Annotated in this window: 55 protein-coding genes and 1 other annotated feature (2 of these 56 cut by a window edge); of the genes, 9 read left to right on the forward strand and 46 right to left on the reverse strand. The window is 40.6% G+C overall.

Annotated features, from left to right (window positions below; all coding sequences use genetic code 11):
* From M3Z76_RS01965 to M3Z76_RS01980, 4 genes are all read right to left on the reverse strand, one after another.
* Positions 1-438, reverse strand: the 5' portion of a protein-coding gene (locus M3Z76_RS01965) for an ABC transporter ATP-binding protein (protein WP_293920457.1). Its footprint begins 1,335 nt before the window's first position; 438 of the gene's 1,773 nt are visible here — the first part of the coding sequence; it begins with the start codon at positions 436-438; the stop codon falls past the left edge of the window.
* A 1-nt stretch (position 439) separates the two neighbouring features.
* Positions 440-2,191, reverse strand: a complete 1,752-nt coding sequence (locus M3Z76_RS01970) for an ABC transporter ATP-binding protein (RefSeq protein ID WP_293920777.1) — start codon at positions 2,189-2,191, stop codon at positions 440-442.
* Between the two features lie 284 nt (positions 2,192-2,475).
* On the reverse strand, positions 2,476-3,708 hold the full coding sequence (locus M3Z76_RS01975) for an ABC transporter permease (protein WP_293920458.1): 1,233 nt from the start codon (positions 3,706-3,708) through the stop codon (positions 2,476-2,478).
* Positions 3,701-4,597: an ABC transporter ATP-binding protein gene (locus M3Z76_RS01980; RefSeq protein ID WP_293920459.1), complete on the reverse strand. Its 897-nt coding sequence runs from the start codon at positions 4,595-4,597 to the stop codon at positions 3,701-3,703. Before M3Z76_RS01980 ends, M3Z76_RS01975 begins: the two co-directional genes overlap by 8 nt.
* A gap of 535 nt (positions 4,598-5,132) precedes the next feature.
* Here M3Z76_RS01980 and M3Z76_RS01985 point away from each other — a divergent pair.
* Positions 5,133-5,984 carry a helix-turn-helix domain-containing protein gene (locus M3Z76_RS01985; RefSeq protein WP_293920460.1) on the forward strand — a complete coding sequence of 284 codons (852 nt, stop codon included), beginning with the start codon at positions 5,133-5,135 and terminating at the stop codon, positions 5,982-5,984.
* A 63-nt stretch (positions 5,985-6,047) separates the two neighbouring features.
* Here the strand turns inward: M3Z76_RS01985 and M3Z76_RS01990 are convergent, their stop codons facing one another.
* The 5 genes from M3Z76_RS01990 to M3Z76_RS02010 all read right to left on the reverse strand — a co-directional run bounded on the left by M3Z76_RS01990 (position 6,048) and on the right by M3Z76_RS02010 (position 10,189).
* Positions 6,048-6,557: an N-acetylmuramoyl-L-alanine amidase gene (locus tag M3Z76_RS01990; RefSeq protein WP_293920462.1), complete on the reverse strand. Its 510-nt coding sequence runs from the start codon at positions 6,555-6,557 to the stop codon at positions 6,048-6,050.
* A gap of 86 nt (positions 6,558-6,643) precedes the next feature.
* A complete protein-coding gene (gene pcp / locus M3Z76_RS01995) occupies positions 6,644-7,237 on the reverse strand; it encodes a pyroglutamyl-peptidase I (RefSeq protein ID WP_293920465.1) in 594 nt (197 codons plus the stop codon).
* Positions 7,238-7,239: 2 nt separating this feature from the next.
* Positions 7,240-8,508 carry an SMI1/KNR4 family protein gene (locus M3Z76_RS02000; protein ID WP_293920468.1) on the reverse strand — a complete coding sequence of 423 codons (1,269 nt, stop codon included), beginning with the start codon at positions 8,506-8,508 and terminating at the stop codon, positions 7,240-7,242.
* Between the two features lie 12 nt (positions 8,509-8,520).
* Positions 8,521-8,913 carry a hypothetical protein gene (locus M3Z76_RS02005; RefSeq protein ID WP_293920471.1) on the reverse strand — a complete coding sequence of 131 codons (393 nt, stop codon included), beginning with the start codon at positions 8,911-8,913 and terminating at the stop codon, positions 8,521-8,523.
* A 124-nt stretch (positions 8,914-9,037) separates the two neighbouring features.
* Entirely contained in the window at positions 9,038-10,189 is a 1,152-nt protein-coding gene (locus tag M3Z76_RS02010) for a toxic anion resistance protein (protein ID WP_293920474.1), read from the reverse strand.
* 188 nt (positions 10,190-10,377) lie between these two features.
* Between M3Z76_RS02010 and M3Z76_RS02015 the strand changes: the two genes are divergently transcribed.
* A complete protein-coding gene (locus M3Z76_RS02015; RefSeq protein ID WP_293920476.1) occupies positions 10,378-12,393 on the forward strand; it encodes a methyl-accepting chemotaxis protein in 2,016 nt (671 codons plus the stop codon).
* 50 nt (positions 12,394-12,443) lie between these two features.
* Here the strand turns inward: M3Z76_RS02015 and M3Z76_RS02020 are convergent, their stop codons facing one another.
* Positions 12,444-14,528 (reverse strand): choice-of-anchor I family protein, encoded by a 2,085-nt coding sequence (locus M3Z76_RS02020; RefSeq protein WP_293920479.1) that lies wholly within the window; start codon positions 14,526-14,528, stop codon positions 12,444-12,446.
* Between the two features lie 119 nt (positions 14,529-14,647).
* Here M3Z76_RS02020 and M3Z76_RS02025 point away from each other — a divergent pair, with 119 nt between their 5' ends.
* Complete coding sequence (locus M3Z76_RS02025) at positions 14,648-15,577, forward strand: nuclease-related domain-containing protein (RefSeq protein ID WP_293920481.1); 930 nt, start codon at positions 14,648-14,650, stop codon at positions 15,575-15,577.
* 117 nt (positions 15,578-15,694) lie between these two features.
* Here the strand turns inward: M3Z76_RS02025 and argH are convergent, their stop codons facing one another.
* The 4 genes from argH to M3Z76_RS02045 all read right to left on the reverse strand — a co-directional run bounded on the left by argH (position 15,695) and on the right by M3Z76_RS02045 (position 19,665).
* Positions 15,695-17,068 (reverse strand): argininosuccinate lyase, encoded by a 1,374-nt coding sequence (gene argH, locus M3Z76_RS02030; RefSeq protein ID WP_293920484.1) that lies wholly within the window; start codon positions 17,066-17,068, stop codon positions 15,695-15,697.
* Positions 17,069-17,130: 62 nt separating this feature from the next.
* Positions 17,131-18,324: an argininosuccinate synthase gene (locus M3Z76_RS02035; RefSeq protein WP_293920487.1), complete on the reverse strand. Its 1,194-nt coding sequence runs from the start codon at positions 18,322-18,324 to the stop codon at positions 17,131-17,133.
* 110 nt (positions 18,325-18,434) lie between these two features.
* Complete coding sequence (locus M3Z76_RS02040; RefSeq protein ID WP_293920490.1) at positions 18,435-19,172, reverse strand: SDR family NAD(P)-dependent oxidoreductase; 738 nt, start codon at positions 19,170-19,172, stop codon at positions 18,435-18,437.
* 55 nt (positions 19,173-19,227) lie between these two features.
* On the reverse strand, positions 19,228-19,665 hold the full coding sequence (locus M3Z76_RS02045; RefSeq protein ID WP_293920492.1) for an RrF2 family transcriptional regulator: 438 nt from the start codon (positions 19,663-19,665) through the stop codon (positions 19,228-19,230).
* A 192-nt stretch (positions 19,666-19,857) separates the two neighbouring features.
* Here M3Z76_RS02045 and hmpA point away from each other — a divergent pair, with 192 nt between their 5' ends.
* On the forward strand, positions 19,858-21,000 hold the full coding sequence (hmpA, locus tag M3Z76_RS02050; RefSeq protein WP_293920493.1) for an NO-inducible flavohemoprotein: 1,143 nt from the start codon (positions 19,858-19,860) through the stop codon (positions 20,998-21,000).
* A gap of 97 nt (positions 21,001-21,097) precedes the next feature.
* On the opposite strand, the gene M3Z76_RS02055 is transcribed toward hmpA, so the two are convergent.
* Positions 21,098-21,556, reverse strand: a complete 459-nt coding sequence (locus M3Z76_RS02055; protein ID WP_293920495.1) for a hypothetical protein — start codon at positions 21,554-21,556, stop codon at positions 21,098-21,100.
* Positions 21,557-21,569: 13 nt separating this feature from the next.
* Positions 21,570-22,511: an MBL fold metallo-hydrolase gene (locus M3Z76_RS02060; RefSeq protein WP_293920496.1), complete on the reverse strand. Its 942-nt coding sequence runs from the start codon at positions 22,509-22,511 to the stop codon at positions 21,570-21,572.
* 118 nt (positions 22,512-22,629) lie between these two features.
* Positions 22,630-22,842, forward strand: a binding site (T-box leader).
* 48 nt (positions 22,843-22,890) lie between these two features.
* Between M3Z76_RS02060 and proC the strand changes: the two genes are divergently transcribed.
* Genes proC through M3Z76_RS02075 form a run of 3 tightly spaced genes read left to right on the forward strand, consistent with a single transcriptional unit; the run spans position 22,891 to position 25,591 of the window.
* Positions 22,891-23,697 (forward strand): pyrroline-5-carboxylate reductase, encoded by an 807-nt coding sequence (gene proC / locus M3Z76_RS02065; protein ID WP_293920497.1) that lies wholly within the window; start codon positions 22,891-22,893, stop codon positions 23,695-23,697.
* An 11-nt stretch (positions 23,698-23,708) separates the two neighbouring features.
* Positions 23,709-24,722 (forward strand): NADPH dehydrogenase NamA, encoded by a 1,014-nt coding sequence (namA, locus tag M3Z76_RS02070; protein ID WP_406601047.1) that lies wholly within the window; start codon positions 23,709-23,711, stop codon positions 24,720-24,722.
* Between the two features lie 20 nt (positions 24,723-24,742).
* Positions 24,743-25,591: a transglutaminase domain-containing protein gene (locus tag M3Z76_RS02075; protein WP_293920780.1), complete on the forward strand. Its 849-nt coding sequence runs from the start codon at positions 24,743-24,745 to the stop codon at positions 25,589-25,591.
* A gap of 29 nt (positions 25,592-25,620) precedes the next feature.
* Here M3Z76_RS02075 and M3Z76_RS02080 read toward each other — a convergent pair whose 3' ends face one another.
* From M3Z76_RS02080 to mce, 12 genes are all read right to left on the reverse strand, one after another.
* A complete protein-coding gene (locus M3Z76_RS02080) occupies positions 25,621-26,106 on the reverse strand; it encodes a GNAT family N-acetyltransferase (RefSeq protein WP_293920498.1) in 486 nt (161 codons plus the stop codon).
* Between the two features lie 2 nt (positions 26,107-26,108).
* Positions 26,109-26,339 carry an acyl-phosphate glycerol 3-phosphate acyltransferase gene (locus tag M3Z76_RS02085; protein WP_293920499.1) on the reverse strand — a complete coding sequence of 77 codons (231 nt, stop codon included), beginning with the start codon at positions 26,337-26,339 and terminating at the stop codon, positions 26,109-26,111.
* Positions 26,340-26,425: 86 nt separating this feature from the next.
* On the reverse strand, positions 26,426-27,358 hold the full coding sequence (gene rnz, locus M3Z76_RS02090; protein WP_293920501.1) for a ribonuclease Z: 933 nt from the start codon (positions 27,356-27,358) through the stop codon (positions 26,426-26,428).
* Between the two features lie 12 nt (positions 27,359-27,370).
* Positions 27,371-28,606, reverse strand: coding sequence for a DNA polymerase IV (locus M3Z76_RS02095; protein WP_293920503.1), 1,236 nt, complete (start codon positions 28,604-28,606; stop codon positions 27,371-27,373).
* 105 nt (positions 28,607-28,711) lie between these two features.
* Entirely contained in the window at positions 28,712-29,656 is a 945-nt protein-coding gene (locus M3Z76_RS02100; protein ID WP_293920505.1) for a DUF4003 family protein, read from the reverse strand.
* A gap of 50 nt (positions 29,657-29,706) precedes the next feature.
* Positions 29,707-30,219 (reverse strand): cupin domain-containing protein, encoded by a 513-nt coding sequence (locus tag M3Z76_RS02105; RefSeq protein ID WP_293920507.1) that lies wholly within the window; start codon positions 30,217-30,219, stop codon positions 29,707-29,709.
* 69 nt (positions 30,220-30,288) lie between these two features.
* Positions 30,289-30,795: a DUF1648 domain-containing protein gene (locus M3Z76_RS02110; protein WP_293920509.1), complete on the reverse strand. Its 507-nt coding sequence runs from the start codon at positions 30,793-30,795 to the stop codon at positions 30,289-30,291.
* A 76-nt stretch (positions 30,796-30,871) separates the two neighbouring features.
* Complete coding sequence (locus M3Z76_RS02115; protein WP_293920510.1) at positions 30,872-31,357, reverse strand: chemotaxis protein CheW; 486 nt, start codon at positions 31,355-31,357, stop codon at positions 30,872-30,874.
* A 14-nt stretch (positions 31,358-31,371) separates the two neighbouring features.
* On the reverse strand, positions 31,372-32,484 hold the full coding sequence (locus M3Z76_RS02120) for a M20/M25/M40 family metallo-hydrolase (protein ID WP_293920512.1): 1,113 nt from the start codon (positions 32,482-32,484) through the stop codon (positions 31,372-31,374).
* A 69-nt stretch (positions 32,485-32,553) separates the two neighbouring features.
* A complete protein-coding gene (locus tag M3Z76_RS02125; protein WP_293920514.1) occupies positions 32,554-33,528 on the reverse strand; it encodes a hypothetical protein in 975 nt (324 codons plus the stop codon).
* 175 nt (positions 33,529-33,703) lie between these two features.
* Positions 33,704-35,251: an acyl-CoA carboxylase subunit beta gene (locus tag M3Z76_RS02130; protein WP_293920516.1), complete on the reverse strand. Its 1,548-nt coding sequence runs from the start codon at positions 35,249-35,251 to the stop codon at positions 33,704-33,706.
* Between the two features lie 5 nt (positions 35,252-35,256).
* Positions 35,257-35,667 carry a methylmalonyl-CoA epimerase gene (gene mce / locus M3Z76_RS02135; RefSeq protein ID WP_293920517.1) on the reverse strand — a complete coding sequence of 137 codons (411 nt, stop codon included), beginning with the start codon at positions 35,665-35,667 and terminating at the stop codon, positions 35,257-35,259.
* An 89-nt stretch (positions 35,668-35,756) separates the two neighbouring features.
* Between mce and prli42 the strand changes: the two genes are divergently transcribed.
* Complete coding sequence (gene prli42, locus M3Z76_RS02140; RefSeq protein ID WP_293920518.1) at positions 35,757-35,852, forward strand: stressosome-associated protein Prli42; 96 nt, start codon at positions 35,757-35,759, stop codon at positions 35,850-35,852.
* 27 nt (positions 35,853-35,879) lie between these two features.
* Here prli42 and M3Z76_RS02145 read toward each other — a convergent pair whose 3' ends face one another.
* The 10 genes from M3Z76_RS02145 to M3Z76_RS02190 all read right to left on the reverse strand — a co-directional run bounded on the left by M3Z76_RS02145 (position 35,880) and on the right by M3Z76_RS02190 (position 48,441).
* Positions 35,880-36,839, reverse strand: coding sequence for an aromatic acid exporter family protein (locus M3Z76_RS02145; protein ID WP_293920519.1), 960 nt, complete (start codon positions 36,837-36,839; stop codon positions 35,880-35,882).
* A 63-nt stretch (positions 36,840-36,902) separates the two neighbouring features.
* Positions 36,903-37,343 carry a BrxA/BrxB family bacilliredoxin gene (locus M3Z76_RS02150; protein ID WP_066164369.1) on the reverse strand — a complete coding sequence of 147 codons (441 nt, stop codon included), beginning with the start codon at positions 37,341-37,343 and terminating at the stop codon, positions 36,903-36,905.
* Positions 37,344-37,411: 68 nt separating this feature from the next.
* The gene (gene meaB / locus M3Z76_RS02155; RefSeq protein WP_293920522.1) at positions 37,412-38,494 is read right to left on the reverse strand and encodes a methylmalonyl Co-A mutase-associated GTPase MeaB; all 1,083 of its coding nucleotides are present in this window, start codon (positions 38,492-38,494) and stop codon (positions 37,412-37,414) included.
* A complete protein-coding gene (gene scpA, locus M3Z76_RS02160) occupies positions 38,494-40,641 on the reverse strand; it encodes a methylmalonyl-CoA mutase (RefSeq protein WP_293920524.1) in 2,148 nt (715 codons plus the stop codon). Before scpA ends, meaB begins: the two co-directional genes overlap by 1 nt.
* A complete protein-coding gene (locus M3Z76_RS02165) occupies positions 40,638-42,326 on the reverse strand; it encodes a methylmalonyl-CoA mutase family protein (protein ID WP_293920525.1) in 1,689 nt (562 codons plus the stop codon). Before M3Z76_RS02165 ends, scpA begins: the two co-directional genes overlap by 4 nt.
* 113 nt (positions 42,327-42,439) lie before the next feature.
* Positions 42,440-43,762, reverse strand: coding sequence for a dihydrolipoamide acetyltransferase family protein (locus M3Z76_RS02170; protein ID WP_293920526.1), 1,323 nt, complete (start codon positions 43,760-43,762; stop codon positions 42,440-42,442).
* Between the two features lie 12 nt (positions 43,763-43,774).
* A complete protein-coding gene (locus M3Z76_RS02175; protein WP_293920527.1) occupies positions 43,775-44,758 on the reverse strand; it encodes an alpha-ketoacid dehydrogenase subunit beta in 984 nt (327 codons plus the stop codon).
* Positions 44,758-45,756, reverse strand: a complete 999-nt coding sequence (locus M3Z76_RS02180; RefSeq protein ID WP_293920528.1) for a thiamine pyrophosphate-dependent dehydrogenase E1 component subunit alpha — start codon at positions 45,754-45,756, stop codon at positions 44,758-44,760. The genes M3Z76_RS02175 and M3Z76_RS02180 overlap by 1 nt, the downstream gene beginning before the upstream one ends.
* Before the next feature lie 99 nt (positions 45,757-45,855).
* Positions 45,856-47,277, reverse strand: a complete 1,422-nt coding sequence (lpdA, locus tag M3Z76_RS02185; protein ID WP_293920529.1) for a dihydrolipoyl dehydrogenase — start codon at positions 47,275-47,277, stop codon at positions 45,856-45,858.
* A 69-nt stretch (positions 47,278-47,346) separates the two neighbouring features.
* Positions 47,347-48,441, reverse strand: coding sequence for a Glu/Leu/Phe/Val family dehydrogenase (locus M3Z76_RS02190; protein ID WP_293920530.1), 1,095 nt, complete (start codon positions 48,439-48,441; stop codon positions 47,347-47,349).
* 291 nt (positions 48,442-48,732) lie between these two features.
* Here M3Z76_RS02190 and M3Z76_RS02195 point away from each other — a divergent pair, with 291 nt between their 5' ends.
* The gene (locus M3Z76_RS02195) at positions 48,733-48,966 is read left to right on the forward strand and encodes a DUF2627 domain-containing protein (RefSeq protein ID WP_293920531.1); all 234 of its coding nucleotides are present in this window, start codon (positions 48,733-48,735) and stop codon (positions 48,964-48,966) included.
* A gap of 45 nt (positions 48,967-49,011) precedes the next feature.
* Here the strand turns inward: M3Z76_RS02195 and M3Z76_RS02200 are convergent, their stop codons facing one another.
* From M3Z76_RS02200 to dxs, 8 genes are all read right to left on the reverse strand, one after another.
* Complete coding sequence (locus M3Z76_RS02200) at positions 49,012-49,722, reverse strand: glycerophosphodiester phosphodiesterase (RefSeq protein WP_293920532.1); 711 nt, start codon at positions 49,720-49,722, stop codon at positions 49,012-49,014.
* Positions 49,723-51,294 (reverse strand): flagellar assembly protein A, encoded by a 1,572-nt coding sequence (locus tag M3Z76_RS02205; RefSeq protein WP_293920533.1) that lies wholly within the window; start codon positions 51,292-51,294, stop codon positions 49,723-49,725.
* Between the two features lie 363 nt (positions 51,295-51,657).
* Positions 51,658-52,455: a sporulation transcription factor Spo0A gene (gene spo0A, locus M3Z76_RS02210; protein ID WP_293920534.1), complete on the reverse strand. Its 798-nt coding sequence runs from the start codon at positions 52,453-52,455 to the stop codon at positions 51,658-51,660.
* A gap of 397 nt (positions 52,456-52,852) precedes the next feature.
* The gene (locus M3Z76_RS02215; protein ID WP_293920535.1) at positions 52,853-53,779 is read right to left on the reverse strand and encodes a SpoIVB peptidase S55 domain-containing protein; all 927 of its coding nucleotides are present in this window, start codon (positions 53,777-53,779) and stop codon (positions 52,853-52,855) included.
* 241 nt (positions 53,780-54,020) lie between these two features.
* Positions 54,021-55,712: a DNA repair protein RecN gene (gene recN, locus M3Z76_RS02220; RefSeq protein WP_293920536.1), complete on the reverse strand. Its 1,692-nt coding sequence runs from the start codon at positions 55,710-55,712 to the stop codon at positions 54,021-54,023.
* A 12-nt stretch (positions 55,713-55,724) separates the two neighbouring features.
* A complete protein-coding gene (gene ahrC / locus M3Z76_RS02225) occupies positions 55,725-56,174 on the reverse strand; it encodes a transcriptional regulator AhrC/ArgR (RefSeq protein WP_293920537.1) in 450 nt (149 codons plus the stop codon).
* A 133-nt stretch (positions 56,175-56,307) separates the two neighbouring features.
* Positions 56,308-57,132 (reverse strand): TlyA family RNA methyltransferase, encoded by an 825-nt coding sequence (locus M3Z76_RS02230; protein WP_293920538.1) that lies wholly within the window; start codon positions 57,130-57,132, stop codon positions 56,308-56,310.
* On the reverse strand, positions 57,129-57,671 hold the end of the coding sequence (dxs, locus tag M3Z76_RS02235) for a 1-deoxy-D-xylulose-5-phosphate synthase (protein ID WP_293920539.1). It continues 1,359 nt past the right edge of the window; only the last 543 of its 1,902 coding nucleotides appear in the window; its start codon lies beyond the right edge, outside the window; the stop codon is at positions 57,129-57,131. The genes M3Z76_RS02230 and dxs overlap by 4 nt, the downstream gene beginning before the upstream one ends.

The raw sequence follows: 57,671 nt of genomic DNA on the forward strand, positions 1-57,671 counted from the left end.
GCTGACGAACATATCTTTAATCGCTTCTGTATCATTCGTTGCACGCGATACAATGGAGCCAGCTGGAACGCGGTCAAAATAACGCATACCAAGCTGATGAATTTTCGAAAATACATCGATGCGAAGCTGCTGAATAATTTTCAGTGCTAACTCTTGAAACTTCAATAATTGTAAATAGCTAATAACAACATTTAAAATTTGAATCGTCGCATAGCTAATCGCTAAAACGAGAATTGGCTTTGTTTCAAAATCGCCGATTGCGACATGGTCATCTAAAAAGACTTTAATAATATACGGTCCGAGCACATCGCCAATGACTGTTAAAACAAGCAAAGCAAGTGCGATAACAACCGCCTTTTTATGCGGAATTAAATAGCGTAGCAAACGCTTCAAAATGGCTGCTTGCTCCTTGCGTGAAAAGGTTGTCTGCTTTTCCATACTAGATGCCCCCCTTTTCCACTTGCTGCTCTAGTTGCTGCAATTCATACATTTCGTAGTAACGTCCTCTTAATTCCATCAATTCCTCATGCGTGCCCTTCTCAACAACCGCCCCTTCATGCATAACGATAATGATATGTGCATGCTGAATCGCACTTAAGCGATGTGATGTAATAATCGTTGTCGCATTTTCACGTGAAGCTTTTAATGCCTGTAAAATCGCTTCCTCCGTTTTTGCATCGACCGCAGATAAGGAATCATCCAATATTAATAGCTCTGGCTCCATCATTAACGCACGCGCAATCGAAATACGCTGCTTTTGCCCTCCTGAGAGCGAGACACCACGCTCACCAACAATCGTTTCATAGCCTTCTGTAAAGCCTAAAATATCGTTATGAATGTATGCTAAGCTTGCCGCATGCTCCACCTGTTCCCTTGGTGCATCTGGATTTGTAAAAGCAATATTTTTATAAATCGTCGATGAGAACAGGAAATGATCCTGTGGTACATAGCCAATCGCCTCACGCAATGCAAGCATTGTATAATCATCAATGCGAATATCTCCATATTTGATATAGCCTTCATAGCCTTCAAATTCACGCAGCAATAGCTTTAAAATTGTCGTTTTGCCTGAACCCGTTTTCCCGACAATCCCAAGTGTTTGCCCTTGCTTTAAATCAAAGTGGACATTTGTTAAGGATGGTGTCGCATCATCTGGGAATGTAAACGAATCCACATGGAATGACAAATCCCCTTTTGGTCGCATATTGGAGGCTCCTGTTTTATCCATAATTTCAACAGGCTCATTCAATAGCTGCTCAATACGGTCATACGAAGCCGAACCGCGCTCCACGATGTTAAACAGCATACCAATTGCTAGCATCGGCCATACGAGCAAGCCTAAATACGTCGTAAATGCGATTAAATCACCAATCGTCATTGCACCCTCTGTAATAAACTTCGCACCGAATCCTAAGCTTAGGAAAAAGCTGACACCAATGACAAGGCTAATTGTCGGATCAAACAGCGAATCGATTTTCGCTACGCGCATATTTTTATCGACAACATCGTTCGATAACTGCGTAAAATCCTCGATATCATCCTGCTGCTGCCCGAATGTTTTAATGACCTTCATCCCTGAAATGCTTTCCTGCGTTTTATCATTCAAATCTGAAAATGCAGCCTGCGCATGACGGAATCGTTCATGTAGCAGCTTCCCATAATAGCTTGTTAAGAAAGCCATAATTGGCATTGGCACTAAGGCAATCAGCGTCAAGCGCCAATCAATCGTAATTGCCATCGCCAAAATGACAAATGTTCCTGTCGTAATGGAATCGAATAATGTTAAAACACCGCCGCCTGCTGTTTGCTGTACAGCAGAAATATCATTCGTCGCATGTGCCATCAAATCCCCAACACGACGTTGCTGATAAAAGGATGGCGACATTTTTGTAAAATGGCGAAACAGCTTCTCACGCAATGTTTTCGCCAAATAGTTCGATGACCCAAAAATCATCTGACGCCAGTAATAGCGGAGAATATACATCAAAATAGCGACGACAACAATAATGCCTACCCATTTTGTTAAAGTGCCTACTGTCAGCGTCCCTTCACCGATTTCATCAATGGTATAACCAATGACCTTCGGTGGCACAAGCTGCAAAATTGCAACAAGTGTTAACGTTAAAAGACCAATTACATACTCTCGCCTACGCTCTTTAAAAAACCAGCCGAGCTTTCGAAATACTTTCATCATTTCCCCACCTTTATATTTTGACTTGCCTATTTTAACAAATATTCGAATATTATTGAATAGTAATTCAATAATTTGTTTCGACTTTTGAAATATTTCAGTCAAAGGACGGAGATAAGACTTAGGAACAGGGAGATGCGAGCGAATTTCAATTTTCGATGAGCGAATTCGGGCTTTCGTTGAGCGAAAATCGTACTTTGATGAGCGAATTTTACTATTCTTTGAGCGAAAATAAAAAAACGCTTGAAATCTAGGATTTCCCCAGATTCCAAGCCTCCTCTATATTAAGTTGTCACCTTAAACACCGTTTTAATTTTTTGAATCAATCCGCCTGTTGAGTAAGTTAATACACTACGTTTATAGAAGGATATGCTCACTAAATAAAGCACGAATGTTGATGCAACTAAAATTGCTAAAGAAATTATTGGCTCAAGCACACCTAAATCTGTTGCACCAATGCGCATTGGCATCACCATTCCAGATGTGAACGGCACATACGATGCGATTGTCACAAGCAATGTATCAGGATTTCCTGTTGCTGTTACCATAATAAAGAATGCCACAATAACTAAAATCATTGCAGGCATCATCGCCTGTGAAGCTTCCTCTGGCTTTGATACGAGCGAGCCAAGTAGTGCTCCAATAATTAAAAACATGAAAATTGTCACGAGTAAAAATGCAGCGACATACAATAAATATTGACCGTGAAGCTCTGCTAACACTTCACTTACCATCGCCCATTTAGCACCGCCATCAGTTAGCTTTAACAGGACAAATGACGTACCAAACATCACAGCGAATTGCGTTACAGCAACTAAAAAGATGCTCATAACCTTCGCTTTAAAATGCGTTTCTGCTTTAACGCTTACTAGCAGCATTTCCAAAGCACGTGAGCCTTTTTCTGATGCAACATCAGAAGTGACAATGGATAAAAATGAAATAACGAATATATACACTAGGAAGCCAGCAATATAGGAAACAAGCATACCTGCTGATTTTTGTTCCTCTGACTTGCCATCTGTCGCCGCTTCATTTAATGTGTTCATTTCAATTTGCGGTGCAGCATTTAACAGCTGTGCAGACTGCTCAGGACTTAAATTTAATTGATCCATCGCATAAAATTGTCCAATTGTATTGGCAGTTGCTGATAATTGTTGCTGCATATTTAACGGCAACGGGTCAAGCGACACTAAATTAACTGCCAATGTTGTATCGGCTGCGGAAAAAATCAGCGCTGCCACGTACTCTTCTTTTTTCAAGGCCTCTTCTGCCTCTGTCGTGGAGGCTAGCTCTGTCCATACGATATCGCCATCCTCTAGCATAGCACTAACATCAAAGCTTGTTGTATTGACATAAATCATTTGATCAGGCTCACTAGAAAATAACGCTTCCTTTATGTCTGACCAGAAGAAAAATACGGAAATCCCTAAAATATACAAGACCGTCATAATAATAAACGATTTAGCCTTGACCTTTTGCTTATAATTTTCCTTCAATAAAATCATAAATTTAGACATGCGTGCCACCTACCTTGTCTTTGAAAATCTCGTCGAGTGACAAGTAATCTAAGCTAAATTTTTCAATATATGTACCGCTCGATACGACATCAAACACACCTTTCGCATATTGCTCATCCTCTAAAGTAAGCACATATTGCTCGCGCTCTTCCTTCACTGATTTCACACCATCAAGCTTGGCTAGCTTATCCGCAGACAGCTCTGTGCGAATCGTTAGCTTCGTTTTACCATACTGCTTTTTCAAATCTAAGAGCGAGCCTGAAAACAGTGAAACACCGCGCTTTAATAAGCAAAGATGGTCACATAGCTCCTCGACATTATCCATTTGATGACTTGAAAATAAAATCGTCATACCTTGCTCTTTTAATAATAAAATCGCATTTTTTAATAAATCCTTATTCACTGGATCTAGTCCACTAAATGGCTCATCTAAAATTAAAAACTTTGGCTTGTGAATAAAGCTAGCAATTAATTGTACCTTTTGCTGATTTCCCTTTGATAATGTTTCCGCCTTATCATTGCGCTTTTCCTCAAGCTCAAAGCGCTTAATCCAAAAATCAGCCTCTTTTTTAACAGCTGCTTTCGTCATGCCACGCAGCTGTCCAAAATAAATAAGCTGCTCCTCCACCTTCATTTGTGGGAAAATGCCGCGCTCCTCTGGCAAATAGCCAAGCAAGTCACGATTCACATTATTAATAGGCGTTCCTTCCCACGTAATCACGCCCTCTGTCGTCTCCTGCAAATCTAAAATCATGCGAAACGTTGTCGTTTTCCCTGCGCCATTTTGGCCAATTAATCCAAAAATCTCACCAGGTGAAATGGAAAAATTTAAGCTTTGAACGGCTGTAAAATCTTTATAACGCTTCGTTACATTTTGTAATACTAACAAATCCTCCAACTCCTCTCTTTAACCCCGATAATCAATATACGACTAGATTGTGAAAATGTTTCATCTTTTTTGAAAACTTTTCCCTTGCCACTGTCCTGTTGATATATAACTATCAGACAGCATTTCAGCATTATCAACAACCGTCTTTGGAAAGCCTTTCAATTTCAAAAGCTCTAACGCATTTTTTATATACGTATTGCCTTTATTTATAGCATAAGTGAAGCGATAAATTTCAAATTATTATTTGTGTCTAAATTCAATTCATGCCATGTGTAATCATCGACAATATGTGTTGTACGCTGCTTATTGCGCCAATAGCTGCTAATCAATGATAAATGCCTAGCTTTCTTTGATTCCCCTTTGTTTAGTGCAATGTAATAGAAGATTGACGATTATTGAAAGTAGTACAAAGGCGATGATGATAATTGCTATTTTGATGTTAAAAACCTCCTTCTCACTTGTACTTTTCCAGTATAATAGAATTCTATTATTATAGAACAAAATATACGAATCGGAATATTTGGAGGTGAAGACGATGGATTTTGGAGACACATTACAAAAAATACGGAAAAACCGGCAAATGACACAAAAGGAGCTTGCCTATGACATCGCTCAGCAAGGGACATACTCACGCATTGAACAAAGTAAGCTCGCCCTCAGTGCACAGCTTCTAGTCCAACTTACGACAAAATTAAATATGACGGTCAATGAATTTTTATATGTTCATACCAATTACACAATAAATGCGCGTGAAAAATTAATTCAGGATTTTGCCCAGATGGACTTGACGACCTCTGCTGAAATCAAGAAAAATTTAATTTCCGTACAGCAATATTTACAGCAGCATGACGATGAGGCTATTCAGCATATTGATTTGGCCTATCAAGCTCTGCTCATCTTAGTTGAACAGGACGATTTACTACAAGCGCGGCTTTTAGCAGAACAAATTTGGACAAAGATGCAAAAGCTTGACCATTGGTATCTCAATGATTTAGTTCTACTCAATGCAATTCTCTTTTTATTTCCGTTAGATTCTGCCATTGAAATTGTTAGCATCGCGACAAAACGCCTTGATTTGTACAAAGATTATGAGAAGGATATGACCTACTTATCTATTTATTTTCATCTCGATTTATGTATTTTATATGTAGAAAATAAAAAATATGCGACATGCCTCACATTGCTGGCACGTGTTTTCACGCAATTTAAACAAAAGCTCAGTTATCAAATGCTTAGCTATATTTATACTTACAAAGCGATTTGCCTGTTTCATTTAGGGCAACCGAATGAGGAAGTTATTCAGCAGCTAACAACCTTGCTCACATTGTATGAAGATGAGGACAATTTGACGGCACTGTTACATGAGATTTCCGTACAATGCTCATGAAAAAAAGTGTAAGGACCCCCTCCTTACACTTTCCACCGTGAATTCACCTGTCTTGTGGGCGAATTAGGACTTTAGCGCCCCCACAATTGCCTGACAAATTGCTTCAAAATGACGCTTGTAACAAGCAACATCTTCCTTTGAATTAACAAAGCATACTTCAATAAGTATGGCTTGTGGCAAGGCGTTTAAAAAGGCTAAATCGTTCCGCCGTTTAGCACCGCGGTTGCGTAAGCCGCTCGCCTTGCTAATGGCTGCGCTTACCTTGGAAGCAAGCTGCTGCATTTCTGCTCTCGCGTAAAGCACCTCTGTTCCTAGCCCGCCGGCTGTCGCTTTTGCGACCGCATTAAAATGGATGCTAACATGTAAGCCCTTGCCCTTTTGGTGTGCATGAATTAAATAGTTTAAATTTTGTCGCTGATTTTTGGACACATTATCGAAAATGACGCGCACTTCTACACCCGCTTGCTGCAATAAGCTTGCTACCCGCTTTACAACGCGCCTTGCCTCTGTTACTTCATCTATATAGCCTACTGCTCCTGTCCCAACATGCCAATGTCCTGCGCTGATATTCATTTGCATTCCCCCCCTTATTTGTTTATATAGGGAACGCTATATAAAAAGGGACATATAGAGCAAATTTCCCTACATGTCCCACTACTTTAAATTAATGTTTCAATACAAATTTCAATCGCTGCATTTAAGTCAGCCTGTGACCAGCTTGGTACTTTGCCTTCCTCAATGGCTAGCTGGTGTGATGCAGGAATATGGATAAAGCCTGCTGGAATAGCTCCTTTTGTTTCATATAGCAATGTATACATTAATAAATTACATACATATGTACCCGCTGTGTTGGAAATGGTAGCTGGGTAACCTGCATCCTTCAAGCGGTTGACCATCTCACGAATTGGCAATGTAGAAAAATAGCCATCTGCCCCGTCCTCAGCAATCACTTCATCTGTCGGTGTATGACCTGAATTATCCTTTGCTCCATCCATTACATTAATGGCGATACGCTCTGGAGTAATTTTACTGCGTCCACCTGCAAGTCCAAGCGCAATAACCGCATCTGGCTTTTCCTCTATTAAGAGCTGACGAATATGCTGCTGTGCAGCCCCAAATTCTACAGGTAACACCTTGCCAACAATTTGGTAATGACCGATTGCTTTGCCATCTAATGCTTTCACTACTTCCTCTGTCGGGTTTAATGTAAATTGTAAAAATGGCTCAAAGCCTGTCACTAATAATTTTTTCATTGCTAGTTCCCCCTCTGTTGTTTTAATAACCAATTATCCAAACCATTTAAAGCTTGACTAAATAGCTTTTTATTTTTTTGTAATACCTCATGCTTTTCCCAAAAAGCTAACAACGGACGCCATTTTTCTGTTTTCACAACAGATGTAGGAACAATTTCTCCTCGCATCATGCAATGAATCGCATGAATGGCTATCAGCCTTTCCACTTCACGTCCATTCAGCCATTCTAACAATCGCTCAGCACTTGGCTGTGATTGTGCTAACAGGATGTCCCAGCCATCGATTGGAAAAGCTACGGTATTTTGCATCCATTCAATGATAGATGGATGCTGAAAATGACGCAGCCTCTGCAAAGCGGTATAGCCATTTACTTTATCCTTTTCTATATCGTTAAGAATAAGTGATAGCCCTTCTTCGCTTGGCAAGCATTGTGCAGTCAAATAATCGCGCAGCCCACTTGCTATGTTGCTATCCTTTTGCCAAAGCGCTCTCACCCACTGCACAGCCTCGCTAGCACAAACATTGACTAATATATCACTCCATGCTTTTTGGTTGGTGGTTGATTGCTCTTGCTCGATATTTTGACGTAGCACCTGATAAATTTGCTCTTTGTCAAACTGTAAAAAGGCCTGCTGTACCTCTGTCTCTTTTATACCGTGCATAGAAGCATATAAAAGCAAGCTATGTAAGCTCAATTTAGCTTGCTGTAAATTAGAGATGCTATATTGCTCAAGCCAATCCAGCCATATTTGTGAGCTAGTTAGCTGGAGGTTTAATCCTGTCGTATCACAAAACTGACGATGCTGCCCACAATCTATGCCTATGCAGCCTAAAGTGGTTATCGCATCGACATAGCTTTGGAAATTAGTCGCAAGGTAATCGTATTGATCCTCCTCATGGCTCCAGCACCAAATCGTTGCATCTTCAAGCTTTATCAGAACTGCATCCCCATTACGCGCTGAATGAAATTGCAAATATAGCCGCTCGTCTGGTACATACAAATTTGCCAAGCTCCATCCAAAATCGCCTGAAGGGATATCTGTTAGCTCAGATGGAATAATTACTTCATCAGGTAACGTCCAATACACATCTACTTGCTGTGAGCACTTTTGCAATACTTGACGAAACTCAGATGGGATTTGTATGCCAAGCTGTGCCTCTACTTGCTGTAGCTCTTGCTCTGTTGCGACAGGCTGTATATCAATTGGCTGTACAAAGGCTCCCTGTCGCTTTAAATTTTTGGCTAATTGCTGCCAGCGCTCTATCCACATCAGCATACACCTCTAAAATCCGTATTTTCTGAATAATTTATGTAGGAAGGTTTTCACAAAATAAAAAATAATAGCTGCGCTCGCTCCAAATAACATGATGACTCCTAGCGGTCCACCTGTCGCTGCAAATGCAAGGAAATAATAAGGAATCATCAATAGTGCCCCAAACGCTGCATACGCTAATATTTCAAATGAAGGCCAGCTCCAAAAGCGGTCAAGTAACATGGAGATAGGAATCCCCCCTAAAAAATAGGCAGGTGCACTTAATAAGAAAAACATTTGAAACAGCTTGGGAAATGGGAATAACTCCTCTTCTGGTGTAAAGCCTGCGTAGGCAAACAATGCGCTAAGTAGCAATGTTGCAATAATCGCGATGACGCTTTTTCGAGCAATTTCTTTTAGCATACAAAACCTCATTTAATCGTTTTCATTTATTTTAGCATAAAATGAAGCTGCAATCATTGAAGATTTTACTTCGATAAAAAAGCTGCTGGAAAAGCAGCTTTGCCTTTTCCAACAGCCTTGTTCATTACATTTTCTTTAATTTTTCATATTCTAACTGCAGTTTTTCAATACGCTTGCGACCTTCTTCGCGGTTGCGAATCGTTTCTTCTTGAATTTGCTTCGTTTCCTCAATGCCTGCCATAATTGTTTGCCATGTCGTTTCAATCGTATCGATTGTAATGCTTGGGCTACCCGCTGTTCTTGCAATATTAACAGAGTTTTGGCGAATATTTTGAGCATTGCGTACAAGCATTTCATTTGTGCGTTTGTCTAGCTCAATCATCGAATCCGCAACCAGCTTTTGGCGCTGCATCGTTACCGCATGAACAAGCCCTTGTTTAAAAATAGGAATTGTTGTCACAAATGCCGAATTAATTTTCGCAATTAAATGGTTATTCCCTTGCTGCATTAGACGAATTTGTGGCGCTGATTGGAATGACACTTGCTGTGCCATTTCTAAATCGTAGCGACGCTGCTCCAATAATTCAATTGCTCGCTGCACTGTTTCATATTCTAAAATGGCTACTTGGTCACCTGCATTCGCCTGCGCCTCTAATGATGGTAGCTGACTATTTAGCTCCTCCACCTTCACTTCGACAGCTGCAATATGCTCGCTTAAACTATGGAAATAGTTTAAGTTTTCATCATACATTTGCTCAAGCTCCATCGTATTGCGCTTCATTTCTACTTCGTATTTTTGAATTTCGTTGTAAACAGCATCAACTTCCTTGTTCATCGTATCGTATTTGGATAACAGTTTCTCTAGCTGCTCCTTGCTTTTCGAAAACAAGCGTTTAATTAGGCCACCTTTTTTCTTCTCCTCCTGCTCAAAGTCTTTCGGATCAAAGCGGTCCATAATCGTATTTAAATTGCGGAGCAGCTCACTTGAACGCTCTAGCTTACTCGTTTTAATTGTCGATAGCATGCGATCAGAAAAAGTCGAAATGCCCTTCGCTGTGTCCTTGCCAAATTCCAATACTGCAATTTGATTATGCACATCGATTTTGTTGGCTAATGCACGCACTTGTGGCTCAGATTTTAAAGCAATTTGACGCTTGCGAATTTGCGAATATTCCTCATTCGAAACAAGCTGCTGTGGCTCAGCTTCTACGATTTCATTTGTTATTTTTTCACGCGTTTCTAAATCTTCAAATAATGGATTTTTATATTCAGACATATGCATCCCCCAATTCTTATAATACTACTATTGTACATTATTTTTTCCATACTACTATATACGAAAGATTATGTCGAAAGTTTCACTAATAATTTTCGACAAAATTTTCTGATTATTCTTCACAATTCAGTTTTTGTATATTATCATTGTATAAACTCATATCAGTACAAGAGAGGGGCGAAAAAGCAATGCGCAGACAACTATCTTTAAAAGGAAAAATATTAATCCCACTACTTATCACATTAATCGTTGCTTTTATCGCAATGATGTTATTTATTTCAACTATTAATAGCAGGGCATTAAAAAAAGATGCCATGCTACAAAGCGAAACAATGTTAGAAAGTACAACAGCTATTATTCAGGCTTATTTTGAGCGCTATCGCGACGGTTTATCTCTTCTGATGAATAATGAGCAATTTGTTGCTGCGGCAACAAGCTCTGTAACGACAAATGAAATCGAAGTTGATACGATTTTTGAAGCGTTATTACCATTTACAGAAATTTATGAAGGTGTGTCAAATGTTTATATTAGCTTAAATAATGGTAGAACGATTGCCGCACCTGTCAACAATGTACCAGCAAATATCGACCCACGCGACCGTCCATGGTATGTGGATGCGGTTAAAGTCGGAGGAATTGTCATTGGCGAACCGTATGTGGATGCTATTTCTGGTGAAAAAGTTATTACGATTTCACAGCCACTTTATTCTCAAACGAATCAATTAGTTGGAGTTATTGGAGCTGACATTAGTTTAACCTACTTAATTGAGACGCTTAATACCATTAATCCAGGCTATGATGGGGACGTTTTCCTCGTTAGTGCTATTGGTAATCCGATTGTTCATCATACAATTGAAGATGAAAATCTTTTTGAGCTCCCTGCTTATTCATTTTTAAAGTCGCTTGATGACACTGATTTCACAGTTAATCATCAGCAGCTTGATAATCAGCTAGTCGTTTATAAAAAAATTGAAGGTGTACAATGGGTTGTTGGTAGCGATTATGAAATGAAAAACATTAATGCGATTGCTAATTCTACAACGAAAATATTGCTTATCACCTTTTCTGTTGTCCTTGTCATTATTACAATTTTAATGCTATTCATCGTCAGCCGCCTGATTCGTCCAATTACAGCGCTTGAAAAGGTGGCACAGCAATTAGCGACTGGTGATTTAACTGTACAATTGCAAGCAACGACAAATGATGAGGTTGGCAGCTTAGCGAAAGCATTTGGTGATATGGTAAGTAAAACGAGCAATACTATTCGTAATATTCAGCAATCGATTTATAAATTGAGCCTATCTTCCAATAGCTTAACAGCTTATTCAGAGGAAATGAATGCGACAAGTGATGAAATTGCCACAGCTACCATGTCCATTTCGGATGATGCAGCGCTCGTTAATACAGAGGCAAATAAAGCAGCAGAGCTATCAGACTCCTTGCAGCAGCAAATGCAAAAAATCCATGATAATACAACAGTCCTTTCATCCACTGCTCAAACAGTTGATGAGGTTGGCTCACAAGCGATACAGCAAATTGATTATTTAGAAGAAACAAATCATTCAATGCAAGCTAAAATTCAACATATGCAAGCGATTATGACAAAGCTTGAACAGGATATGGCGAAAATTGAAAGCATTGCAACATTTATTACAACGATTTCAGGACAAACAAATTTATTGGCATTAAATGCTTCTATTGAAGCAGCGCGCGCTGGTGAGCATGGTAAAGGCTTTGCAGTCGTAGCAGATGAGGTACGCAAACTAGCGGAGCAATCGGCACAGGCAGCTGCGGATGTTCAGCTATCTATTCAGGAAATTTTAAATCAATCAAAAGTTGCGACAGCTGAAATGCAATCAACAAATGAACAGTTCGCTGTTCAAATAAATGCAGTTGAAGAAACGACATCTGCCTTCCAGCAAATGTCGCAGCATGTAACAAATATGCTTTCAGCTATTCATGCAATCAATGAAGAAGTGTCCTCTGCCACTTCCCTATCTTCAACAATACAGCATCAAATGCACGAAATTTTAAATGCAAGCGATCAAACACTTGCCGCAACAGAACAAGTGACAAGCTCTACACTTGAGCAGACCGAAGCAACAAAAACAGTCGCAATGGCATCAGAGGAGCTGCTATTAATGAGTCAGGAAATGGAAAGACAAATCGATCAATTCAAAGTTGCTGACACTCCAGAAAGCTAGCCATATAAAAAAGTGCCTGATAGTTTCGAGGGCACTTTTCTTATATTTCTTTAAAATAATGGGCTTAAAATTGCCGCCGCTTCCGCTCTCGTTAAAGTAGCCTGTGGGTTAAATTGTTGCTGTTCATTACCTGTCATAATACCAGCTTGCTGTAGCGCATAGACAGCTTCTTTCGCCGCTGATGAAATCGTTGCATCATCTGTGTATGCTTGCGTTTGCTGTGCTGGGAATTCATAGCCTGTTTGTTGTAAGTAGCGGTACAGTATTTGTGCTGCTTGCTCACGTGTCATTGCATTGTTTGGCTTAAATTGTCGGCTCGTTGTATCAATCAATTTATTGTCATAAGCCCATACAACAGCCTCGCTAAAATAATGTGTTGCTTTCACATCTGTAAACGGTGCGCTTGTAGATGGTACAAGCTGCTGTGTGCGACTTAATGCTGTAATAAATTGTGCCTTCGTTAGCTGTTCATTTGGATTGAAGCGCTCTTTTGTAACACCTTTGAAAATGCCAACACTTGCAACATGCTCAATCGCTGTTTGTGCCCAGTGACCTTGAATATCAGTAAATGTCACTGCTTTTGGTGCACCAATTGTATATGCTGCAACCGTCCCACTTACTTCATGTGCCGCAAGTAAAGTTGGCAAGCCTGTTGGACTTTTTTCTGCTGCAATAAATGCAAGCCCTTCTGGTGAAACATCGCCTTTTATATCCTCGCTAAAATCACGCTCGTTGATGTATTGGATAAACGCTGGTGCGCTAGGATTTGTAATATCGTACATCATAATACCACCGATTCGCTCAAGTCCCACGAAAGCATAAAAACGGTCAGCGATTTGTCCGATTTTTACATCTTCAGGCTCAGGCCCTTTTTTACCACTGCGATTATCTAGCTTTGTATTATTATTTGAAACATTAAAGTATTCAGGCAAAGCTTGCGCTGTTAATTTCTCGAAGTCGCTACCGCTATCATACACTTGCTTCATTGTATCTGCCTCATAAATGGAAAATGAGCGCGCACCGAAGCTATACGTTTTGGATGCATCTAAGCCATCATAATCTGATGCATCAAATAACACGACTTCATTGCCATCTAATTCTGTTTCAATTTCGTTTATATAGCCTTCCCAATCACGAGAGTCTCCCTCATTTGCTGTCACTAAATATGTTTTGCCATTTACTTCATAGCTGGCAATTCCATCTGGCATATAAAGTCCAAATAAATTTTCTGGCTGAATTGCGATTTTCTTATCTTTTCTAAAATCTAATGCATTTTTTTCTAAGCTATGATCCTTTAAGCCTAATGATTTAACATCAATCCATTGATTTGTTGTTAAATCCAGTGTAGCGATTGCATTTGCTTCCTGTAATGTTACATATGCTTTGTCACTAGCTGCATTCACCGCTATATATTCTGGCTCAAAATCAACTGAAGGAGCTGTATTTTTCTTGACAATTACCCCTTGTGCCACTAATTTCTCACGTTGTGCATCTAACGCTTCAAATGTTACATTTTGTGCTGTCGCATTTGTTATACCATTTGCTAAATCAATAACCGTCACGCTACCCTCAGGATCGACCGCCTTGTCATAGCCTTCACGTGACTCACCCTCGTTTGCTACAAGTGCCTTTTTACCATCAGGTGTAAATGTAATCATATCCGGCTGTTTACCTGCTTCTACAACATGCTGTATCACACCATCATAATTTAAAAATACTGCTAAGCCGTTATCATTTGTACCGGCAGCTTGCACTGCTGCTACAATCGTCTTTAGCTCTGTGTTGATACTAATACTTGTCACATCGCCATATGTAAATGTTGGTTTAATTTTTTTAAGCCCTTCTTCAAGATTGATGCTTTTTTCTGCTTTTAAAGTTGTAAACGATGCGGTATTTGGTAATGCTATCACTTCAATTTGCTTCGTTGTTCCATTAATCACATAGTATTTTTGATTATCGGCATTGTAAGCAACAATTTCTGTTGTACCACCATCCTCATTTTGTACGCCCGAATTATAGCGAGATGTAGCTTGCATATGTAGCATTGTTTCAGCCTTTGCTCCTAGCGGTGCTCCCAAACTAGATAATGCAATTGTAATCCCTGCTGTTAATGCTGCTAAACTTTTAAATTTCATGTTAAACCTCCAAATAAATTAATATTTGTATCGTACATGATAATTGTAAAGCGAGTGTTAAAACTATATGAAGAAATAGACAGGATTTCATAATATACTATAATTGGAGGTGATTTTATTTGAGGCTTCAACAACTTGAAGCAATTATTAGAAGAATTGATGCGTTCCATCCAGATTATTTGTACTTTAAAGAGCAGCTTGCTATGGCAAATGTCGGAGTTTCCGGTGAGGATGAGGTGCAATTCTTTTTACAGGAGCTTGCTACACCACATCGTGTCATTCGCAATTTCTCCTTTTTTAATGCACAGCAGCAGCGTCACGAAATTGATTTTATCGTAATTTTTCCGTCATTGATTGTGTGCCTTGAGGTGAAAAATATAGCAGGCACGCTGCATTTTGATGCAGAGTCCTCGCAGTTGCTTCGAACCCGTGCTGATGGTGTTACTGAGCGTTTTGCTAACCCTATTGAACAACTCAACCGGCATTTACGTGCGCTTTCTTCTTTCTTTCCCCATATCCCACTTCACGGTGCTGTTGTCATCGCAAATCGCCGTGCCATCATTGCGAGCAAGCCTCCCGATTTCCCTATTTTTCATGCGGATTATGTGCTGAGCTTTATCGAGAAAAAACTTGTGCAGCATTGTAAGCCGATACTTGATTTAGATAAGGTTTATGCACAGCTGTTGTCTTTACATTCCCCTAAAAAAGAGGCATTTACTTTTACATTAGAGCAATTGAAGTGCGGTGTGTTTTGTGAGAAATGTGCCGCGAAAATGCGCTTTGCTCATGGTAAATTTCTTTGCCCACATTGCCGTTTTCAAAACAAATATGCCCATTTCCAAGCATTGCATGATTTTCGATTATTAGTTGATACGAAAATAACGAATCAGCAGTTTTGTGTGTTGTGTGATATTTCATCAAGGCACGCTGCAAAGCGATTGTTACGCTTTTTACCTTTGTCTTATAAAAAAGGGCATTCTTATTATGAAATTCCTGAGCAAATTTTTACGATGATACCCGACAAAAGTAGTGATTCGCTCATCGAATGATGAAATTCGCTCTTCGAAGTGCAATTTTCGCTCATCCACTCTTCTAATTCGCTCAACCAACTACCATTTTCGCTCAACGAAAATGGGCGCCATGTATTAGGCGCCCATTCTTTAATATTATGCTAATAATGCTTTCGCTTTTGCCAGTTGTGTGCGTACTTGTTCGAAGCCTGTGCCACCTAATGAGTTGCGGCGGCTTACAGCGGCTTCGGGTGCGAGCACGTCATAAATATCAGCTTCGATTAATGTGCTTTCTGCTTGCATATCTGCTAATGGCAAGTCCAGCAAATAAATACTACGTTGGATACATGTGAAAACAAGCTTACCTGTGACCTCATGTGCTTCGCGGAATGGCATGCCCTTGGCAGCTAAGTAATCCGCTAGCTCCGTTGCATTGGAGAAGTCGCTATGCACGGCACTATGTAAGCGCTCTGTATTGACAGTCATTGTGGCAACCATGCCTTCGAAAATTTTCAATGCACCTAGAACCGTGTGCACTGTGTCAAACATGCCTTCCTTATCTTCTTGCATGTCTTTGTTGTATGTTAACGGCGTGCCTTTTAATACCGTTAATAGTCCCATTAAATTGCCGTAGACACGACCTGATTTTCCACGAATCAGCTCCGCCATATCAGGATTTTTCTTTTGTGGCATAATGGATGAGCCTGTTGAAAAGGCGTCATCTAGCTCGATAAATTTAAATTCATCCGTTGACCATAAAATGATTTCCTCTGCAAAACGTGATAAATGCGCCATCAATAAAGATGAATTTGATAAAAATTCCACGATGAAATCACGGTCGCTTACCGCATCCATTGAGTTGGCATAAACATCCGCAAAGCCTAGTAGCTCCGCTGACTTTAAACGGTCAATTGGGAATGTTGTACCAGCCATCGCACCTGCGCCAAGCGGTGAAATATCAATGCGTTTTAACGATTCTGTGTAGCGCTGCTTGTCACGCTCTAGCATCCAGAAATATGCCATTAAATGATGTGCAAATGAAATTGGTTGTGCACGTTGTAAATGTGTATAGCCTGGCGCGATTGTTTCAACATGCTGCTCCGCCTGCTGTAGTAGCGTTTTTTGGAAGTTTTCGATTAAGCCGATGACCTCTGCTACGCGCTTTTTCAAAAATAAATGCATATCTGTTGCTACTTGGTCGTTACGTGAGCGACCTGTATGTAACTTGCCACCAACAGGGCCGATTAAGTCGATCAGCATTTTTTCCAAATTTAAATGAATGTCTTCATTTGCTACTGAAAATGCGAGCTCCCCTGCCTCTGCTTTTACTTGTAGCTGCTGTAAGCCATCTAGAATTTGCTCAACATCTACTTTTGGTAAAATACCTTGGATGCCTAGCATCGTGACATGTGCTTTACTGCCTTCCAGGTCTTCCATTACTAATTGCTGATCAAAGCCGATGGATGCACCGAACTCGTCTACCCATGCTTCCGCAGACTTTTGAAAGCGCCCGCCCCATAATTTTGTCATTACCTTCACACCTCGATTAAAAGTAGAAGCAAGAAGCGCTAGTGCCTCTTGCTCACAATTACTTATTTTTTATTGACACCTGCTGCTACAACAGTAGGTAAGCCCCATAGTTCAATAAAGCCAACTGCTGAGTTATGGTTGAACATGTCCTCTTTTGAGTATGTTGCAAGCTTTTCATTATATAAAGAGTTTGGCGATTTACGTCCTTCAACAATTGCATGCCCTTTAAATAATTTCACACGCACTGTACCGTTGACATATTGCTGTGTTTCTTTTAAAAATGCTTCTAATGCTGGACGCAATGGTGAGAACCATAGCCCTTCATAAATAATTTCTGATAATTTTTTCTCGATTACTGGCTTAAAGTGTGCCATTTCTTTTACGAGCGTTAAGTCCTCTAGCTCTTTATGTGCTGTTAATAGCACTTTTGCACCTGGGATTTCATATACCTCACGTGATTTAATGCCGACTAAGCGGTTTTCTACGTGGTCGATACGCCCAACGCCATGCTCACCAGCAACCGCATTTAATTTTTGAATTAAATCGGCTAGCTTCATTTCTTCACCATTTAAGGCAACAGGCTTACCAGCAACGAATTCGATTTCTACTACTTCAGCAGTATCTGGTGTGTTTTCGATGGCCTTCGTTAAGCCATATGCTTCTTCTGGTGGTGCTACCCAAGGGTCCTCCATCACACCCGCTTCGTTGGCACGCCCCCATAAGTTTTGGTCAATTGAGAATGGTGAATCAAGTGTCGCAGGAATCGGCACATTATGCTTCATTGCATATTCAATTTCCTCATCGCGGCTCCAGCCCCACTCACGCACAGGTGCTAACACTTCTAAGTCAGGATTCAATGCTTTAATTGATACTTCGAAGCGCACTTGGTCATTACCTTTACCTGTACAGCCATGTGCTACCGCATCCGCATTTGTTTGGTTGGCAATTTCTACAAGCTTTTTCGAAATTAATGGACGTGATAACGCAGATACTAAAGGATATTTTTGCTCATACCATGTATGTGCCTGTAATGAAATTAATGCATATTCTTCAGCAAACTCATCTTTTGCATCAACCATATAAGATTCAACCGCACCGACCTGCAATGCTTTGTTTTTAATAAACTCTAAATCTTTGCCTTCACCTACATCAAGACAAACTGCGATAACATCCCAGCCCTGCTCCTTTAGCCAAGGAATTGCTACTGATGTGTCTAATCCACCTGAATATGCTAATACTACCTTTTTATTTGCCATAATCTAATATGCCTCCGATAACCATTACGTATTTTTATACATAGAAATTAATAGTTTATACATGCATATTACCACGCAATAAATATAAATACAAGTGAATTTTTATAAATTTATTTTTTATTGAAAAAATTACTGCCAAGCTTTTCTACAAGCGTTGGAGCTATCGCATATAGCTTGCTTGACAAGCCCATTACCCAAGGCAAATTGACAGAGCGCACAGGATGCTCGATTGTTTTAATAACCGCATTTGCAACTTTTTCTGGTGTTAATAAAAAGTGGGCAATCGCCTGACGATATGCGCCTGCTGCATCCGCTTTTTGCAGAAATGGCGTATCAATCGGCCCTGGGAAAATGCCTGTTACTTTCAATGGTGCAGCCTCATGACGGAAGCCATCGATAAAGCCTGTGAGCGCATGCTTTGTCGCTGCATAAACACTCGCTTTTTTCGTTGCTACCTTTCCTGCCTGTGAGCTAATAAAAATAAAATGCCCCTCTTTTTGCATATTGGCAAATAGCCTTTTTGCTAGGAAGATTGGCGCTTTCACATTGACATCAATCATTGTATCAATTTGCTCATCTGTTAAATGAAAGGCATTTTCAAAAATGCCAACACCTGCATTAATAATCGCCACATCGAGCTTCGGTAATTGCTGTAGTAATGCATCGATTTGCTCCATTTCACGCAAATCTGCCTGTATCGGATGCGCCCCTAATTTTTCTAATGTCGTTAATGACACTTCATTGCGACCCGTTGCATAAACTTCGTAGCCTTTTGCTAAACAAAGCTTGGTCATATGTAAGCCGAGGCCGCTCGTTGCACCAGTAATTAAAATCTTTTTTTTATGCATTTTTTGTACTTCCCTTCAATAATAGTAAAAAAACTACATGCTGTTACGCATATAGTTATTTGAGGCCAAGCAATTTTAGAATCGATTCCTTTGAATGAATGAAATCGGAAATATGATATTGATCTAAAACCGCTAAATATGCCTTCAACGCTTCATTCAAAGCATTTTTTAATTGGCATTCAGCTGAAATTTTACATAAATTGCTTTCTGAGCTAAAGCATTCGACAAGATGAAAGTCTTCTTCTGTTTTTCGAATAACTGCACCAATATTAATTTCTTCAGGTGCCATCGCAAGACGAATTCCTCCACCTCTACCTCGAATCGTTTCGATAAAGCCGTGCTGCCCAAGGTCGTATGTGACTTTCATTAAATGATTTTTTGATATTTGATACGCATCTGCAATTTCTTGTATTGTGGCTAAATGCTGTTGTCCTCGTACACCTAAATAAATTAGCACACGCAACGAGTAATCTGTATAGACGGTTAAGCGCACTTTTTCACCAACTTTCTTCTCTCGTTAGTATATCAAATCGGACTATTATTTGCTTATGAAATCATTCACAGCTAAAAGATGTATTTTTGATACTACATTTGTGTCTATTTTGTTAAAGATGTATTTTTGATATTGCTTTAAATTCACTTTAGGCTTATAGTTGGCTTATCAAAGGAAAAGGACGTGACTTAAATGTTACAACAACAAACAATTGATACAATTAAAGCGACTGTACCTGCACTTCAGGAGTACGGTGTGACAATTACAAAGACGTTCTATAAAAATATGTTCAGTGCACATCCAGAATTATTAAACATTTTTAACCATTCCAATCAAGAGCAAGGCCGACAACAAACAGCATTAGCAAATACAGTATTAGCAGCTGCTATGCATATCGATAACTTGCAAGCAATCGTGCCAACAGTTATTCAAATTGCACATAAGCACCGCAGCTTAGGAGTATTACCAGAGCACTACCCAATCGTAGGTGAAAATTTATTGAAAGCGATTAAAGAAGTGTTAGGCGATGCAGCGACAGACGAAATTATTGATGCATGGGCACAAGCTTACGGTGTCATCGCAGATATTTTCATTCAAGTGGAAGAGGATTTATATAAAGAGGCAGAGCAAAACGAAGGCTGGCGCTTATTCAAGCCATTCAAAATCGTGCGCACAGAAAAAGAAAGCGAGTTAGTAACTTCTTTCTATTTAGCACCCGTAGATGGTCAACCTTTACCAGCTTACAAAGCAGGACAATACGTTACAGTGCGTATGCAAATACCTGGCGAAAAATATTTAATGAACCGCCAATACACTGTTTCTGAAGCAAATAACCAAAATGAATATCGTATTTCAGTGAAGCACGAAAACGATCCAAAAGGTATCGTATCGAACTATTTACACACAGGCTATGAGCAAGGCACACACATTGATGTCAGCGCACCAGCTGGTGTCTTCACGTTAGATAACAGCGATGCACCTGTCTTATTCGTAAGTGGTGGTATCGGTGTAACACCATTAAACAGCATGCTACAAACAATTGCAGAGCGTGATGTCACATTCCTACAATGTGCACGCAACAAAGACGTTGCTGCATTTACAGAAACAATTGCTGCAAAGGTGGATGAAATCGGCGGCACTTACAAAGCAATGTACTCTGATGAGGAAGGCTTCGTGACAAAGGAACAGCTTGAAGGCTTATTAAAAAATGATAGCAAGGTATACTTATGTGGACCTGCACCATTTATGCAGCACGTAATTAATTTATTACGCGACTTAAATATCCCAGAGGAAAACGTTAACTACGAATTCTTTGGCCCTGCGATGGCAGTTTAACCTATTTAAAAAGCACAGCATACGCGCTGTGCTTTTTCCTATTGATTCCAGATTTTTTCAAGCTTGCTTGAAAAGCCCCTTTTGAGGAAGGGGCCTTTTACTGAACCAAGATGATATCCTTTAAAAAAATATTTTCACCACGTGTTTCACCGTTTTGCTGCCATTCCACATGAATATGTGCGTCGCCAAAGCGTTGTTGTAAATCACGCTCACTTAATCCTTTAGCATAAAGAACAATCTCTGTGTGGTATTCAACGATATCCGCTGTTAAATTATCAAAAGCGCTACCTGACCCTGTCCAGTAGTGCTCCTGCAAGACATTTTTCCAATCTTGAAACATCGTAATTTCTCGCTCGACATTTTTGCTATTTTTCATCGTAAAGTTGAATGTCAGCATTTTGAAGTCATCCTTTGTTGCATCACCTGCTCCTCCGACTGTATCAAATTGTGCGTCCGTCAAATCGCTAATAACAATTTCTGCAGCTAGCTCAGGCTCTATTTTTGTACAAGCAACAAGCAAGAGACAAACGCTAAATAACAAGAATAATTTTTTCAATAGTAGCTCTCCTCTATGCAGGGATATAAATTTCTACCCCATTTTGCATTTCGCTACGGGCATAGCCTTCTTCAACTAAATAATCAAGCTGCCCTAATGTTTCTGATAATGTTAGCCCTGGTTGTTTAGCATACGTTTTACCGAACAATGCTTTCGTTAAATCATAGACGTTACGATGCTCCTCCATCAGCTGTAAAACATACATCGCACGCTCATGCTGCTTTGTTAGACGCGTTGTAACAAGCGGCTTAATGTCTGTCACTGCCTCACCATGCCCTGTATATAGTGTTGAAATGTCCATTTGCTGCAACTTTTTTAATGAGGCATTGTATTGCAGCAACGATTTGGGGCGCTCACCTTGCAGGTCAACAGGTGGCTCAACTAGCGGGTTGCTCGAAACTTTTTCGAGTAGCAGGTCACCACCGATTGCCTGCCCTGTATGTTGTTCCACAAACATTAAATGGCTTTGTGCATGCCCTAATGTTTCATGTGCAATTAAGCCTGGATGCCCTGGCACTTCATCGCCATCTTGGATAAATTGCGTTAAAGGGCGCGTACCGAATAGTTCAAGCTCCTCACGTGCGTCTAAAATGCGCGCAATATCCTCTTGGGGGACATTTTCTTGCTCTAGCTGTTGGCGGTAAAAACGCTCACGATATTGTAAAAACTCCGTCGTTTGGCGCATCCAATAATCCACATAGCGGTGCCCTAGTATTTCTGCCTTCGGAAATGCATCAACCCAGCCAGCATGGTCTGGATGATGATGTGTCAGAACGACTTGCTCAATAGCCTGCAGCTCATAGCCTGCTTCTTGAATACCCTGCTTTAACGCTTCATACGCTTGTGCTGTTTTTGGTCCAGCGTCAAATAATGTCAGTGCATCACCTTTCACTAAAAAGGCGTTGACATCGCCAATTGCATATGGTGTTGGTAGTACAATTTTATGTATATGCATAAAGAATCCTCCCCAAAATGAACAATCATTCATTTTATTTTACAACTTTTCACACAATTCGTCACGCTAAAAGGTTGACATTCCTTGTAGAGCTTCATATAATTTGAGTATTCTAAATATTAGGGCATCGACAAAGCCAAGTAAATAAATAAATGGTGTTTAGAGAGTGCTGCATTTGGTGCAAGTAGCATCCCCGCTTTATTTATTGAACCTACTTTCGAGCTCGTTATGCAAAACATAACCGTCCCCTTTGCGTTAAAAAGGCGAAGTGGCACATTTTTGTATGTGAACTAAGGTGGTACCGCGGAAACAAAGTGTTTTCGTCCTTATATTTTTAAGGACGAGAGCGCTTTTTTATTTTGAAAAGGAGGAGATTTCGATGAAAAAAATCGCATTTATCGGCGCTGGTGCTATGGCAGAAGCTATTATTCGAGGCTGGATTGATCAAGATTGCGTAGCAAAGGAACAAATTTATATTACAAATAAATGTGAGCAGGAGCGTTTAGAGGAGCTGAAAGAAAAATATGGTGTGCAAATTTTACCGAATAAAGAGATGCTTCATGAGGTAGATTGTATCGTTCTTGCTACAAAGCCAAAGGATGCTAAAGAAGCGATGTTAGCTATTGCGCCATTTTTAAGCTCACAAACAGCCGTCTTTTCTGTATTAGCTGGCATTCCGATTGCAGCAATTAATGACATTTTAGGCGACCGCCCTATTGCGCGCACGATGCCAAATACCTCTGCGACAATCGGTATGTCCGCAAGTGGTGTTACATTTAACGCTTTAGTTGATGAAGCGTTGCGTGCGCATTTTTTAACAATGCTAAAGGCAATTGGCACCGTTGTTGAGGTAGAGGAAGAGCAGCTGCATGCAGTAACAGCCTTTTCAGGTAGCGGACCTGCCTATATTTATTATTTACTTGAAGCATTTGAGCAAGTGGCAGAGGAGGTTGGCTTAGCGCAAGACGTTGTGCGTTCCTTAATGGTGCAAACACTTGCAGGAGCTGCTGCAATGGTGCAAACTGGTAATGAGGAGCCAGCAGAGCTTCGTCGTAAAGTAACAAGCCCTGGTGGTACAACGGAGGCGGGCTTACGCGCACTACAACAGCACAAGCTATCAGAAACGATTGCTGCTTGTGTAAAAAGTGCTGCAGCACGCTCACGGGAGCTAGCTAAGGGCGTTTAGGAGGTATTTTAGTGGTGAAACTTTTTGCAAGCTATCAAGTAAGAAATGTTACATTAAAAAATCGGATCGTCATGGCACCAATGTGCACATATGAAGCAAATAGCGATGGCACGGTACAACCATTTCATTTAACGCATTACGGCTCACGTGCGGTTGGCGGTGTTGGCTTAATGATTACAGAAGCGACAGCTATTTTACCTGAGGGACGCATTTCAGTGAATGATCTTGGCATTTGGGATGATCAGCATATCGAGGGGCAACGTCAAATTGTCGAACAGGCACATGCGTACGGTGCAAAAATAGCGATTCAATTAGCACATGCTGGACGCAAAGCAACAGTGGACGGTCGCATCGTAGCCCCTACCGCACTTGCCTTTAATGAAAATTATCGCACACCAGAAGAAATGACTCTTGAAGATATTGACATAGTTGTGCAAGGATTTGCTAATGCAGCAAGACGCGCACAGCAGGCGGGCTTTGATGTGCTGGAAATTCATGCAGCACATGGTTATTTAGTGAATACCTTTTTATCACCATTAACAAATAAAAGAACCGATGACTACGGTGGTAACGCAGAAAATCGCTATCGTTTACTGCGCAATATTATCGATGCAATTCGTGCCAAATGGGATGGTCCATTATTTGTACGTATATCTGCCCATGATTATACAGAAGGTGGCTTAGTGCCTGAAGATTTCATTCAATTTGCTCGCTGGATGACTTCACAAGGCGTGGATTTAATCGATGTATCCTCTGGTGCAGTTGTTCCTGCAACAATTAATGCCTATCCACTGTATCAAGTACCTTTTGCCAAAACGATTAAAGAAGGCGCAAATGTGGAGGTCGGCGCTGTTGGCTTAATTACAACAGGACAAGAAGCAGAGCAAGTATTACAGGACGGTAGTGCTGATTTAATCATTATCGGGCGCGAATTACTGCGCGACCCGTACTTCCCATACCGTGCAGCTAAACAGCTCGGTGTGCCATTTGAACCAACTGTGGCGGTGTATAAACGCGGATGGTAAGGGTAACTTGGCTGTTGACCATGCTCCTTCTACTTGCCGGCTGCACTGCCAAAACAGATAGCAAAGAGGATATAGTCATTGCAAATGAGGAGCCATCATTGGACGAACTGCTGCAGGATGAAAAATACGTTCATACGATCTATGGTGAACTATTTACAGCTACTTCCTTAGCGGAGCTAGAATCTATTTTAGCTACACAGCTTGTCCAGTTCGACCAGCAAATCGGAGTAATCTACAAAGGGCAAAATCTTTCGCCAGAAAATGTAGAACAGCTTCTAACAAAACTGAAAATTGAGCACGATATGATTGGTGGTACGCTATTTTACTATGAATTTGCAGTTGTTCCGATTGAGCAAGGCTTCTTTTTAGACCTTTTTTCACGCTTCACGACAAACAAAATTGAAATGGCCAGCATTTTACCAAAGCGCGATGCCCTTCTCTCCTCTCTACAACTTGAAGGTAAGGCGGAGCGTGAACAGCTTGAAGCTATTCACCGTGCGGTCATTGAAGGCATGGATTATAATTTCGAGTATGATGATCTTGTAAGAGATCACTCGCCAGCAGGCTTTTTTCTCTATGGCACAGGTGTTTGCCAAGCCTACGCATCTGCCATGCATATGTTATTAGTGGAAGCAGGATTCGAGGCAAAGCTTGTCTATGGTGAGCTAAAATCCGCGATTGCTAATGATGAAAAGCATATGTGGAATTTAGTCAAAGTGGATGGCAAATGGCGTCATGTCGATGCAACCTCCAATGACCGTGGGGCAGGTTTTGCTAATCAAGTTAGCAAAGTTTATTTTATGTTAACGGATGAGCAGCTTAGTGCTACGCATATTTGGCAAGAAGCAGACTACCCAAGAGCAAATTAATAAAAAACCAGAGCGATTATGCTCTGGTCTTATGCTGTATGCAAGCTTTTTCTTGTCATCACGATAAATTCTGCTAAATCACTACTAAATTCAGCCTGTGCAACAAAGCCAAGCTTTTCATATAAATGAATGGCCCTTTGATTGAATTTCGCTACAGTTAATCGAATCGGTGTCCCTGCATAATTTTGCTCGATAAATTGCATGATTAGCGAGCAAAATTCAAAGCCGTTGCCTTGCCCTGTAAGATGCGGGTTCATGCCAAGCCCCATATCTACACAGCTTGCTGTATAGGCATCGAAACGATTGCCCGCAGGCACCTGTGCGCCTTTCCCTACACAAAAAAAGCCGATTAATTGCTGCTTGTCATCTACAATTGCGTTATAGGAGCCATCCAGTAATTCTTGTAATGCTTCATCTGTTAGTTCATTGTTATAAAAATCATAGGGTGCTTCATAGCACCAATTTAAAATAGCGCTGGCTTTTTCCTTGTCCATGCTTTCAATAAATAGCTGCATTTTTATAAAACCCCCGCACGAATACGTTTGACAATTGAATATGTTGTATAGATAGCCATTGGTGCAAGTACACAGGCGATAATGCCCCATGTTAGCAGCGCCTCTGCCTCACGTAAAGCAGCATAGTTTGTCGCAATAAACACGATGATACCAAATAATAATATGTAGCTTAAAACATTCGGAAAAATAACAAGTAAACGAAGTACCGCTGGATTTATTTTTGGTGGATTCATTTGTTTCACTCCTGTCTCTTCTGCGCAAGCTTATTATAACAATATTCGCTAGTATTTGGAAGCTTCTCTGTTAGTGGCTGCATGCTTTAAAGCAGCTCCTTCCCCTTTAATTCAAATTGGGCACCGTCACTCGCGATATAGGTAGCTGGAAATACAACGCGTGCTTGCTGTAATAATTTTGTGATATCATGTGCTAAAAAGCGTGCGCTAATATGGTTTAATATGAGATTTTTAGCATTCGCTTTTTGCGCAACTGTGGCCGCCTCTATATTTGTTGCGTGTCCATAGCTTGCGGCTAAATGGGTCGTTTCCGCATCAAATGTTGCTTCATGCACCACAATATCTGCCCTTTCTGCTAGGCGAATTGCATTGTCACAATACTTTGTATCGCCTAAAATAGTCACAACAAAACCGTCCTTTGCAGGTGCTGTCACATCCGTGCTATAAATGATTTCCCCTGTCTCAAGCACGATATCTTGTCCTTGCTTTAATTTCCCAAGCAATGGACCTTTTGGGACACCAAGGGCAAGCGCCTTTTCCACTAATAGTTCACCTAACAATGGCTTTTGCTCAATGCGATAGCCAAAGCATGGAATAACGTGTGCTAACAGCTTTGCATGGACGATAAATTGCTCGTCCTTAAAGACGATACCTTCTGTTACTTCTACATAGGCAATTGGATAGGTCAAATGCGTTCCTGTCAAAGCAAGTGTTGCCTCCACCCAGCTTTGCAAGCCCTTAGGACCGTAAATCGTTAATGTATCCTCCCCACCTAAAAATGAACGTGAGCTAAGCAGTCCTGGCAGGCCAAAAACATGATCGCCATGCAAATGGGTAATAAATATTTTTTCGATTTTGCGTGGCTTAATCGTCGTATGCAAAATTTGATGCTGTGTCGCTTCACCACAATCGAATAACCAAATTGTGCCGCGCTCCTCCAATAGCTTCATGGCAATTGCACTCGTATTGCGCTCCTTTGAAGGCATACCTGCGCCTGTTCCTAAAAAATGCAACTCCATATACTGTGCCTCCTATTCTTTGAAATCATCTAAAAAATCTTTACTGAAGCTTGTATTTGCTTGATATTTCCCTTGTGCTGGCGCTATCATACCACGCTTAATGACATCTTTGCCAAATTTGCGTTCAAGCTGCTGCATCAATTCTACAATTGGTTCATCCTTAATTTGCTCCTCATAATCAAATAAACCGAGCTGCTGTGTCATATGCTGCTGATCCGTCACATTCGATACAGTAACACCGAGCAAGCGAACAGGTGATTCATCCCAATGCCTCGTAAATAATGCCCATGCAATTTCAAATATATCTGCTTCATTTGTCAGCGCATTTTTAACAGATTTACTACGCGTTTGATTGTGCCAATCCGCATCGCGAATATAAATTGTCACGGTTGTTCCAGCAAGTCGCTTCGCTTTTAAGCGTTCTGCTACTTTTACACTTAGCTTTTTTATAATGTGCTGCAATGCTTCATAATCTGTTTCATCACGCGGCAATGTTGTTGAATTACCGACGCTTTTTGTATCATAAATCACATCTGGATTGACTTCACGACGATCCTCTCCATTTGCCTTCGCCTTTAAACGCTCTCCATTAATACCGAGCAGCTGTCGAATTTTATGCACCTCGATTTTGGCGAGCTGCTCAATCGTTGTAACACCAATTGTTGCAAGTTTATTCGCCGTTTTCTTTCCGACGCCATGCATAGTAATGACAGGTAATGGCCAAAGCTTTTCAGGCACATCACGTTTGCGCAAAATCGTAATACCCATCGGTTTTTTCATATCTGAAGCCGTTTTCGCTAAAAATTTATTTGGTGCCACACCGAGCGAGCATGGTAGCTTCAATTCTGTATAAATGCGTTGTTGAATTTCCTCAGCAATTTCCATCGCATGACGCTTTGTACATAAATCGCTAATATCTATATAGCTTTCATCAATAGACACAGGCTCGACAAGCTCCGTATATTCGCGTAATAGCTTGAAAAATTGCTTAGAGGCGTGGCGATAGCGCTCAAAATTGGGCGGCAACAGGATGAGCTTTGGACACAGCTTTTTTGCCTCATACACAGTCATTGTTGTTTTGACCCCATAGGCACGTGCTTCATAGGAGCATGTAATAATAATGCCGCGCCGCTCCTTCGGGTTCCCCGCAATCGCAAGTGGCTTGCCCTTCAAGCTTTCATCAAACACCTGCTCCACAGATGCATAAAAACAATTCATATCAATATGTATAATGACACGGCTCGCCATTTGCCACACCTCCCTTTTCTCTATTATACGCAAAAAAATGAAATACGAACAGTTATTCTAAAAAAGAGGTTATTGAGAAAGTAATGTTCCTCAATAACCTCTTGATTACTCACTGCCCGAAGAAGCATTCACGGCCACAGCTGCGCTTGTTGCCATAAGCGCATATTGCATTTGAAGCAGCAATTCCAACGACACAACTGACAATAATTCATTTGCCACATTCGGTAAATATTGCTGTACTGCGATGCTTAATGCCTGCTCTGTATGCCATTTTGCATATTTTTGGCTACTCAATAACTCATAAAATGCAATAATTTGCTGTAATTGCTCATCATTGATTTTTGCCAATGCTAAAAAACCAAGTTGAATATAATGTGACGGTCGTACTTTAATTTTTGCCTGCTCGATTTGCTGTTTAATTGCTAAGATGTATGGCACGAGTTGTTCATTGTAGTCAATACCTACAGTTGTTAAAATTTGTGACAAAGCTTGTAGCTCATTGCCTTGCGAAAATCTTTCCGCACGAAGCGCATCATAGTAGCGTCGCATCGTCTTAGCACGTATTTCCATATTACTATCGTCTAAGCCAAATAAAACGGCAATCGGCACATCATCATAGGATGTTAAAAATTTATGTTTTTTACGCATTTCACGATATAGTAGCTGTGCACGCTCAGCTTGTGCCTCTTTATTTTCACTTGTTAAAAATAATGCGGCAATCGTTGTGTACGATGTGTTTGGAAATTTTACTTTACGCAAAATATCCATATTGCTTAACAATGTACGAAGTGCGTCTTCTTTATTCGGCTCACCTGCCAATTGCATGGCATAAACATACTGCACTAAAACATTTGTCCGCAATGTTGAAAAGAAGCCTGTTTCCTTTTTAATTACTGCAATTGCTTGTTGCAATTCATCAATGTTAACCTCTTGCTGTCTTGCTGTATAGTGCGATGCCATTAGTAAAACAATTGGCTTGCCAACCGTCCAGCCTGCAAATTTTTCAATTTTACGATAGTTTTGCTCAAATTGTTGAAGTGTTTGTTCCATCTTTAGCACCTTCCTTTGTTATTTTATACGTAGAAAGGTGCGAAAAGGATTCATTTTTTCTGTTCATCCACCGTGCCAAAACGGTGCTCTGGCGGGGCATAAACCGAAAATAACTTTAATGGACGTTGACCAATATTAATGATATTATGCCATTTTCCAGCAGGTATAAAAATGCCATCTCCCGGATTAACCATGCGTTCTACTTCTGGATGATCTCTGCGGTCACCAATGCGCACATAGCCTTGCCCTTCCTCAATATAGAAAAATTGATCTGTCGCTGGGTGTCGCTCTGCACCAATATCTTCTCCTACGCGAATATTCATTAAAGTTGTTTGTAAATGCTTTCCTGTCCAAATTGTTCGGCGGAATGCTTGATTGCGTAATGTCGCATTGTGCAAATTCACTACATAGGGAGATTTCCCATAATCTCTTATTGATGTGCTATCATGGTGATGCTGTCCATGCCATGGATAGCTTGGCTGCATTGGGGGTTGTGGGAGCATTGGATGATACGGATATTGCTGCATCGGATTTTGTGCATAATAATAGCCGTTATAATACACTTTTTAGCCTCCTCTAAATTATCAACTTGCCCTATGCTATGCGAAAAGCTGTACAAATGTCCCAATTCTTTATTGAACTCTCGCCATTTTAATTATTCCAGCAAATATGATAATAAAAAGTGACGCAATAAGCACAATAAAAGCAGTTGAGTTGAGCAATAGCCTTTCTTGTTGTGCCATTATCACAATTTCATAAGTAATATAGGCAAAAAGAATCGCACATACATTTTTTGTGTAATTGATTATTCTTTTGCTTACTTTATAAAATTGTTCAACATTTGCTTCATTGATGCGGTCAGGATAATTATGCAAATGTGGCTTATTTTCTACAATTTGCAAGCAGATAAATAAGGCAATATTAATTACTGGTAATAGCAACATTTCGTACTTAGAGCCCCAGCGGTCAATTTCACCAATGCCATTGAAATGCATCGGCACTTGTGCAGGTAAGCTTGACCAATTCCATGCGATAAATATCAGGGAAAATAATATTGCCATGCACCCGATTATATTGGCTATTTTCTCTGTTGTTGAGCTTGGAAAATTTATTTTCGGTCGGTACGGTTTTGTCAGCATGTTTTCACCCCTCTTCCTATCTTCTATACTATTTAAAGCATAAAAAAGTTTCAGCTATTAGCAAAAAGCCGATGCATCACGCATCGGCTCCCTTTTCATCTTCAAGCATTTTATGCATATAGGCAATAATTTCGCGAATCCCCTCTAAGGAATCTACTAAAATTTTTGGATCAACGCACGTAATCATGCGATTTTCTAAATTGGCAACGGCTGTGAAATATTTTGTTTTTGCGTAATTCACTAAGCCAATTTGCTGTAATTCATTTTCGCCAAAGTCTAAAATTTCCTTGGCATCTGTTACGACAAGTCCATAATTCACCACATCTGTATTTAATACAATAATACGCACTAAATCCCCTGTGCTTGGCTTATCGTATAAAATTCGCTGAAAATCAATAACAGGTATTAATTCGCCTCGAATGCGCGTGAAGCCTAGTAAATAGTTTGGCAAATGTGGAATTGGTGTAATATGCTCAAGCTTTTCAATTGAGACAACTTGCCCAACTGGTGCTGCATATTCTTCATTGCCACAGCCAAACACGACTGATTTACGAAAATCCATTAATTTGCCCTCCCTTATTTCGTTGTTTGCTTAACAACTTCGACTAATAAGTTTGCAAGCTTCTCTAATTCAGCAATTGGCATACGCTCGTTTGTCGTATGAATTTCCTCATAGCCGACTGCAAAATTCACCGTTGGAATGCCGAAGCCTGAAATGACGTTGGCATCGCTACCGCCGCCTGATGCAAATAATGTTGGCTCATCACCGATTGCACGCACTGCTGCCGTTGCTACTTGTACCACTTTATCAGCCTCTGTTACACGGAAGCCTGGGTACATTAATAATACTTCGACCTCTGCACGTCCACCTAATTCACTCGCTACACGCTCAAAAGTTTCCTGCATATGTGCTGTTTGAGCATTTAATTTTTCTTCAACAATTGAACGTGCCTCCGCTAAAATATATACTTCATCACAAACGATATTTGTTGCTTTACCGCCTTCAAAGCGACCGATGTTTGCTGTTGTTTCAAAATCTAAACGACCTAGCTTCATTTCGGCAACTGCCTTCGAAGCAATAGTAATCGCTGAAATCCCTTTTTCTGGTGCGACACCAGCATGTGCAGATTTTCCGAAAATTTTCGCATGCACCTTTGCTTGGAATGGTGCAGCTGTCACGATATGTCCTACTTTCCCACTGCTATCAACCGCAAAGCCATATTTCGCAATAATGTGCTCAGGATTTAGCTCTTTAGCACCAACTAGACCGCTTTCTTCACCAGCTGTAATGACAAATTGAATTGTGCCATGTGCAATATTTTCTTCTTTTAAACGGCGTATCATTTCAAATAGAGCGGAAATTCCTGCTTTATCATCCGCTCCTAAAATCGTCGTGCCATCTGAGTAAATATAGCCATCCTCACGCACCTCAGGCTTAATACCAACACCTGGCACAACCGTATCCATATGGCATGTGAAATAGATTGGCTCTACATCTAATGTTCCAGGTAATGTGGCAATAATATTGCCTGCGCCATGTCCGTTACGTGTATGTGCATCGTCCTGTACAACATCAAATCCAAGCTCCTGTAGCTTTGCAACTAAAACAGGTGCAATTTTCTCCTCATGCTTTGTTTCAGAATCGATTTGTACAAGCTCTAAAAATTCATTAACTAAACGATTATTCATAGTTGAAAACTCCTTGTTATGTAAGTTATTATTGAAAATTCACACTAATCTTATTGTACGTCTCCTTGTTCAGAAAAACAATGACTCATCTTCTGTCGCAAAAATATTTTCGCGCTGCTTAGCGATATCTTTTTCTTTTTCTAGTAAATAGTCTAGCTTATTTTCAAGCATTAGCTGCGTGTTGGCTACGTCATCTTGTACGCGTTTCAATTGCTCAATTGCCGTCGCAATTTTCGAATGAATTGACCAAGCTGAAAAAATATCATCGAAGAAGTAATCTGCAAATTTAACAAAGCCATCGACCTCTACCGCAAAAGCTTTATGCTGCATATTTTGTACGTCAAGAAGCTCGTTGTGGTAGCGTTGTAAGGCCATCTGCGCCTTATGAATATACGCCTCTGAGTGATTTAATTTTTCATGCTTCATCGCCGTGGCAATCAAGCCACCACCTAAAAAGGTATCCCATGTGGAATAATCTTTCGCCTTGACTAAATTTTCAAGTGCATCCATTAAAGTGCGCATTGCCGTTGCACCCGCTTCCTGTGCCTCCACAATTTCCTTTTTCAGCTGCTTTACATGTAGCTCCTGCTCTAGCAAATCATTCAATTTCTCCGCCTGCTTTGGTGCATGCTGCATTAACCATAGTTCCTTTTGTCTCGTTATTTTTTTAAATTGCTCAGCAATTGTTACTAGATCTTCTGCTTGAATTTTGCTAGTTAAAGTAGCCAAATCCTGCTGTAAATCTTCATGCATCAACTGACTTTCAATTAATTTTAATTCCTGTGTTGCGACAACGCCAAATTGTACTTCCATTTTTTCATCATATTTCCCTGTCCATTTTTGAAAAAGCTGAAGAAAGGAAAACTGCTCCAATTTATTTAATCGCTTCTTCGCCTCAATTAATTGCGCCTCATAGCCTTCGATTTCACGCTGTGCACGGCGCATTTGCTTTTCAATTGCCTGCTTTTGCTTTGTTAATTTTTCAATCGCTCGCAAACGTAATTGGTAGTCGCTATATTGCTGCTGTAGCTGTTGCCATTCCATGCTATCGCCCCCTTGCTTAATTTTACCATGCAGTTGTTGGGAAGTCGCTGATATATTTGAAAAACCGCTGATATCTGCTCAAAAGTCGCCGATATATCCTTGAAACCCACTGATATAATTCAACATTGCTAATCAACATAAAAAAGCTACCCCAAATTGAGATAGCTCGTTTTTCTTATAGCGGAATATTGCCATGCTTTTTATATGGGCGATCCTCATGCTTTGTTGATAGCATGTCAAGCGCCTGCATTAGCTTCATACGTGTTTCACGTGGGTCAATGACATCGTCTACCATGCCGCGGGATGCCGCAACATATGGGTTGGCAAACTTTTCTTTATACTCTTCGATTTTCGCTGCACGTGTTGCTTCTGGGTCGCTTGATTTTGCGATTTCACCTGCGTGGATAATGTTGGCTGCACCTGCTGCGCCCATTACGGCAATTTCTGCGTTTGGCCAAGCGAATACTAGATCAGCGCCAATCGCCTTAGAGTTTAAGGCTACATATGCACCGCCATATGCTTTACGTAAAATAACCGTGATTTTTGGTACTGTTGCTTCTGAATAAGCATATAAAATTTTCGCACCGTGACGAATAATACCACCATGCTCCTGCTTAACGCCTGGGAAGAAGCCTGACACATCCTCAAATGTAATAACAGGTACGTTGTAGGCATCGCAAGTACGAACGAAGCGTGCTAATTTATCTGATGAATCGATATCTAAGCCGCCTGCTAAAAACTTCGGCTGGTTACATACTAAGCCGACCGATTCACCCGCAATACGAGCAAAGCCGACAACAACGTTTTTAGCAAACTCCTTTTGCACTTCCATAAAGGAGCCTTCATCGACAACTTGCTCCACCACTTTGCGCACATCGTAAGATTTCGTCTGGTCGATTGGCACAACGTCCACTAGCTCTGAACGGTATTCATCACCCGCTATATACGGAGCTTTCGGCGCTTTTTCCTTATTGTTTTGTGGCAAATAGCTTAACAGCTGTTGAATTTGTTTGATTGCCGCTTCCTCATTTGGTGCACGGAAATGTGCATTGCCGCTAATCGTATTATGCACCTTTGAGCCACCTAAGCCTTCAGAGGAAATTTTTTCACCTGTTACCGTTTCAATTACTTTCGGCCCTGTAATAAACATTTGTGATGTTTTATCAACCATTAAAATGAAGTCAGTAATCGCTGGTGAATAAACGGCACCACCCGCACAAGGTCCCATAATAACAGAAATTTGTGGAATCACACCTGAATAAATCGAGTTGCGATAAAAAATATGCCCGTAGCCATCCAATGATAAAACGCCCTCTTGAATACGTGCGCCACCTGAATCATTAATGCCGATAAAAGGCGTGCCATTTTTCGCTGCTAAATCCATCACAGCAGCAATCTTTTTCGCATGCATTTCACCGAGTGCTCCCCCGAACACTGTAAAATCTTGTGCGAATAAGTAAACGTTACGCCCATTAATTTTTCCGAAGCCTGTCACAACCCCATCGCCTGGCCCCTCTAAGCTCGCCATACCAAAGTCAATTGTACGATGCGTAATAAATGGGTTGATTTCAACAAATGTACCTTCATCAAGTAGTAAATCAATGCGCTCACGTGCTGTTAGCTTGCCCTTTTCATGCTGCTTGTCAATACGCGCATCTCCCCCACCTAATTCGATAACGCTTTTACGGTCATATAGCTCGTGAATTTTATCAAACATATCCATTCTCTTTATTCCCCTTTTCCACTTTTATCACATAATTCATATAGCACACCGAAGGAGTCCTTTGGGTGTAAAAAGGCAACCTCTGCACCACCTGCACCAGGCCCTGGCTCCTCTGATAAAAGGCGTACCCCTTTTTCACGCAATTCTACCATACGCTCACGAATATCAGTTACCCCAAATGCGATATGGTGAATGCCTTCGCCACGCTTTTCTATAAAGCTATGAATCGTGCTTTCTTCACTCATCGGTGCTAAAAGCTCTAGCTTGACATTGCCTGCGTCAATAAAAGCAACCTTCACTTTTTGAGAGGCAACTTCCTCTATTTTTAATAAAGTTAAACCGAGCGTTTCTGTATAATAAGCTAGACGCTCCTCTATATTTTTCACAGCAATCCCAATATGATCTACTTTTTTCATCGAATTATCCACCTTCTATATCGATTATACTTGAGAATTTTGAAAGATTTGATAAACTAAATACAGATATATCGAAGGAGCGATTTGAAATGAGCAATAAAAAGTTTCAAAAAGTCGTTGTTTACTCAATGGTTATCATTATGTTAATCTCAACAATTGCCATGGGTGTAGCGGCTATTATGTAATTAGGATGCTTATATAGCATCCTCTTTTTATTTATGTAAGCCTGCAAACGACTGTTTAATCGCTAAATACTGTTCCATCTCCTCAATACATTGATACAATGCAGCCATTGCCAAAAAGGTTTGATGGTCTGTTGGTAAAGGCATCTCTGCAAACTTCACTTTGACTCTATCAAGCTTTTCAATGAAATGGCTGGCTGTATTGCCAGAGTGAACATGCTCACTCAAATCCTCCATGAAAACAGCTACTACTTCGGCTTGTTGTACTATAACAGGCAAGGCCGTAATTTTCGGTAAAATTCGCTCGATAATTTCAAGCTGCTGCTCTCGCATATCAAAATATACGTAATATGAATTACTTTTGCGCGTTAAGTGGTTTTCAACATCTTGGAAAGCAATCGCCTTGGCCTTATTGATGACTTCGGCTGCTGCAATCAGCTCATGACCGTCCCACAATGATTCCCCATTCCTTAAATATTGCGCAATTTCAGAAAATATCTTTTGGTAATATGCCTCAATTTGTAGTCGATAGGCATCTAGCTTCGGCTGAATATCCGGCATATACATATTGACTGCTAGCCCTACTCCATAGCCAATCAGCATTAAATAAATTTCATTTTGTAGCAAGGTCCATGAAAAATGCCCTGCTGAATAAATATGCAAAACGATAACAGCACTTGATACGAAGCCTGCTGTCACGTGAAATGATACGAGTAAAGGAAGAAAAATAATGAACATGATACCTAGCATAATTGGATGATAGCTAATTAGCTCAAATGCAAGCCATGCGAGCAGCATCCCTAATAAGCTAGCAACAAATCTTGTATAAACAGCATGCACCGATTTTCGCTTCGTCGGCTGGATGCATAAAATGGTTAAAATCGCAGCAGACGTATAAAATTGCAAATCGAAAAAATGGGCGAGGGCAATCGCAAGCGCTGCACCAACCGCCGTTTTCAGCGTACGGTAGCCAATCGAAAATTTTTTCATCGTCGGAAGCCTCTCTTTTAGGTGAAAATAGAGGCTGTCCATAAAGAACAGCCTATTTTGATGCTATACTTCCTCACAATATTCTTCGAAGTTACCTTGCAGGTTTAACACAACAGACATTGGGTCATGCCCTTCAATTTCATAGCGTCCAACTTCCGCTACAACTTGCCCATCCTTTAATAAAACAAAAGATGGTGATGATGGTAAATGGTCTTCACCAAAATGATAGCGTGCTGCTGCTGTCGCTTCTTTGTCTTGCCCTGCAAAAACTGTTACTAAATGGTCAGGACGTTTATCGTAATGCACCGCCTGTGTCGCTGCTGGGCGAGCAATACCACCTGCACAGCCACATACAGAGTTCACCATAACAAGCGTTGTGCCTGGACGAGCAAAGGCTGCTTCTACCTCTTCAGGTGTGCGCAATTGCTCGTAGCCTGCTGCCTCCATTTCCGCGCGAGCTGTTGTCGTAATTTGCTGCATAAATAAATCATAATCCATGTTCATAATTGTATTCGCTCCTTTCATACTATTTCATCATAGCAAGACATTTCGCGATATGCAAAGAACTGATTTTAATTATTTTTAAATAGCTGTTCGACGCCTTGTGTCACTGTTAATTTGCCTTGTAAAATAGCATTTTCTAGTTGGCTAACCTGCATTTTATTGTCGGCATTTTGATAAAAGGAATCGAGTAAATGGTCCATAATCATTGCATGGAACCAATCGCGGGTTTGCGCATTACGTCGTATCAGCCAATAGTTTGAGGCTTGTACCTTTTCTTCAAACTGCTGAATCATTTGCCATGTTTCCTGCAAGCCTGTTTTTGCATGTGAAGATACCGCAAGTGCTGTGCTCATCCAGCCCGGTGTAGCAGGCTGTAAAAAATGCAAAATTTGCTTGTATTCCTGCACCGTTTTGCGTGCAGGACGCACATTATCGCCATCGCTTTTATGGACGATAATGCCATCTGCTAGCTCCATAATGCCCTTTTTCATGCCTTGCAGCTCATCACCCGCACCAGTCAACACCAAGAGTAAGAAGAAGTCCACCATGCCCCGCACATACGTTTCACTTTGTCCAACACCAACTGTTTCAATTAAAATGACATCATAGCCTGCTGCCTCGCAAACAAGCATCGTTTCACGCGTTTTTTTATGCACGCCACCTAATGTTCCAGCGCTCGGTGATGGACGTACGAAGGAGTTTGGCTTGCGTACAAGCTCCTCCATTCGCGTTTTATCACCTAAAATGCTGCCACCAGAAATGGATGAGCTTGGATCAATCGCTAAGACGGCAACCTTTTTGCCCATATCGCAAAGCATCGAGCCAAACGCTTCAATAAAGGAGCTCTTTCCCGCACCTGGTACGCCTGTAATGCCAATGCGAATGCTGTTCCCTGTATAAGGCAGCAACTCCTGTAATAAGCTTTGTGCTTGCTCTTTATGCATTGCATTTGAGCTTTCAATTAAGGTGATCGCCTTGGATAAGGAAATGCGATTGCCTGCTTTTACTTCCTCAGCCAATGTCACAACATCAAGCGTCGTTTGCTGTTTTTTACGGAATTTCTTCGGTTTGCCATAATTCATGCCGTCATGACCACCTTTCACACCGTCCATGACAAATAGTGCACTTTGTTGCTCCAAGCGTTTATCCATTACTTTGCCACTTCCTCGTAGCCTAGCTGTTTATAAATTTCCTCAATGATTTTTTGGGCGGAAACTGGAATCACTGTTCCTGGCCCGAAAATAGCGACTGCCCCTGCTTCATAAAGGAATTCATAATCCTGCGCTGGGATTACACCACCGCAAATAACGATAATGTCCTCACGCCCTAGCTTTTTCAGCTCGCCAACAAGTGCGGGTACTAGCGTTTTATGCCCTGCTGCTAATGAGGATACACCGACGCAATGCACATCATTTTCCACTGCCATCTGTGCCGTTTCCTCTGGCGTCATAAATAATGGTGAAATATCAACATCAAAGCCTAGGTCTGCATAGCCTGTTGCGATTACTTTCGCACCACGGTCATGTCCGTCCTGCCCCATTTTTGCCACTAAAATACGTGGACGGCGTCCTTCATTTTCAAGGAATTCCTCTGTCATTTGCTTCACTTCATTAATTTGCTCCTCATCCGAGAAATTCGATGAGTAAACGCCTGAAATCGAGCGGATAATCGCTTTATGACGACCTGATACCTTTTCAATAGCATCCGAAATTTCGCCTAATGATGCACGTGCACGCGCTGCATCAACCGCAACAGCTAGCAAGTTCTCCTCACCTGTTTGGGCCGCTTTTGTGAGGCGGGCTAAATGCTTTTGTACTTCCTCTTCATTACGGTTTGCCTTCATTTTTTCCAAGCGCTCAATTTGCTGCTGGCGCACGACTGCGTTATCGATATCTAAAATGTCGATCGGCTCTTCCTCTGCTAAACGATATTTATTCACACCAACAATCGTTTCTGTTTTTGAGTCGATTTTCGCCTGACGCTTCGCCGCAGCTTCCTCCACTTTCATTTTTGGTAAGCCGGTATCAATCGCCTTCGCCATACCACCAAGCTCTTCAATTTCCTCGATTAACGCCCACGCTTTTTCCGTTAGCTCCTCTGTTAGCTTTTCTACATAGTATGAGCCACCCCATGGGTCAATCACCTTTGTCATGCCTGTTTCCTCTTGTAAAAAGAGCTGTGTATTACGTGCAATACGTGCCGAGAAATCAGTCGGTAAAGCAATCGCCTCATCGAGCGCATTTGTATGCAATGATTGCGTATGTCCCATTGCAGCCGCATTCGCTTCGATTAGTGTACGCGTCACATTATTGAATGGGTCCTGCTCTGTTAAGGACCAGCCAGACGTTTGTGAATGTGTACGCAAAGCTAATGATTTCGGGTTTTTCGGGTTAAATGTCGACATCATTTGTGCCCAAATGCGACGTGCTGCACGCATTTTAGCGATTTCCATATAGTAATTCATCCCGATTGCCCAGAAGAACGACAAACGTGGTGCAAAGGCATCGATATCAATACCTGCCTTTAAGCCTGTGCGTACATATTCCAAGCCATCTGCTAATGTGTAGGCAAGCTCAATATCGTTTGTCGCACCTGCTTCTTGAATATGATAGCCTGAAATTGAAATCGAATTGAATTTCGGCATAAATTTCGCTGTAAACTCAAAAATATCTGCAATAATTTTCATCGACATCGCTGGTGGATAAATATACGTATTACGCACCATGTATTCCTTTAAAATATCGTTTTGAATCGTACCAGCAAGCTGCTCTGGCTTTACACCTTGCTCCTCTGCCGCCACAATATAAAAAGCTAATACAGGTAGTACTGCGCCGTTCATCGTCATCGATACCGACATTTGATCTAACGGAATGCCGTCGAATAAAATTTTAGCATCCTCAACAGAGTCAATCGCTACTCCTGCTTTCCCAACATCCCCAGTTACACGCGGGTGGTCAGAATCATAGCCGCGATGCGTCGCTAAATCAAATGCAACAGATAAGCCTTTTTGCCCCATTGCTAAATTGCGTCGATAAAAGGCATTTGATTCTTCGGCTGTTGAGAAGCCTGCATATTGGCGCACCGTCCAAGGACGTGCAACATACATCGTTGGATACGGTCCTCTTGTATTTGGTGCGATGCCTGCTACATCCTGTAAATGCTTGATGTCCTTCATGTCATCCTTTGTGTAGACATTTTTCACTTCAATACCTTCATTTGTCATAAAGGTAGTTGTCGCTTGAAGGCCTTCTGTTGCTAGTATATCCTCGATAACAATCCCTTGAAAGTTCGCGTTCATCCTTGTACCTCCTTTAAGCTTGCCATCACTGCATTGAGCTTTTGGATCATATTTTGACCAGCAAAGATGAAGCCATTTAGTCCATCAGCTTGCCATGCCTGCTCTTCTTCTTTAAATTTCCCTGCCACATCGAGCAACTGCTTTTCTTGCTTCACTTTTAACAGCGCAGGTACTACCGTTTTCGCATCTTCATCCATTGCCGCGACGACGATATAATCATAATCCGTTGTCTTGAGCCAGCGCTCAGCTTCCTCAATCGTTGAAATTGCACCAGACTGTTCTATCGTAATACCAGCTGTTGCGAAAAAGCCTGCAACAAAATCGGCACGCGCTTTGAAGTTTTTCAATTCGCCAAATGTTAAAATCGCCATTTTGGCGTTTTGCTGTGCATAGCTTTCACGCAATTTTTCAAATGGAATCGCTAAACGCTTGACATCGACAAATTGCACATTGCTTTCTGGAGCCATGCTATCTGCTGGGTTTGCATAAATATTTGTGCCAATTAAAGAGGCTTTACGTGTTTCAATTTGCTTAATACGCGTTTGATAAACATCCTCGATTTTCGTATCAATTCGGTATGCTTCTAGCCCACCCGCAGCTTCAATTTGTATAAACAGCTGCCATGCCTCCTTTACTAAATCGGCTGTTAATGATTCGATAAAGTATGAGCCACCGGAAGGGTCTGTGACATTTAATACATGCGATTCTTCATTTGCAACTAATAATACATTGCGTGCAATACGTATCGATTGCTCTGTCGGTTTTGTTAACACATCATGTGGATGGACTGTGAAGACATCAACACCACCAATAATCCCTGCAAAGGCTTCATTTCCTGCACGTAATAAATTCACATAAACATCAAGCTTTGAGAAGCTGCGTACAGATGTTTCCGCTACGATCGGTACAGCAATTGCCTCTGCTCCAAGCCCCTTTGAAAAGGCTTTCCACAGCACTTTAAATGCGCGAATTTTCGCGATTTCCATAAAGAATTGTGTATCAATGGCAAAGCTGACGAAAAATTTTTGTGCAACGTCCTCATAGCTTGTTGCTTTCTTGGCTAAATCGCTCGCTTGTGCTAACGCAATTGCTAGCTCCTGCACAGCATTTGCTCCATTGTTATGGTATTTCACAGTATTGCTATGTGCTGTACGGACATTTGGGAAATCAGCTAATTCCAGCGACTCTCTTGAAACAATATAGCCTGTGACAGCATGTTTTTTATCTGCTGCAATTTTTGTAAATACTTGCATTAATGGGTCGTTACTATTTTCAACAATTAGCTTAAACGTGTACTCTGTCATAAAGTCAGCTAGGCTTGTTAAAATAGCTGTATCCCATTCAAACGCCACACGGCTATCAATCGTTAGCACCTCATTACCACGTGCTAAGCTGTCCTGTAAATTTGTTAAAAATTGTTCAGCACTATCGCCGTAAATTTGTTGGGCAATTTCAAAGGAATCTGTTGCTTTCATTGTGCGAATTGTTGCAACTTGCTTTTCTAGCTGTTCACCTAATTTGTCAATTAACGTCGCTTCTGTGTAAAGTGGCTCTAATGTAATGCCTTCAATTGTTTTAGTTAATAAGGATTCAAATGGCTTCCCTTTTAAGGCTTTCGTTGCCTGCTCCTGCCATTCCTCATAGCTGGCTGATGCAAATTGAATCTCTTTCATATTTGTTGTCATGCAGTTGAGCTTCCCCCTTTATCATTTCCTATTTCATATATTACATGAGAAAGCGCTAACAATAAAGAGAAAAAATTAAAGAAAGCCCGTCATGACGGGCTTTCTAGAGGTTGTCAGTAGACTGACATCGTCTCTTTATTGACGTTTTCGAGTATTTCTTTTACTCTATTTAGAAATTTCCCGCAAACTAATCCATCTAAAACTCGATGATCTAATGATAAACATAAATTCACCATATCACGTGCTGCGAACATATTTCCTTCCATAATAACAGGTCGTTTTACAATTGCTTCCACCTGCAAAATAGCAGCTTGCGGATAATTGATAATACCCATCGACTGAACTGAGCCAAATGAGCCTGTATTATTCACAGTAAATGTACCACCTTGCATATGCTCAGAGCGTAATTTCCCTGTGCGCACTAGCTGTGACAATTCATGAATTTCACGTGCAATGCCTTTAACTGATTTCTCATCGACATTTTTAATAACAGGCACGAATAATGCGTCCTCTGTCGCTACTGCAATCGATAAATTAATATCTTTTTTCTGAATAATTTTATCGCCAGCCCACATTGAATTCATCATTGGGAATTCCTTTAACGCTTGGCTAATCGCTTTCATAAAGAAGGCGAAATACGTTAAATTAAAGCCTTCATTGCGCTTAAATTCATTTTTAAGAGAGTCGCGGTACGCTACTAAATTCGTTACGTCCACTTCCATCATCATCCATGCGTGTGGCACTTCATGCTTGCTACGCAACATATTGTTCGCAATCGCACGACGCACAGCTGTCACAGGAATTTCTACATCACCTGCTGCTGTTGGAATAACTGGCGCAGGAGGAGCTTGTACAGGCTCTTGCGCTGCTTGTGGAGCAGACGGTGCTATTGCAGGCGCTTCTACTGGCTGTGCAGGTGCTGTCGGAATTTGTCCAGACGCAATAATCGCTTGAATGTCTTTACGTGTAATACGTCCTCCTACACCGCTACCCTGTACCAATGTTAAATCAATGTTATGCTCTGCCGCCAATGTTAAAACAGCTGGTGAATAGCGTGCTTTGTCGCGTGGTACCTTGACCATTGCTTGCTGTGCAGCAGGCTGAGCTGGTGTTTCCTCTTTATGTTGAACACCCGCATTTAAAATGGCTGAGCTGACATTCGATGTTTTCTCTGCTGATGGCTCACTAACATCTCCTTGTACATCAATCGTACAGACGATAGCACCAACAGGTAACGTTTCCCCTTCATTTGCGATAAGCTCACTGACAATTCCTTCAAAGGAAGAAGGGATTTCTGCATTTACTTTATCTGTATTGACTTCCGCTAACGGATCATATTTATTTACTTTATCGCCCGGCTTGACAAGCCAACGCTCAATTGTTCCCTCTGTTACACTCTCGCCTAACTGGGGCATTACAATATTTTGAATTGCCATTGTTATTCCTCCTTAAAATGCAGCAAGCTCACGCATTGCTTGCTCAACTTTATCAGGATTAATCATAAAGAATTTTTCCATTGTTGGTGCGTAAGGCATTGCAGGTACATCTGGACCAGCTAAACGCTTAATTGGCGCATCTAATTCAAATAAGCAATGCTCCGCAATAATTGCTGACACTTCACTCATAATGCTACCTTCTTTATTATCTTCTGTTACAAGCAACACTTTGCCTGTTTTGCTTGCCGCTTCAATAATCGCTTCTTTATCTAATGGGTAAACTGTACGTAAATCTAAAATATGTGCTTGAATACCGTCTGCCGCTAATCGCTCTGCTGCTTGCAATGCAAAATGTACTGCTAAGCCGTAAGTGATTACGGTAATATCGTCACCTTCACGTTTCACGTCTGCCTTGCCAATCGGTAATGTATAATCATCTGCTGGCACTTCCCCTTTAATTAGACGATACGCACGCTTATGCTCGAAAAATAGCACTGGGTCTTCATCACGAATTGCCGCTTTTAACAAGCCTTTCGCATCATATGGTGTAGAAGGGATAACGATTTTTAAGCCTGGTGTTCCTGCAAATAGCGCCTCTACTGATTGTGAATGGTAAAGCGCTCCGTGGATTCCTCCACCAAATGGTGCACGCACAACTAAAGGACATGTCCAATCATTGTTCGAACGGTAGCGAATTTTCGCTGCCTCCGACACAATTTGGTTCACTGCTGGCATAATGAAATCAGCAAATTGCATTTCGGCAATTGGACGCATACCATACATCGCAGCCCCAATCGCAACACCTGCAATCGCGCTTTCTGCTAAAGGTGTATCAAGGACGCGATATTCGCCAAATTGGTTGTAAAGCCCTGATGTTGCTTTAAATACACCACCTTTACGTCCAACGTCCTCCCCTAAAATAAAGACGCGCTCATCGCGTTCCATCTCTTCTTTCATCGCTAAATTAATTGCATCAATATAAGACATCACAGCCATTATTCGTCACCCTCCTCAGCATAAACGTATTTCAATGCGTGCTCTGGCTTCGCGTATGGTGCTGCCTCTGCATAATCTGTTGCTTCATTAACAATTGCAGCAATTTTAGCATTTAGCTCCTCAAACGTCTCAGCTGTCGCTACGCCCGCTTCAAGCAAGTAGTTTTCAAATAATAGCAACGGGTCATTTGCCTTACCTTCTGCTATATCTTCCGCTGTTCGATATTGGCGATCGTCATCGTCTGATGAGTGCGCTGTTAAACGATATGTGACCGTTTCAATTAAGCTTGGCCCTTCTCCACGTCTAGCACGATCTGCTGCTTCTTTTACTACTTTATATACTTCAAGTGGATTTTTGCCATCCACTGTAACCCCTGGCATACCATAGCCAATACCGCGGTCGGATACTTTCGCACAGCCTAATTGGCGCTCAACAGGCACAGAAATTGCATATTGATTGTTTTCTACCATAATAATAACAGGTAACTTATGCACGCCTGCGAAGTTTGCTCCTTCATGGAAGTCACCTTGGTTAGACGAGCCTTCCCCCAATGTTACGAATGTAATAAAATCCTCTTGCTGAATTTTCCCTGCAAGCGCAACACCAACTGCATGTGGTACTTGTGTCGTTACTGGTGAAGAACCTGTTAAAATACGATTCTTCTTTTGCCCAAAGTGCCCTGGCATTTGACGACCACCAGAGTTCGGGTCCTCGGCCTTTGCAAAAGCTGATAGCATTAAATCCTTTGCTGTCATACCAAAATGTAGAACAACGCCCATATCACGATAATATGGTGCGATATAGTCTTTGTCATTATCTAAGGCAAATGCTGCGCCAACCTGTGCAGCCTCCTGTCCTTGACAAGAAATAACAAAAGGTATTTTCCCCGCGCGATTTAATAGCCACATACGTTCATCAATACGTCTTGCCATCAGCATCGTTTCATACATCTTTAATACATCTTCATTTGTTAATCCAAGGTCTTCGTGTTTTAACATACGAACATCCCCTTTCACAGCTTTCTATTTAAGACTGCTAGGAAAACAAGCTTCCTAACAGCTATGTGCTCATTCATTATATGAATCATTTTTTTCAAGTTAGAAGTGAATTGCTCGACCTTCTATTGCCAGTGCAGCTTCCCCAATAATTTCACTTAGTGATGGGTGCGGGTGAATTGTTTGAGCAATCTCCCATGGACTTGCATCAAGCAATAGCGCAAGCGCTGATTCTGAAATCATATCCGTTACATGTGGACCAATCATATGAACGCCTAACAAGTCGTTTGTTTTACTATCTGCAATCATTTTGACAAAGCCTTCCGCATCCCCATGCACTAATGCTTTACCGATTGCTTTAAATGGAAACTTCGCCACCTTGACATCGAAGCCTTGCTCTTTCGCCTGCGCCTCTGTCAAGCCAACGCTTGATGCCTCTGGATACGAATAAATACAGCGTGCCACATTTGGATAATGAATCGCCTCTGTTTTATGTCCTGCAATATGCTCTACCGCAACAATGCCTTCATGTGAAGCGACATGCGCTAATTGCATACCACCAATCGCATCGCCGATTGCATAAATATGGCTTTCCTTCGTTTGATAGTTAGCATTTACTTGAATGTAAGAGCGCTCTGTTACGATTTCGGTATTTTCGAGACCAATACCTTCAGTGTTTGCTGTACGTCCTACGCTCACGAGCATTTTTTCAGCGCTATATGTCTCTGTTGTATCACCAGCAGTAACTGTAATGGATACTTCCTCATCTGCTTTTAACGTTTCCGTCTGCATGCGAGCATTTGTCACAATGCGTACACCACGCTTCGTTAACGCCTTCGTCATTTCCTTGGAAATATCTGCATCCTCTGTTGGTAAAATGCGATCTCCATACTCCAAAACCGTTACATCCACACCAAAGTCACAAAGCATTGATGCCCATTCAATTCCAATTACGCCACCACCTACAATTAATATAGAAGCAGGTAATGATTCCAGCTCTAGTGCATGGTCAGAATTTAATATACGTTCTCCGTCAACAGGAATCCCTTCCAGCGTTGCTGGCTTTGAACCAGTTGCGATAATGACATTTGTTGGTACGAGCATTTCATTTTCGCCACCGTCCGCTAGCTCCACTGAAATTGTTCCAGGCATCGGAGAAAATATAGAAGGACCTAATATACGACCTGTACCATAATAAACATCAATTTTGCCTTTTTTCATTAAACCTTCGATACCTGCATGTAATGTTTTAATAATGGAGTTTTTACGATTTTGTACTTGTTCAAATTGCAATTTGACACCTGCTACTTCTACTCCGAATGTTTCACTTTCTTTTGCTGTGCGATATACTTCAGCGCTTCTTAACAACGCCTTGCTTGGGATACAGCCTTTATGTAAGCATGTGCCCCCTAGCTTCGCCTTTTCAACAACTGCTGTTTTTAAACCGAGCTGTGCTGCTCGAATGGCTGCAACATAACCGCCTGTTCCGCCACCTAAAATGACCACATCATATTCATGTGCCATGAAAAACATCCCCCTTCTTTAGAAAAAAGGAAGCAAAGATTATCTTTACCTCCTTTTCGCCTGTCATGCTTAACGACCGTTTAAAATATTTTTTTCATTGCGTAAAAATTGGCTACGAGATTTCGCAACACGCGCAATACGATCCTCTGCAAGCTTGTTTGCAGCTAAGTATGTCGGTACATCTTGCTCTTTTGAAATTGTTAAGATTTTTGCGATGCTATCGTAAATTGTTTCTACTCGCTTCATCGCACGGTCGCGATTATAGCCATATAGCTCATCTGCTACATTGATTACCCCGCCTGCATTAATCACATAGTCAGGTGCATAAATAATGCCTTTTTCATGTAAAATTTGACCATGACGTGATTCCTGTAGCTGGTTGTTCGCTGAGCCAGCAATGACCTTCGCTTTTAATTGTGGAATCGTCTCATCATTAATAATCGCACCAAGTGCACATGGTGCAAAAATGTCTACATCTTGCTTATAAATGTCAGCTGGGTCAACCGCTGTCGCGCCAAATGCACTAACAACACGATCAACGGCTGCTTTGTTAATATCTGTTACAACTAATTTTACACCGTCTTTATGTAAATACTCACATAGTGTATATGCAACGTTTCCTAGCCCTTGTACAGCAACTGTGCGTCCTTCAAGTATATCTGTACCAAATGCTTCTTTCGCAGCTGCTTTAATACCTAAATAAACGCCATATGCCGTTACAGGAGATGGGTTACCCGATGAACCAAACGCTGGTGAAATACCTGTCACATAGTTTGTTTCCTCATGGATTAAATCCATATCAGTTACTGTTGTCCCAACATCCTCTGCTGTAATATAGCGACCATTTAAGCCTTGAATAAAGCGACCTAATGCACGGAACATTTCTTCGTTTTTATCTTTGAATGGATCGCCGATAATAACCGTTTTGCCTCCGCCTAAATTTAAGCCTGCTGCCGCATTTTTGTAAGTCATACCACGCGCTAATCGCAATGCATCCTCGATTGCATCTTCCTCTGATGCATATGTCCACATACGTGAACCACCGAGTGCTGGTCCTAACGTCGTATCATGGATTGCAATAATTGCCTTTAAGCCCGATTCTTTGTCCTGACAAAAAACGAGTTGTTCATAATCATACTTTTCCATGTACTTAAAGATTTCCATTGCATATACCCCTTTCAACTAAAAGAAAGCGTTTACTTTCTTGTTTACTATTGTGTTTTTCAAAAGTTCACAATTTCGCCATGAAAAAACCATTTATTTTCACTGCTTATTTTTACAATACGTTTAAATTCGTTTTTAATCAACAATTATTATGCAATCCATAATAATTAAGAATTTTCTAACTATTCAGAGGTTACTGAAACATGGCAAAAACAGCACAATGACGCCTGTTTTCTTGACAATATTATAAGGGGTTGTACAATAAATAAGATAGAGTTAGGAGGTAGGAAAATGGCTCGAATGGCTGCATTTATTGTACTACTAATTCCTGGACTTATGGCAGCTGCTGGAATTAAATTGATGCGAGATACACTGTTCGGTGTGTTGATTTCTCCCATCCCTTGGATTTGGTTACAATTTGTCATTGGGATTATTTTATTTTTAATCGGCTTCGGCTTTTTTGCAGGCTTCTTACTACACAGAGATCGTAAAAAAGGAAAAGTAGCAGAGCGTTGGCAAAAATAAAAAGGTGTAGGAAAATGGTTTACAACCTCTCTTCCTACACCTTTTCTATATGCTATTTTTCGCTACAATATCTGGATAATCCGTAATCCACCCTACAACACTTGGATGTGGCTGAGCAATAAAAGACTCCTTGCCTGTGATGCTATAAAAGCGAATGTTTTTTCCCGCATACTCGCACGCTTTTAAATAGTTGCGCTTATAATATTTTTTATGCGCATGGATTGTATCGATATGTGATAATTTCCCCAATTTTGTCCAATCAAATTTTTTCGTCACTAAAAATGCCGTTTCTATATGTGGACAATGTTTTTTCACAATAATAAGTAACTGCTCATAAAATGATGAAAAATGGCTGTGAGCTGGCAGGCGAATCGTTTTTAATAGCTGAATTAATGCATCTTGATTTGTCATTAGTGATTCCTTTAGCTCAATGTTCAAGGCCACGTTTTCTTTATTCGCCCATTCAATGATATCATGCAGTTTGGGCATATGCTTCGTTGAGAAAATACGCGAAAAGCGCTTTCCTAAACGGTAGCTTTGCAGCTCTTCTAACGAACAGTCCTGTACAAGCCGATTCACACCTGTTAAACGCTTTATATTATTATCGTGAAAAACTATCAATTGTCCATCTTTTGAGCATTGCACATCCAATTCGATACCATTTGCACCGAGCTTTAGCGCTTTTTGAAATGCCTCCATTGTGTTTTCAAGAGCGTAGGCAGAAGCACCTCGATGTGCATATATCGGAAGGCTCATTTATACATTCAACTCCCCTGAATCCAATAAAAATGTACCATTTGTCATTTTTGTTAAAAGAGATGATTTCTTACCAATTTGAATATACGTACCAGGGTACGCTTCTTTCGTAATTTTAATTTCCTCTTTTCCAGCGTTGTGTAAATCATTAATGCTCACTTTAATTTCGTTATCTAAGCTTGCGACATATTTTTTTAATGCGTTGATTTTTTGCTTCACTTGCTCGACAACAGCTGCTTGCTGACTATTTAATGTGCCCTGTGATGACAAAATTTTTTCCAATTGCGCCTCATATTTCACAATTTCATCCTGCTCATTTTTCAATAGCTTCGCTTTTTCTTGAATGATTGCTTGCAGCTCTTTTTTATTGAATGTATTAATAATAAGCTCTGTTCTGCGTTCTAAGTGATTACCTGCAATAGCCGATACAATCATATCCTTCGCTGTTGCCGTTCCACCTATAATTTTCCCCTTGCGCTCATCTAAAAAAATAGAATTTGCTGATAAGTGCGAGCCTAACGAATAAGATCCAATATGAATTTCTCCATTGGCTTTCAAATTTGCTTCATTTACGTGCTTTATATATATATTTCCTCCAGCCTCGATTTCGGTTTCCCCTAAACCGAAAACGCCGCCACGAATGTAAATATCTCCCTCTAATGAACGAATAAGCTTAGCCCCTGTTATTCCTTCATTTGACTCAATGGAAATATCCCCTTTTGCGATAATGGAAAAACCGCTTTGTACAGTTCCTCGAACGGTTAAAGAGCCTTGAAAATCGATGTTGCCTGTTTCAATGCCGATATCATTATTAATGGATAAATGATGGCTAATTGTTAACTGCCCTTGCACTTGACCTAATGCACCAGCATATTTAGAACGTAAAACAATTTTGCCATCCTCTTCTACTTCATAAGCTGCTTTGCGATCATATTTTAAAGGTATATCCTTGCCGTGAGCAGCCACAATCGTTTCTCCAAAAATGGTTTGGCCATCAACTCCTGGCTGTGCCAATATTTTTTCACCGAGCCAGCTGTCCTCATGTATTTCAAAAATAAAATTCATTTCATAGTAATCGGCTTTCCCATCCTCTTGAATAACCGGTTTACGTTCAGGTATTTCCAAATATGTAATTTTTGCATCCTCACCTTTAATTGGTGGTGTACCTTGTGCAATTAAATATGCTTTTGTTGGAACGATTTTTTCTATTTGAATTGGTTGAATACCATGAACAATCTTTTTTTGCTGTAAAAGGCTTTCAATTTCAGCGATGAAGCGCTCACTATTTTGCTGTAATTCCTCTACAGTTTCATAAATAAAAAGTGAAGCCGACATATTATCACGCGCTACTTCAATTTCGATATTGGGCAGCCATATACCAATTTCAGTTGTCGTCTCACTTTCTGTTGCTAATACATTTTTTAATACAGCAAAATTAGTCAACTTGACACGTGGATGCGATCTCAAAATAGTATCAAAGTCCTTTAAAGAAAAACCCGATTTGATTGTGCGAATAAACACTTTTCCATTTTGCTCTGTCATTTCAAAATAATCATTCGTAAAAATAGACACATAATTCCTCCTTCCCCTTCTTATTTAGTATATACAATAAACAAGCATTTGTTTAGTCGTTTTATAAAATTCTCAAAAAAACTAGAAAATTGTTAATTTTATTGCATTTAGATGGAATAAGCCATCTATCCTACTTAAAATAAGTTAAATAGATCGGAAAATAAACATAGGCCTTTTAACCTACCAGCATCAAAGATTTCATTATTTGTGAATAGAGCCTATATGCACTTGTTCATACATACACCATGAAATCATTTGTTTTTGACATACAAAACACACGCTCATTTATCCGTAGCGAGAAACGAGCGTGCGCTTAATATATACATTTAATTATTTATAGCTCTCAAACAGCCATCTTCACACTCAGCTCGCCACTAACTCAATGCGAATTTTATCAGCAATCATGGCGATGAATTCTGAATTTGTTGGCTTCGATTTTAGGTGGTGCACCGTATAACCAAACATTTCGGAAATCGATTCATAGTTCCCTCTATTCCATGCAACTTCGATAGCATGACGAATCGCACGCTCTACACGTGATGGTGTTGTATTGAATTTTTCTGCGATATCTGGATATAAAATTTTCGTTACAGAGCTAAGTAGCTCGATATCGTAATAAACCATTTGAATCGCTTCACGTAAATAAACATAGCCTTTAATGTGTGCTGGCACGCCAATTTCTTTAATGATTGCTGTAATTGTCGTATCAAGCTGACGCTGGTCAACCTTTTGTGCACCTTTCGGCTGTAGCACGCTCGTACGCTGTTGCTTTGTTGGCTCAGGTGCATGCTTCGCACATTGTAGAATTTTTTGCTCTAGCTGCTCGAATTCAAAAGGCTTCAGCATAAAGTAGGAAGCACCATAGTTTACTGCTTGCTTCATAACATCCTCTTGTCCAAAGGCTGTTAGCATAATAACTTGCATATTTTCTAAACGATTATCGTTATATAAAGTCTCTAATACCGCTAAGCCGTCGAGATGTGGCATAATGATATCAAGCAACAAAACATCAGGTTGGACCTCTTCTAACATTTTAATGCATATTTTACCGTTTTGTGCAGTCGCAATTAATGCGATATGCGTATGATCTGTGAAATATGCTTCCATCGCTTTCAACAAATCTCGATTATCATCCGCAACTGCAATTTTTACTTTTGACATTTATAAAGCCCCCTTAAATAATTAATTTCTACAGTTTCCCCTATCAGTTACACCGAGGCGTAATTGCGACTAGATTTTTTTTAAGCTTGAAAAAATCTGTGACATCCGCCAGAAGTTTTATCATGATTCAGCGGACGTTTAGACACTTGTCGCAGAAAAAATTGCTGAATCATGATAAATAATCCCAATTTGATTATGGAGTACCGCTTTTGAGTTTTCGACATATTTAATAAAAACCCTTTATTATGTATGAAAAATAAACATGAAGTTATATAAATTCCTTATATAGTGACAAAAAGCTACCTTTTTCCACAAATTACGAAACCATTCCTTGTTATTTTATCAGAAAAATTTGTAAAAGACTATACCCGAAAGAATTGGTATAGTCTTTTAGTCCTTATTTTGGTGATTTTTTTAGCATTTCTCCTATCGACAAAGCAGCACCTTTTGCAGGATGTTCGACAAACATATGCGTTACCGCACCGACAAAACGGTCATTTTGAATGATTGGGCTACCGCTCATTCCTTGTAAAATGCCGCCTGTTTTACTTAATAATTTAGGGTCAGTTACGCGAAATACAATATTGGCTCCATCAACTTTATCAATGGTAATTGCAAATTTTTCAACTTTTTCGCCTTCAATCGCTGTCAGCATTTGCGCTTCACCGCGCTTTATTTCTGAATCATGCATAATTTCCAATGGCTGTCGCAAACTTTGTGATAAACCTTGTTCCCATTCTCCAAATACGCCATAAACATTGTTAAACAAAACGTTACCTAGTCGCTGCCGATCCTTATTTACAATCGAAATTTTATAACCAGGCTGACCAGGTTCACTTTTTTTCACCTGTGAAATGGAAGCTAAAAAAATGGCGCCGTCAATAAATGGAGGTGGCGTTGTCAATGCACTGTCAACAATTTGATGGCCAAGCGCTCCATATTCGTTCGTTGTAGGGTCAAGAAATGTCAAAGTTCCAATGCCATCTGTTTCATCTTTTAAAAAGGGCAACACATTTTGTATTTCTTCGCTTGTTAAGTTTAAAACTTTCTCTTTGTTCGCACGTTCAATGCGCAATGCTGATGGCTCTTTAATTTCAGCAAATTGCTGTATTTGATTAATCTCTTGCTCATCAACTGCGAGCACTTTATCACCTTGCTTTAACCATTCGCCATTTGGTAAAAGTATGTCATGTGATACGTAAATAAAGGGTAGTTTTAACTGAATACCAATTGATTGCCCCATTGGTATGAGTTCCTTTGCAGATACTTGCACAGGAATCAAAATAAAGAAAATAACGAGTAAAAGATTACGCAAATGGCACATTTCGTTGTCACCTCCTTTTCATCTTACCGATACTATGTGCGGACTTTTCATGAGTTATGAACGGTAAATATTTGTCGAAACAAAAGCTGTCTGAAAAGCAAGCTAACGCTTGGCGTCTCTGACAGCTCTTAACGATTTTATTGAAATATAAGCCAATTGGAAAAATGAATATACTGGATTCAGTAGCATTTACTCACTACGATTAGGAGCTGCCTGAAAATCAGACAGCTCCTTAAAAAATTTATAGCATTGCTCGTTTTCTTGTATCTGCAATTTCTACAAGTTCCTGTGCATGCTGCAATGTTAAATCGGTAATTTCCGCACCACTCATCATGCGGCTTACTTCCTCAATACGGGCACGTTCTTTAATTTCCGTCACCGTTGTAAATGTACGGTCATGCTCAACTTGCTTTTTAATTAAATAATGCTGATCGGCCATCGCAGCCACCTGTGGTAAATGTGAAATGCAAAGCACTTGTGAATGAATGGAGATTGCCGCAATTTTTTCAGCAATCGCCTGTGCTACACGCCCACTTACACCTGTATCGACCTCATCGAAAATAATCGATGTAATGCCGTTTGTTGAAGAAAAGATTGTTTTTAATGCCAGCATCATACGCGACAACTCACCGCCTGAAGCAATTTTTGGCAACGATTTCGGTGGCTCGCCTACATTTGTTGAAATGTAGAATGCGACATAATCTTTCCCATATGCATCAAATGTATCCAAGGATTCAAATTTAACGATAAATTTCGCCTTTTCCATATGTAACACACGCAATTGCTCCATAATCGCTTCACTTAAAAGCACCGCATGCTTTTTACGAATCGCAGTTAATTGCTCTGCTAGCTGCTGTAGCTCTACTTCCATTTGACGCAAACGTTGCTCATTTTTTTGAATGGTTTCGTCATGATTCATTAGCTGCATTAACTCCTCAGAAATTTTATCATAATAGGCTAAAATTTCTTCAACAGTCGTGCCATATTTACGCTTCATCGTTTGATACTGTGCCAAACGTTGCTCAACCTCGTTTAAGCGCCCTGCATCAAATTCCAATTCATCCAATACATTTTTTATTTGATAGCTGGCATCCTGCAATGCATAAAAGCTTGTTGTCACTGCCTCTGCCGCTTCTTTAAATTGCTCATCTAATGAAGCGATATCATCAAGTGCTGACATCGCATTGCCAATATAATCTAAGCCATGCTGCTCAGCTGAAATCGCCTCATAGGCGATGCTTGCACGCTCAAAAATTTTATGGAAATTCATTAAGCGCAAGCGCTCTTCAGTGAGTGTCTCTTCCTCGCCAAGCTTTAGCCCTGCGTCTTCAAGCTCATTCATTTGAAATTGGTATAAATCAATGCGCTGTGCCATTCGTTGCTCATCTAAGCTAAGTGCAGCAACTTCACGCTTCAAATTGCGATAAGCTTCATATTTTTCACTATAGATTGTTAAAACGGGCGCAAGCTCATCCTGCGCAAAATGGTCTAATAAATGAATATGCTGCTTTTCATCCATCAGCTCTTGATTTTCATGCTGACCATGTATATCAATTAAGCTGCCACCAATTTCACGCAAAACATTTGTCGGAACAAGCTTGCCATTAATGCGACAAACGCTTTTGCCGTTATCATTAATATCACGACGTAAAATAATGGTACCATCCTCAAATTCAATCCCAGCTTCATCAAGCTTTGCAAAAACCGGATGGTGATCATCCATAATATGAAAGAGACCACCAAGTTCTGCTTTTCTTGCGCCATGACGGATAAATTCCTGTGAGGCACGACCACCTGCAAGTAAATGCACAGCATCAATAATAATGGACTTACCAGCACCCGTTTCACCTGTTAAAACAGTTAAACCATCCGCAAAGCTTACTGTTAAATCATCAATAATCGCAAAATTGCGAATACTTATCTCTCTTAGCAAAAAATCCACCTCTTATAGCATATCTAATAAACGCTCTTTAATCATTTCTCGATCTGCCTCTGTTCGACAAATAAGTAAAATCGTATCATCCCCAGAAATTGTACCTAATAGCTCGTCCCAATCTAAATGATCAAGCAAGGAAGCGATAGCATTGGCATTCCCTGGTAACGCTTTGACCACTAAAAAATGTGACGCACCATCAATGCTAACAAAGGCATCCGCTAATGCACGACGCAGCTTTTGAATTGGATTAAAACGTTGATCTGCGGGCAAGCTATATTTGTATCGACCATCCTGCATTGGCACTTTTACAAGATGTAGCTCTTTAATATCGCGTGATACGGTTGCCTGCGTTACATTGTAGCCCGCATTTTTTAAATGCATAACTAAATCATCCTGTGTTTCAATTTCATTATTTGTAATAATATCGCGAATTCGAATATGGCGTTGACCTTTATTCAATTTCCTCACCTCTTATGAATAATTATGTATTTGTATTAATAACACTACCACTTCATCCAAAAAAGTACAAGAAAAATAGGCATAGACAACTCAAAATGCTACTGCATATTGATGCCTCTACCTATTTCCATCATTATGTGGCCTTTAATTCATAGTGAGCTTGTGTGACAATTTGCTCAAAATCAGTGAAAGCCTCAATTGTTTGCCCATCTTGCGGATTAACAAGATGGAATAAAAATTCAATATTCCCTTCTCCACCGGTAATTGGTGAATAGGAGGCATTCTTTACTACAAAGCCAACATTCGTCGCCATTTGTGCCGTTTGTTGCAACACCTCTAAATGAATTTTCGCATCACGCACGATACCCTTTTTACCAACGTTTTCTTTACCAGCCTCAAACTGCGGCTTTACTAAAGCCATCACATCGCCACCAGGTAGCAAAATCGTTTTTAATACAGGTAATATTAAAGATAAGGAAATAAAGGATACATCAATTGTTGCAAAATCAGGCAAGCCTTCTACTAAATCTTCAGGCTTTGTATAACGGAAATTTGTTTTTTCCATGACCGTTACGCGCTCATCTGAACGGATTTTCCAAGCTAACTGATTGGAGCCTACGTCTAATGCATAGCAATGACGCGCTCCATTTTGTAATGCACAGTCTGTAAAACCACCCGTTGAGGAACCAATATCTAGCATTAATTTGCCTTCGACCGATAGCTCAAATACTTCAAGTGCTTTTTCAAGCTTTAGCCCGCCACGACTGACATATTTTAATTGCGATCCCTTCACTTGCAGCGGTGCATCAACAGCAATTTTTTCGCCTGCCTTATCGATGCGCTCCTCGTTTGTATAAACGAGTCCAGCCATAATGGAGCGCTTCGCCTTTTCACGCGTTTCACAAAACCCACGCTCCACTAATAAAATATCTACACGTTCTTTCGGTTGTTTTGTCATACAGTTTTCAAACTTTCCTGCTGCTTTAATTGGATAAGCTTTTCGATACGCTGTATTGCCTCTTCAGCTGTTACACCGATTTCCGCTAATAATTCGTCTACATTGCCATGCTCAATAAATTCATCTGGAATTCCGATACGATCAATTAGTGTACTGTAACGATGATTCGCAGCAAACTCTAACACAGCACTGCCAAAGCCACCTTGTAATACAGCCTCTTCAATCGTTAAAATCGGCATATTTTCTTGCATGAACTCATGTAGCATCGCTGTATCTAACGGTTTGATAAAGCGTGCGTTAACAATTTTCACGCTTATACCTTGCTGCGCTAATGCCTCTGCCGCTTCAAACGCCATTGGAATCGTTGTACCAAATGTTAAAATGGCTGCATCTGTTCCTTCACGTAACACTTCCCACGTACCGATTGGAATCGCTACCATTTCTTCATCAAGCGGCACACCAATACCGTTGCCACGTGGATAACGTAGCGCGATTGGTCCATCATTATATTCAAGCGCTGTTTTCACCATATGTTGCCC

The organism is Metasolibacillus sp. (assembly GCF_025291715.1).
Taxonomy (GTDB): domain Bacteria; phylum Bacillota; class Bacilli; order Bacillales_A; family Planococcaceae; genus Metasolibacillus; species Metasolibacillus louembei.

What these genes read in the sequence shown, in the direction of transcription:
- M3Z76_RS01970 (WP_293920777.1), bottom strand. Translation starts at nt 2,191, where the DNA reads ATGAAAGTATTTCGAAAGCTCGGCTGGTTTTTTAAAGAGCGTAGGCGA.
- M3Z76_RS01975 (WP_293920458.1), bottom strand. Translation starts at nt 3,708, where the DNA reads ATGTCTAAATTTATGATTTTATTGAAGGAAAATTATAAGCAAAAGGTC.
- M3Z76_RS01985 (WP_293920460.1), top strand. Translation starts at nt 5,133, where the DNA reads ATGGATTTTGGAGACACATTACAAAAAATACGGAAAAACCGGCAAATG.
- M3Z76_RS01990 (WP_293920462.1), bottom strand. Translation starts at nt 6,557, where the DNA reads ATGAATATCAGCGCAGGACATTGGCATGTTGGGACAGGAGCAGTAGGC.
- pcp (WP_293920465.1), bottom strand. Translation starts at nt 7,237, where the DNA reads ATGAAAAAATTATTAGTGACAGGCTTTGAGCCATTTTTACAATTTACA.
- M3Z76_RS02000 (WP_293920468.1), bottom strand. Translation starts at nt 8,508, where the DNA reads ATGTGGATAGAGCGCTGGCAGCAATTAGCCAAAAATTTAAAGCGACAG.
- M3Z76_RS02005 (WP_293920471.1), bottom strand. Translation starts at nt 8,913, where the DNA reads ATGCTAAAAGAAATTGCTCGAAAAAGCGTCATCGCGATTATTGCAACA.
- M3Z76_RS02010 (WP_293920474.1), bottom strand. Translation starts at nt 10,189, where the DNA reads ATGTCTGAATATAAAAATCCATTATTTGAAGATTTAGAAACGCGTGAA.
- M3Z76_RS02015 (WP_293920476.1), top strand. Translation starts at nt 10,378, where the DNA reads ATGCGCAGACAACTATCTTTAAAAGGAAAAATATTAATCCCACTACTT.
- M3Z76_RS02020 (WP_293920479.1), bottom strand. Translation starts at nt 14,528, where the DNA reads ATGAAATTTAAAAGTTTAGCAGCATTAACAGCAGGGATTACAATTGCA.
- argH (WP_293920484.1), bottom strand. Translation starts at nt 17,068, where the DNA reads ATGACAAAATTATGGGGCGGGCGCTTTCAAAAGTCTGCGGAAGCATGG.
- M3Z76_RS02035 (WP_293920487.1), bottom strand. Translation starts at nt 18,324, where the DNA reads ATGGCAAATAAAAAGGTAGTATTAGCATATTCAGGTGGATTAGACACA.
- M3Z76_RS02040 (WP_293920490.1), bottom strand. Translation starts at nt 19,172, where the DNA reads ATGCATAAAAAAAAGATTTTAATTACTGGTGCAACGAGCGGCCTCGGC.
- hmpA (WP_293920493.1), top strand. Translation starts at nt 19,858, where the DNA reads ATGTTACAACAACAAACAATTGATACAATTAAAGCGACTGTACCTGCA.
- M3Z76_RS02060 (WP_293920496.1), bottom strand. Translation starts at nt 22,511, where the DNA reads ATGCATATACATAAAATTGTACTACCAACACCATATGCAATTGGCGAT.
- proC (WP_293920497.1), top strand. Translation starts at nt 22,891, where the DNA reads ATGAAAAAAATCGCATTTATCGGCGCTGGTGCTATGGCAGAAGCTATT.
- M3Z76_RS02075 (WP_293920780.1), top strand. Translation starts at nt 24,743, where the DNA reads ATGCTCCTTCTACTTGCCGGCTGCACTGCCAAAACAGATAGCAAAGAG.
- M3Z76_RS02080 (WP_293920498.1), bottom strand. Translation starts at nt 26,106, where the DNA reads ATGCAGCTATTTATTGAAAGCATGGACAAGGAAAAAGCCAGCGCTATT.
- M3Z76_RS02085 (WP_293920499.1), bottom strand. Translation starts at nt 26,339, where the DNA reads ATGAATCCACCAAAAATAAATCCAGCGGTACTTCGTTTACTTGTTATT.
- rnz (WP_293920501.1), bottom strand. Translation starts at nt 27,358, where the DNA reads ATGGAGTTGCATTTTTTAGGAACAGGCGCAGGTATGCCTTCAAAGGAG.
- M3Z76_RS02095 (WP_293920503.1), bottom strand. Translation starts at nt 28,606, where the DNA reads ATGGCGAGCCGTGTCATTATACATATTGATATGAATTGTTTTTATGCA.
- M3Z76_RS02100 (WP_293920505.1), bottom strand. Translation starts at nt 29,656, where the DNA reads ATGGAACAAACACTTCAACAATTTGAGCAAAACTATCGTAAAATTGAA.
- M3Z76_RS02110 (WP_293920509.1), bottom strand. Translation starts at nt 30,795, where the DNA reads ATGCTGACAAAACCGTACCGACCGAAAATAAATTTTCCAAGCTCAACA.
- M3Z76_RS02115 (WP_293920510.1), bottom strand. Translation starts at nt 31,357, where the DNA reads ATGGATTTTCGTAAATCAGTCGTGTTTGGCTGTGGCAATGAAGAATAT.
- M3Z76_RS02120 (WP_293920512.1), bottom strand. Translation starts at nt 32,484, where the DNA reads ATGAATAATCGTTTAGTTAATGAATTTTTAGAGCTTGTACAAATCGAT.
- M3Z76_RS02125 (WP_293920514.1), bottom strand. Translation starts at nt 33,528, where the DNA reads ATGGAATGGCAACAGCTACAGCAGCAATATAGCGACTACCAATTACGT.
- M3Z76_RS02130 (WP_293920516.1), bottom strand. Translation starts at nt 35,251, where the DNA reads ATGGATATGTTTGATAAAATTCACGAGCTATATGACCGTAAAAGCGTT.
- mce (WP_293920517.1), bottom strand. Translation starts at nt 35,667, where the DNA reads ATGAAAAAAGTAGATCATATTGGGATTGCTGTGAAAAATATAGAGGAG.
- prli42 (WP_293920518.1), top strand. Translation starts at nt 35,757, where the DNA reads ATGAGCAATAAAAAGTTTCAAAAAGTCGTTGTTTACTCAATGGTTATC.
- M3Z76_RS02145 (WP_293920519.1), bottom strand. Translation starts at nt 36,839, where the DNA reads ATGAAAAAATTTTCGATTGGCTACCGTACGCTGAAAACGGCGGTTGGT.
- M3Z76_RS02150 (WP_066164369.1), bottom strand. Translation starts at nt 37,343, where the DNA reads ATGAACATGGATTATGATTTATTTATGCAGCAAATTACGACAACAGCT.
- meaB (WP_293920522.1), bottom strand. Translation starts at nt 38,494, where the DNA reads ATGGATAAACGCTTGGAGCAACAAAGTGCACTATTTGTCATGGACGGT.
- scpA (WP_293920524.1), bottom strand. Translation starts at nt 40,641, where the DNA reads ATGAACGCGAACTTTCAAGGGATTGTTATCGAGGATATACTAGCAACA.
- M3Z76_RS02165 (WP_293920525.1), bottom strand. Translation starts at nt 42,326, where the DNA reads ATGACAACAAATATGAAAGAGATTCAATTTGCATCAGCCAGCTATGAG.
- M3Z76_RS02170 (WP_293920526.1), bottom strand. Translation starts at nt 43,762, where the DNA reads ATGGCAATTCAAAATATTGTAATGCCCCAGTTAGGCGAGAGTGTAACA.
- M3Z76_RS02175 (WP_293920527.1), bottom strand. Translation starts at nt 44,758, where the DNA reads ATGGCTGTGATGTCTTATATTGATGCAATTAATTTAGCGATGAAAGAA.
- M3Z76_RS02180 (WP_293920528.1), bottom strand. Translation starts at nt 45,756, where the DNA reads ATGTTAAAACACGAAGACCTTGGATTAACAAATGAAGATGTATTAAAG.
- lpdA (WP_293920529.1), bottom strand. Translation starts at nt 47,277, where the DNA reads ATGGCACATGAATATGATGTGGTCATTTTAGGTGGCGGAACAGGCGGT.
- M3Z76_RS02190 (WP_293920530.1), bottom strand. Translation starts at nt 48,441, where the DNA reads ATGGAAATCTTTAAGTACATGGAAAAGTATGATTATGAACAACTCGTT.
- M3Z76_RS02195 (WP_293920531.1), top strand. Translation starts at nt 48,733, where the DNA reads ATGGCTCGAATGGCTGCATTTATTGTACTACTAATTCCTGGACTTATG.
- M3Z76_RS02200 (WP_293920532.1), bottom strand. Translation starts at nt 49,722, where the DNA reads ATGAGCCTTCCGATATATGCACATCGAGGTGCTTCTGCCTACGCTCTT.
- spo0A (WP_293920534.1), bottom strand. Translation starts at nt 52,455, where the DNA reads ATGTCAAAAGTAAAAATTGCAGTTGCGGATGATAATCGAGATTTGTTG.
- M3Z76_RS02215 (WP_293920535.1), bottom strand. Translation starts at nt 53,779, where the DNA reads ATGTGCCATTTGCGTAATCTTTTACTCGTTATTTTCTTTATTTTGATT.
- M3Z76_RS02230 (WP_293920538.1), bottom strand. Translation starts at nt 57,132, where the DNA reads ATGACAAAACAACCGAAAGAACGTGTAGATATTTTATTAGTGGAGCGT.